The organism is Streptomyces sp. NPDC054757 (genome assembly GCF_053612185.1).
Genome location: NZ_JBSHBW010000032.1, coordinates 1 through 57,671, shown reverse-complemented (window position 1 = coordinate 57,671; position 57,671 = coordinate 1). Strand labels below are relative to the sequence as shown.

At 71.6% G+C, this 57,671-nt stretch carries 44 protein-coding genes and 1 tRNA gene; 17 read left to right on the top strand and 28 right to left on the bottom strand.

Annotated elements, in window-relative coordinates:
* Positions 1-9: 9 nt before the first annotated feature.
* Together ACWGKJ_RS29205 and ACWGKJ_RS29200 are read left to right on the top strand one after the other, a co-directional pair.
* Positions 10-1,392: a vWA domain-containing protein gene (locus ACWGKJ_RS29205; RefSeq protein ID WP_385019737.1), complete on the top strand. Its 1,383-nt coding sequence runs from the start codon at positions 10-12 to the stop codon at positions 1,390-1,392.
* A gap of 125 nt (positions 1,393-1,517) precedes the next feature.
* On the top strand, positions 1,518-2,897 hold the full coding sequence (locus tag ACWGKJ_RS29200) for an FHA domain-containing protein (protein WP_385019735.1): 1,380 nt from the start codon (positions 1,518-1,520) through the stop codon (positions 2,895-2,897).
* Here ACWGKJ_RS29200 and ACWGKJ_RS29195 read toward each other — a convergent pair.
* The gene (locus tag ACWGKJ_RS29195; RefSeq protein WP_385019733.1) at positions 2,875-3,858 is read right to left on the bottom strand and encodes a methyltransferase domain-containing protein; all 984 of its coding nucleotides are present in this window, start codon (positions 3,856-3,858) and stop codon (positions 2,875-2,877) included. The two genes, ACWGKJ_RS29200 and ACWGKJ_RS29195, sit on opposite strands and share 23 nt — an antisense overlap.
* Positions 3,859-3,995: 137 nt before the next feature.
* On the opposite strand from ACWGKJ_RS29195, the gene ACWGKJ_RS29190 reads away from it, so the two are divergent.
* Positions 3,996-4,400 (top strand): globin, encoded by a 405-nt coding sequence (locus ACWGKJ_RS29190; RefSeq protein ID WP_385019731.1) that lies wholly within the window; start codon positions 3,996-3,998, stop codon positions 4,398-4,400.
* 75 nt (positions 4,401-4,475) lie between these two features.
* Here the strand turns inward: ACWGKJ_RS29190 and ACWGKJ_RS29185 are convergent, their stop codons facing one another.
* The 7 genes from ACWGKJ_RS29185 to ACWGKJ_RS29155 all read right to left on the bottom strand — a co-directional run bounded on the left by ACWGKJ_RS29185 (position 4,476) and on the right by ACWGKJ_RS29155 (position 14,321).
* A complete protein-coding gene (locus ACWGKJ_RS29185; RefSeq protein WP_385019729.1) occupies positions 4,476-5,198 on the bottom strand; it encodes a serine/threonine-protein kinase in 723 nt (240 codons plus the stop codon).
* Positions 5,195-5,617 (bottom strand): acyl-CoA thioesterase, encoded by a 423-nt coding sequence (locus ACWGKJ_RS29180; protein WP_385019727.1) that lies wholly within the window; start codon positions 5,615-5,617, stop codon positions 5,195-5,197. Before ACWGKJ_RS29180 ends, ACWGKJ_RS29185 begins: the two co-directional genes overlap by 4 nt.
* Before the next feature lie 2 nt (positions 5,618-5,619).
* Positions 5,620-7,284 carry an energy-dependent translational throttle protein EttA gene (gene ettA / locus ACWGKJ_RS29175; RefSeq protein WP_385019725.1) on the bottom strand — a complete coding sequence of 555 codons (1,665 nt, stop codon included), beginning with the start codon at positions 7,282-7,284 and terminating at the stop codon, positions 5,620-5,622.
* A 683-nt stretch (positions 7,285-7,967) separates the two neighbouring features.
* On the bottom strand, positions 7,968-9,272 hold the full coding sequence (locus tag ACWGKJ_RS29170; protein WP_385019723.1) for a Cys-Gln thioester bond-forming surface protein: 1,305 nt from the start codon (positions 9,270-9,272) through the stop codon (positions 7,968-7,970).
* Positions 9,273-9,644: 372 nt separating this feature from the next.
* Positions 9,645-10,046, bottom strand: coding sequence for a single-stranded DNA-binding protein (locus tag ACWGKJ_RS29165; protein WP_385019721.1), 402 nt, complete (start codon positions 10,044-10,046; stop codon positions 9,645-9,647).
* 196 nt (positions 10,047-10,242) lie between these two features.
* Complete coding sequence (locus ACWGKJ_RS29160; protein ID WP_385019719.1) at positions 10,243-12,291, bottom strand: YfjP family GTPase; 2,049 nt, start codon at positions 12,289-12,291, stop codon at positions 10,243-10,245.
* Between the two features lie 428 nt (positions 12,292-12,719).
* On the bottom strand, positions 12,720-14,321 hold the full coding sequence (locus ACWGKJ_RS29155) for a dynamin family protein (protein ID WP_385019793.1): 1,602 nt from the start codon (positions 14,319-14,321) through the stop codon (positions 12,720-12,722).
* 337 nt (positions 14,322-14,658) lie between these two features.
* Between ACWGKJ_RS29155 and ACWGKJ_RS29150 the strand changes: the two genes are divergently transcribed.
* Positions 14,659-14,731, top strand: a tRNA-Arg gene (locus tag ACWGKJ_RS29150).
* A 419-nt stretch (positions 14,732-15,150) separates the two neighbouring features.
* Positions 15,151-15,432, top strand: coding sequence for a hypothetical protein (locus ACWGKJ_RS29145; RefSeq protein WP_385019717.1), 282 nt, complete (start codon positions 15,151-15,153; stop codon positions 15,430-15,432).
* Between the two features lie 59 nt (positions 15,433-15,491).
* Here ACWGKJ_RS29145 and ACWGKJ_RS29140 read toward each other — a convergent pair whose 3' ends face one another.
* Positions 15,492-15,980, bottom strand: a complete 489-nt coding sequence (locus ACWGKJ_RS29140; protein ID WP_385019715.1) for a MarR family winged helix-turn-helix transcriptional regulator — start codon at positions 15,978-15,980, stop codon at positions 15,492-15,494.
* A 136-nt stretch (positions 15,981-16,116) separates the two neighbouring features.
* On the opposite strand from ACWGKJ_RS29140, the gene lgt reads away from it, so the two are divergent.
* A complete protein-coding gene (gene lgt, locus ACWGKJ_RS29135; protein ID WP_385019713.1) occupies positions 16,117-17,088 on the top strand; it encodes a prolipoprotein diacylglyceryl transferase in 972 nt (323 codons plus the stop codon).
* Positions 17,089-17,100: 12 nt separating this feature from the next.
* Here lgt and ACWGKJ_RS29130 read toward each other — a convergent pair whose 3' ends face one another.
* From ACWGKJ_RS29130 to ACWGKJ_RS29115, 4 genes are all read right to left on the bottom strand, one after another.
* Positions 17,101-18,501: an MFS transporter gene (locus ACWGKJ_RS29130; protein WP_385019791.1), complete on the bottom strand. Its 1,401-nt coding sequence runs from the start codon at positions 18,499-18,501 to the stop codon at positions 17,101-17,103.
* 149 nt (positions 18,502-18,650) lie between these two features.
* Positions 18,651-20,123, bottom strand: coding sequence for a purine-cytosine permease family protein (locus ACWGKJ_RS29125; RefSeq protein ID WP_385019711.1), 1,473 nt, complete (start codon positions 20,121-20,123; stop codon positions 18,651-18,653).
* 166 nt (positions 20,124-20,289) lie between these two features.
* Positions 20,290-21,948, bottom strand: a complete 1,659-nt coding sequence (locus tag ACWGKJ_RS29120) for an amidohydrolase (RefSeq protein ID WP_385019709.1) — start codon at positions 21,946-21,948, stop codon at positions 20,290-20,292.
* A gap of 500 nt (positions 21,949-22,448) precedes the next feature.
* Positions 22,449-23,348, bottom strand: a complete 900-nt coding sequence (locus tag ACWGKJ_RS29115; protein WP_385019707.1) for an Lrp/AsnC family transcriptional regulator — start codon at positions 23,346-23,348, stop codon at positions 22,449-22,451.
* Between the two features lie 155 nt (positions 23,349-23,503).
* Between ACWGKJ_RS29115 and ACWGKJ_RS29110 the strand changes: the two genes are divergently transcribed.
* Positions 23,504-23,959: a tellurite resistance TerB family protein gene (locus ACWGKJ_RS29110; protein WP_385019705.1), complete on the top strand. Its 456-nt coding sequence runs from the start codon at positions 23,504-23,506 to the stop codon at positions 23,957-23,959.
* Positions 23,960-24,229: 270 nt separating this feature from the next.
* Here the strand turns inward: ACWGKJ_RS29110 and ACWGKJ_RS29105 are convergent, their stop codons facing one another.
* Complete coding sequence (locus ACWGKJ_RS29105) at positions 24,230-25,498, bottom strand: DUF1152 domain-containing protein (RefSeq protein WP_385019703.1); 1,269 nt, start codon at positions 25,496-25,498, stop codon at positions 24,230-24,232.
* Positions 25,499-25,745: 247 nt separating this feature from the next.
* Here ACWGKJ_RS29105 and ACWGKJ_RS29100 point away from each other — a divergent pair, with 247 nt between their 5' ends.
* Entirely contained in the window at positions 25,746-27,143 is a 1,398-nt protein-coding gene (locus ACWGKJ_RS29100; protein ID WP_385019701.1) for an STM4012 family radical SAM protein, read from the top strand.
* 28 nt (positions 27,144-27,171) lie between these two features.
* Here the strand turns inward: ACWGKJ_RS29100 and ACWGKJ_RS29095 are convergent, their stop codons facing one another.
* The 4 genes from ACWGKJ_RS29095 to ACWGKJ_RS29080 all read right to left on the bottom strand — a co-directional run bounded on the left by ACWGKJ_RS29095 (position 27,172) and on the right by ACWGKJ_RS29080 (position 32,863).
* Positions 27,172-28,134 (bottom strand): DMT family transporter, encoded by a 963-nt coding sequence (locus ACWGKJ_RS29095; protein ID WP_385019699.1) that lies wholly within the window; start codon positions 28,132-28,134, stop codon positions 27,172-27,174.
* A 199-nt stretch (positions 28,135-28,333) separates the two neighbouring features.
* Complete coding sequence (locus ACWGKJ_RS29090) at positions 28,334-29,239, bottom strand: ABC transporter permease (RefSeq protein ID WP_385019697.1); 906 nt, start codon at positions 29,237-29,239, stop codon at positions 28,334-28,336.
* Complete coding sequence (locus ACWGKJ_RS29085) at positions 29,236-31,857, bottom strand: alpha/beta fold hydrolase (protein WP_385019695.1); 2,622 nt, start codon at positions 31,855-31,857, stop codon at positions 29,236-29,238. Before ACWGKJ_RS29085 ends, ACWGKJ_RS29090 begins: the two co-directional genes overlap by 4 nt.
* A 121-nt stretch (positions 31,858-31,978) precedes the next feature.
* Complete coding sequence (locus ACWGKJ_RS29080) at positions 31,979-32,863, bottom strand: aminoglycoside phosphotransferase family protein (RefSeq protein WP_385019694.1); 885 nt, start codon at positions 32,861-32,863, stop codon at positions 31,979-31,981.
* Positions 32,864-33,310: 447 nt separating this feature from the next.
* Between ACWGKJ_RS29080 and ACWGKJ_RS29075 the strand changes: the two genes are divergently transcribed.
* Positions 33,311-33,979, top strand: a complete 669-nt coding sequence (locus ACWGKJ_RS29075; protein WP_453315857.1) for a hypothetical protein — start codon at positions 33,311-33,313, stop codon at positions 33,977-33,979.
* A gap of 81 nt (positions 33,980-34,060) precedes the next feature.
* On the opposite strand, the gene ACWGKJ_RS29070 is transcribed toward ACWGKJ_RS29075, so the two are convergent.
* The 8 genes from ACWGKJ_RS29070 to ACWGKJ_RS29035 all read right to left on the bottom strand — a co-directional run bounded on the left by ACWGKJ_RS29070 (position 34,061) and on the right by ACWGKJ_RS29035 (position 44,969).
* On the bottom strand, positions 34,061-35,953 hold the full coding sequence (locus ACWGKJ_RS29070; protein WP_385019690.1) for a phospholipase C: 1,893 nt from the start codon (positions 35,951-35,953) through the stop codon (positions 34,061-34,063).
* 553 nt (positions 35,954-36,506) lie between these two features.
* Positions 36,507-36,743: a hypothetical protein gene (locus ACWGKJ_RS29065; protein ID WP_385019688.1), complete on the bottom strand. Its 237-nt coding sequence runs from the start codon at positions 36,741-36,743 to the stop codon at positions 36,507-36,509.
* Positions 36,744-37,038: 295 nt separating this feature from the next.
* Positions 37,039-38,346, bottom strand: coding sequence for an iron uptake transporter deferrochelatase/peroxidase subunit (gene efeB / locus ACWGKJ_RS29060; protein WP_385019686.1), 1,308 nt, complete (start codon positions 38,344-38,346; stop codon positions 37,039-37,041).
* Between the two features lie 220 nt (positions 38,347-38,566).
* A complete protein-coding gene (locus ACWGKJ_RS29055) occupies positions 38,567-40,066 on the bottom strand; it encodes a CoA-acylating methylmalonate-semialdehyde dehydrogenase (RefSeq protein WP_385019684.1) in 1,500 nt (499 codons plus the stop codon).
* A 22-nt stretch (positions 40,067-40,088) separates the two neighbouring features.
* Positions 40,089-41,993 (bottom strand): 3D-(3,5/4)-trihydroxycyclohexane-1,2-dione acylhydrolase (decyclizing), encoded by a 1,905-nt coding sequence (gene iolD, locus ACWGKJ_RS29050; protein WP_385019682.1) that lies wholly within the window; start codon positions 41,991-41,993, stop codon positions 40,089-40,091.
* Positions 41,990-42,982: a 5-deoxy-glucuronate isomerase gene (iolB, locus tag ACWGKJ_RS29045; protein WP_385019680.1), complete on the bottom strand. Its 993-nt coding sequence runs from the start codon at positions 42,980-42,982 to the stop codon at positions 41,990-41,992. Before iolB ends, iolD begins: the two co-directional genes overlap by 4 nt.
* On the bottom strand, positions 42,979-43,890 hold the full coding sequence (locus tag ACWGKJ_RS29040) for a Cgl0159 family (beta/alpha)8-fold protein (RefSeq protein WP_385019678.1): 912 nt from the start codon (positions 43,888-43,890) through the stop codon (positions 42,979-42,981). Before ACWGKJ_RS29040 ends, iolB begins: the two co-directional genes overlap by 4 nt.
* Positions 43,887-44,969: a PfkB family carbohydrate kinase gene (locus ACWGKJ_RS29035; RefSeq protein WP_385019676.1), complete on the bottom strand. Its 1,083-nt coding sequence runs from the start codon at positions 44,967-44,969 to the stop codon at positions 43,887-43,889. The genes ACWGKJ_RS29040 and ACWGKJ_RS29035 overlap by 4 nt, the downstream gene beginning before the upstream one ends.
* 183 nt (positions 44,970-45,152) lie before the next feature.
* On the opposite strand from ACWGKJ_RS29035, the gene ACWGKJ_RS29030 reads away from it, so the two are divergent.
* The 3 genes from ACWGKJ_RS29030 to ACWGKJ_RS29020 all read left to right on the top strand — a co-directional run bounded on the left by ACWGKJ_RS29030 (position 45,153) and on the right by ACWGKJ_RS29020 (position 47,018).
* The gene (locus ACWGKJ_RS29030; protein WP_385019674.1) at positions 45,153-46,043 is read left to right on the top strand and encodes a sugar phosphate isomerase/epimerase family protein; all 891 of its coding nucleotides are present in this window, start codon (positions 45,153-45,155) and stop codon (positions 46,041-46,043) included.
* A 300-nt stretch (positions 46,044-46,343) separates the two neighbouring features.
* On the top strand, positions 46,344-46,535 hold the full coding sequence (locus ACWGKJ_RS29025) for a helix-turn-helix transcriptional regulator (protein ID WP_385019672.1): 192 nt from the start codon (positions 46,344-46,346) through the stop codon (positions 46,533-46,535).
* A gap of 126 nt (positions 46,536-46,661) precedes the next feature.
* Positions 46,662-47,018 (top strand): heavy-metal-associated domain-containing protein, encoded by a 357-nt coding sequence (locus ACWGKJ_RS29020; RefSeq protein WP_385019670.1) that lies wholly within the window; start codon positions 46,662-46,664, stop codon positions 47,016-47,018.
* Positions 47,019-47,554: 536 nt separating this feature from the next.
* Here the strand turns inward: ACWGKJ_RS29020 and ACWGKJ_RS29015 are convergent.
* Positions 47,555-48,853: a citrate synthase gene (locus ACWGKJ_RS29015; protein WP_385019668.1), complete on the bottom strand. Its 1,299-nt coding sequence runs from the start codon at positions 48,851-48,853 to the stop codon at positions 47,555-47,557.
* A gap of 133 nt (positions 48,854-48,986) precedes the next feature.
* Positions 48,987-51,257, bottom strand: coding sequence for an SF1B family DNA helicase RecD2 (gene recD2, locus ACWGKJ_RS29010; protein ID WP_385019666.1), 2,271 nt, complete (start codon positions 51,255-51,257; stop codon positions 48,987-48,989).
* A 253-nt stretch (positions 51,258-51,510) separates the two neighbouring features.
* Between recD2 and ACWGKJ_RS29005 the strand changes: the two genes are divergently transcribed.
* From ACWGKJ_RS29005 to rbsD, 5 genes are read left to right on the top strand one after another with little or no spacing between them, the layout of a single operon-like run.
* Entirely contained in the window at positions 51,511-52,641 is a 1,131-nt protein-coding gene (locus ACWGKJ_RS29005) for a LacI family DNA-binding transcriptional regulator (protein ID WP_385019664.1), read from the top strand.
* Positions 52,638-54,305, top strand: a complete 1,668-nt coding sequence (locus ACWGKJ_RS29000; RefSeq protein WP_385019662.1) for a sugar ABC transporter ATP-binding protein — start codon at positions 52,638-52,640, stop codon at positions 54,303-54,305. The genes ACWGKJ_RS29005 and ACWGKJ_RS29000 overlap by 4 nt, the downstream gene beginning before the upstream one ends.
* Positions 54,295-56,268: an ABC transporter permease/substrate-binding protein gene (locus tag ACWGKJ_RS28995; RefSeq protein ID WP_385019660.1), complete on the top strand. Its 1,974-nt coding sequence runs from the start codon at positions 54,295-54,297 to the stop codon at positions 56,266-56,268. Before ACWGKJ_RS29000 ends, ACWGKJ_RS28995 begins: the two co-directional genes overlap by 11 nt.
* 60 nt (positions 56,269-56,328) lie before the next feature.
* Positions 56,329-57,234: a ribokinase gene (locus ACWGKJ_RS28990; RefSeq protein WP_385019658.1), complete on the top strand. Its 906-nt coding sequence runs from the start codon at positions 56,329-56,331 to the stop codon at positions 57,232-57,234.
* A complete protein-coding gene (rbsD, locus tag ACWGKJ_RS28985; protein ID WP_385019656.1) occupies positions 57,231-57,620 on the top strand; it encodes a D-ribose pyranase in 390 nt (129 codons plus the stop codon). Before ACWGKJ_RS28990 ends, rbsD begins: the two co-directional genes overlap by 4 nt.
* Positions 57,621-57,671: the final 51 nt, after the last annotated feature.

Below are 57,671 nucleotides of genomic sequence, written 5' to 3'. Positions count from 1 at the left end.
GCCCGTCAGATGGCCAACTTCGCCAAATCCAACGTGCCGCAATTCTCTGTCGATGTGTACCAGAACGAGTACCTGCCGGAGGGCGGGCGTGAGGTGAACGCGATCGTCACGGTCACCTCGACCGGCGGCGGGACCAGCGGCTCCGCACTCACCGGCACACCACTCGACGGTGCGGACGCCGCGCCCGGACAGGGGCAGGCCCCGGCCGCCGCCGTGGTGATCATGGTGGACTGCTCGGGGTCGATGGACTACCCGCCGACCAAGATGCGCAACGCACGGGAGGCGACGGCGGCGGCGATCAGCGCCCTGCGGGACGGCACCGCGTTCTCCGTGGTGGCGGGCACCCATGTGGCGAAGGACATCTACCCCGGCAACGGGCGGCTGGCCGTCGCCGGGCCTCCGGCCCGCGCCCAGGCCAAGGAGGCGCTGCGGAAGCTGAGCGCCGGCGGGGGTACGGCGATCGGCACCTGGCTGCGGCTGGCGGACCGGCTACTCAACACCCCGCAGACGCCGGGCGGCCCCGTGCCCCGGATCCGGCACGCCATCCTGCTGACCGACGGCCGCAACGAACACGAGGCGCCGGAGGACCTGCGCGCCGCGCTGGACGCCGCGGCGGGCCGGTTCACCTGTGATGCCCGCGGGGTCGGTACGGACTGGGAGGTCAAGGAGGTCACCGGTATCGCGTCGGCGCTGCTGGGCACCGCCGACATCGTGGCCGACCCCTCGGGCCTCTCCGCGGACTTCACGCGGATGATGGAGAACGCGATGGGCAAGGAGGTCGCCGACGTCGCTCTGCGGATCTGGACACCGGTCGGCGCGGAGATCAAATTCGTCAAACAAGTGGCGCCCAGCGTCGAGCAGTTGACGGGCCGTCGTACCGAGGCCGGACCGCGCGCCGGGGACTATCCGACCGGCTCGTGGGGGGACGAGTCACGCGACTACCACGTCTGCGTCCAGGTGCCGGAAGCCGGAATCGGCCGGGAGATGCTCGCCGCCCGGGTCTCACTCGTCCTGCCCGACCCCTCGGGGGGTACGCCGCAGACGCTCTCGCAGGGCCTGGTGCGAGCGGTGTGGACGGATGACATGGCCGCTTCGACCTCGATCAATCCGCAGGTCGCGCATTACACGGGCCAGGCCGAACTGGCACAAGTCATCCAACAAGGCCTGGATGCCCGCAAGTCCGGCAATCTTGATGGAGCGACGGCGAAGCTCGGCCGCGCGGTACAGCTTGCGGCCGCCTCGGGGAACGCGGACACTGCGAAACTGCTCGCGAAGGTGGTGGACGTCGTCGACGAAGCGACCGGTACTGTGCGACTGAAGGCAAAGGTGGCGGAGGCGGACGAGATGACCCTCGAAACGCGCTCCACCAAGACAGTTCGCGTCAAGAAGTAACAGAAACGCCAGAAGCGCCAGAAGTACCAGTAACAGAAGCAGAAGTAACAGAAATAGCAGCACCAAGCAGCAAAAGTGATGTTTTGCGGCCTTCGGGCCGGATGAGGAGAGGGGGAAGCGACTCCATGCCGACCTGCCCGAACGGACACCAGTCGGGATCCGACGACTGGTGCGAGGTCTGCGGCCATCGCATGGGCGCCGTGCCGCCGCCTCCCCAGCCGCCCCCTCCGTACACGGGCGGTGGCGCGCCCCAGCAGCCCCCGCCGGGCCGGAACCCGGCGGCCGGTTACGGCTACCCGCCGGACGCCACCGCTCAGGCGGAGATCTGCCCCCAGTGCCGTACGCCGCGTGAGGCCGGGGCGCCGTTCTGTGAGGAGTGCCGCTGGAACTTCCTCACCAACACCGCGACCTCGTACACACCGGTGGCCCCGAACCTGCCGCCGGGCCTCCAGTCCCAGCAGCCGCCCAGGCCGCCGGACGCGTTCGACTACCAGAGCTCACGGCCCTCGCAGATGAACCGCCCTGCCGAGCCGCTGACGAACACCCCCGGCGGGCGGCCCGCACCACCGCCCCCGCCCCCGCCGTACCAGCGGCAGTCGCCGCCGCCCCCCTCGTTCGCCCAGCCACCGAGGGCGCCCCAGTCCCCGCAGACCCATCAGCCCCCGCAGGCCCATCAGTCCCCGCAGCCTCCCCAGTCGCCGGAGCGGCCGAGCGCGGACGACTGGCTGCTCCCGCCGCCGTCCCAGGCCCAGCCGCCGCAGGGACCGGGGCAGGGGCCAGGCCAGGGCTCCGCCCAGCCGCAGGGACCGGGCGGGCCGGGACCGGACCGGACGGCTCCCTCGCAGTTCCAGTCGCCGCAGCCGCCACAGCAGTTCCGGCCCCCGCAGCCCCAGCCGTCACAGTCACCACAGCCATCACAGTCACCACAGCCGTCACAGTCACCACAGCCGTCACATCCGTCACAGCCGTCACAGCCGCATCCCCCGCAGGGGCCCGGCCGGCCGGGCCCGCCGATCCAGTACGCCCCATCGGCACACCCCGAAGGACCCGGTCAGCCGGCCGGGCACACCCAGCCCCCGTCCCCACCCCAGGCCCCGGACGGCTGGTCGGTCACGGTCGGCCCGGACCGTGAGTACTTCATGGCGATGATGCAGCGCAGCGGCCCCGAGGCCACCGGGCTCAACCTCCCCGCCTACTCCCCCGAGCAGCGGCTCCCGCTCACCGGCAGCCAGATCACCATCGGCCGCCGCAGGCACTCCACGGGCGAGTCCCCCGACATCGACCTGGCGGTCCCGCCCGAGGACCCCGGGGTGTCGCACCAGCACGCGGTGCTGGTCCAGCAGCCCGACAACTCCTGGGCGGTGGTCGACCAGAACTCGACCAACGGCACCACGGTCAACGGCGCGGAGGACCCGATCCAGCCCTATGTGCCGATCCCGCTCGAAGAGGGCGACCGGGTCCACGTGGGCGCCTGGACGACCATCACGGTCCACCGGGGGCAGTAGCCGCCGGCCGGTGAGCCGGGGGGCCGAGCGGCCAGGCGTACGGCCCTTCGGGGTCGTCCAGCCAGGCCCACTCGTGCTCCCCGCTCACCGTCACCCCGAACCGTTCCCGCTCCGGATGCCCCTCGCGCTCCCAGAAGGAGTAGGCCTCGACCGGGTCGAGGCTGCCGGCCGTCAGCGTGAGGACGAAGCGGAACAGCGCGTCATTGAGCACGCTGGGCGGCAGCCCGCCACCGCTGAGCACCGGCTGCGGCCCGGCGCCGCGCAGCGGTACGAAGTAGGCGGGCGTCGGCAGGAACCGCCCCTGCGCATGCCGCTCGTCCCGCACCCGCAGCACGATCAGCCCGGTCGCGAGCGGGGCGAGGATCCGCGCGCCCGTCCGGCACTGGGCGAGCCAGGCCCTCGGCACGGAGGGGAGCGCGCAGGTCACGATGATCGCGTCGAAGGGGGCCCGCGCGGGGCAGCCCAGCGCACCGTCCCCGGTGACGACGGCAGGGGCGTAACCGGCGGCCGACAGATGGGCCCGCGCCGATTCGGTGATCTCCGGGTCGAGATCGACGGTCGTGACCAGGGGGTCGCCCAGCCGGTGCGCCAGCAGAGCCGCGTTGTACCCGCTGCCCGCCCCGATCTCCAGCACCGCGTCCCCGTCCCGCACCGCGAGCCCGTCCAGCATCCGCGCCATCAGCGAGGGCTGGCTGCTGGACGAGATCAGCTCGCCGTCCCTGATCCGGGTGGCCAGCGGCTGATCGGTGTAGACGCCCTCCAGCCAGCGCCTGCGCTGCTCCAGGTCAGGGTCCTCGCCCCAGAGCCGCATACGCCGTCCCACTCCGTCCTCGAAGAAGTACGGCACGAAGAGGTGCCTCGGGACCGCGGCGAACGCGTCCCGCCAGGCCGGATCCGCCAGTGCGCCGCTCTCCGCGATCTCGCGCACCAGCGCCGCCCGCAATGCCTGGTCTGCACCCATATCTCCACTCTGCTGCGCCCGGCCACGGGAAGCGAACCCGGAACGGCCGGTCAGCGGAGTCCGCGGGCGCAGGCGCCCACCGGACGGGAAGCCCTGGGGCCGCAGCCCTCCGCCGTACTGTCTGCGACCATGGAGGGGTGACAGAGATTCCGCGCGGCACGCTTCAGGAGCAGACCTTCTACGAGCAGGTCGGCGGCGAGGAGACCTTCCGGCGCCTGGTCCACCACTTCTACCAGGGCGTCGCGGAAGATCCCCTGCTGCGGCCGATGTACCCGGAGGAGGACCTCGGCCCGGCCGAGGAACGGCTCGCCCTCTTCCTGATGCAGTACTGGGGAGGCCCCCGCACCTACAGCGACAACCGCGGCCACCCCCGGCTGCGGATGCGCCACTCGCCCTTCCAGGTGGACCGGGCGGCCCATGACGCCTGGCTGAAGCACATGCGGGCGGCGGTCGACGAACTCGGCCTGGCGGAGGAGCACGAGCAGCAGCTCTGGAAGTATCTGACCTACGCGGCGGCCTCCATGGTGAACACCGAGGGCTGAGGCCCGCCCCGCAACTCCCGTCCCACAACTCCCGTACGGCAACTCCCGTCCCGCAACTCCGGGGCGGCGGCTGCCCTACGCCGGGGTGACGCTCAGCCCGCCCAGTGCGGACGCCCGCCGGACGGCGGTCGAACCGTACGGGGTGCGCAGCCGGAGCCAGGAGCCCGCACCGAGCAGCGTGTACGGGCCGGGGCGGGCGGCCCCGCCGGGCAGGTCGGGGACGGCGACCCGGACCGGGCGGAGGAAGCCGAGCGACTGGGCGGCGTGTGCCGCGCGGACCGGGAGGGCGGTGTCACCGACCGGCCGGGACCAGATCTCCCGCCCTATCCGGTCGAGTTCGGCCCGCGTACGGTGCGCGGCCGGCAACTCCTCGGTACGCACCCGGAATTCGGCGACGACAGCCGCGACGGCGGAGTGCAGCGCGTCGGGCGACGGCAGCCCGGGAAGCCGGCGCCAGCCGCTGCGGGGCGGCAGCAGACCGGCCCACGGAGGGCCGGTCACCGCGTCCGGGACGGTGGCCGCAGCGCCCTGCTCGTCGACGGATTCGAGCAGTTCACCCGCCGAGACGGTGGTGTCCAGATCCGCGGGGGCGGCGAGCCGCGCCGTCCGCACGGCCAGCACATCGAACGAGGGCGGGCGCCCGAAGACGGCCAGGCTCTGCTCCGTACCGCTGTCCGGCCGTGCCTGCAGCCGCACGGCCGCCGCACGGTCGTAGTGGACCAGCCGGGCCAGGAAGGCGGCCAGATCGGCCGCCTCCCCGGCGTCGGCGAAGGCCAGCCGCAACGGGGACCCCGTCATGCGACGAGCGCTCCCGGCTGGTCCAGATACTTCTGGAGGAAGGACTTCTCCTCGGCGGTGATCCGCCGCGGCCGCTGCGCCTCCAGGTTGTACGGGACGACGATCGTCGACGCCCGTACGTACACCTGGTCCTCGTCCTTCACCTCGTAGGCGATGGTCAGCGACGCGGCGCCGATCTTCGTCACCCAGGACTCGACGGTGACCGGCTCGTGCCGGTGCACCAGCGGGCGCACATAGTCGATCTCGTGCCGGGCCACCACGGACCCGCCGGAGAACGACGGCGAACCGTCCCCCGGCGCCAGCCGGAACATGAAGTCGATCCGCGCCTCTTCCAGATACCGCAGGAAGACGACGTTGTTGACGTGCCCGAAGGCGTCCATGTCCGACCAGCGCAGGGGGCAGGGGTAGATGTGCCGCACGGTCAGCCCCGTGTCAGCTTCTTGTACGTGGCACGGTGCGGGCGGGCCGCGTCGGCACCGAGGCGCTCGATCTTGTTCTTCTCGTACGACTCGAAGTTGCCCTCGAACCAGTACCACCGGGAGTCGCCCTCGTACGCCAGGATGTGCGTGGCGACGCGGTCGAGGAACCAGCGGTCGTGGGAGATGACCACGGCCGCACCGGGGAATTCGAGCAGCGCGTTCTCCAGCGAGGAGAGCGTCTCGACGTCCAGGTCGTTGGTGGGCTCGTCGAGGAGCAGCAGGTTGCCGCCCTCCTTGAGCGTCAGCGCCAGGTTGAGGCGGTTGCGCTCACCACCGGAGAGGACACCGGCCGGCTTCTGCTGGTCCGGTCCCTTGAAGCCGAACGCGGAGACGTACGCCCGCGAGGGCATCTCGACCTGGCCGACGTTGATGTAGTCCAGCTCGTCCGACACGACAGCCCAGAGGGTCTTCTTGGGGTCGATGTTGGCGCGGCTCTGGTCGACGTACGAGATCTTCACCGTGTCGCCGACCTTGATGGCGCCGGAGTCCGGCGTCTCCAGGCCCTGGATCATCTTGAACAGCGTGGTCTTGCCCGCGCCGTTCGGTCCGATGACGCCGACGATGCCGTTGCGCGGCAGCGTGAAGGACAGGTCGTCGATGAGGACCTTGTCGCCGAACGCCTTCGAGAGGTTCTCGACCTCGACGACGATGGAACCGAGGCGCGGGCCCGGCGGGATCTGGATCTCCTCGAAGTCCAGCTTCCGCATCTTGTCCGCCTCGGCCGCCATCTCCTCGTAACGGGCGAGGCGGGCCTTGGACTTGGTCTGGCGGCCCTTGGCGTTGGACCGGACCCACTCCAGCTCTTCCTTGAGCCGCTTGGCGCGCTTCTCGTCCTTGCGGCCCTCGACCTTGAGGCGGGCGGCCTTCTTGTCGAGGTACGTGGAGTAGTTGCCCTCGTAGGGCAGCGCACGGCCGCGGTCGAGTTCGAGGATCCACTCGGCGACGTTGTTCAGGAAGTACCGGTCGTGGGTGACGGCCACCACGGCGCCCGGGTACTTCGAGAGGTGCTGCTCCAGCCAGTTCACCGACTCGGCGTCCAGGTGGTTGGTGGGCTCGTCGAGGAGGAGCAGGTCGGGCGCCTCGATCAGCAGCTTGCAGAGCGCGACGCGGCGCTTCTCACCGCCGGAGAGGTTCACCACGGGCCAGTCGCCGGGCGGGCAGCCCAGGGCGTCCATGGCCTGCTCCAGCTGGGCGTCCAGGTCCCAGGCGTTGGCGTGGTCCAGGTCCTCCTGGAGCTTGCCCATCTCGTCCATGAGCGCGTCGCTGTAGTCGGTCGCCATCAGCTCGGCGACCTCGTTGAAGCGCTTGAGCTTGCCCATGACCTCGGCGGCGCCGTCCTGCACGTTCTCCAGGACGGTCTTCGACTCGTCCAGCTCCGGCTCCTGCATGAGGATGCCGACGCTGTACCCGGGCGAGATGAAGGCGTCACCGTTGGAGGGCTGCTCAAGGCCCGCCATGATCTTCAGCACCGTGGACTTACCGGCACCGTTGGGGCCCACGACACCGATCTTCGCGCCGGGCAGGAAGTTCAGGGTGACGTCGTCGAGAATCACCTTGTCGCCGTGCGCCTTGCGCGCCTTGCGCATGGTGTAGATGAACTCAGCCAAGAGAAACCGTCCGGCATTAGATGTGTGGGCAGATACACCCCATCTTGCCTGACGGCCACCCGGAGACGGAAACCCGTATCGGCCTGCGGTCGGAACCGGGCGCCGACGTGGACCGTCGTAGCGAATCCGTCACTTTCGGTCGCCGTGCGTCACCGTCGGTCAGCGCCGGACGGACCCGGAAACCGCCGTGAGACGGCCCGGAGACGGCCCAGGGCTGGGCGGGACCGGTCGGGACTGGGCCGGGTCCCGGCCCGAGGTTCCGGAGATCACCTTTCGTCGGCCGCGGCCGGGAGGGGTGGCAGCCGGGGGCGGCTGCCACCCCCGCTGCTCACTGCCCGTACGCGACCAGCAGATCGGTCGCCGGAACGACCACGAGGCCGCCGCCCGTCCCGGCCCGTCCCGGCCGCACAGATCCTCACGGCCCTCCACTCCCGACAGGCCCGAAGGACCACAGACGCGGGAATCAACAGACGCGGGAACCCCCGGCACTTCGGCACCAGCTCACCGCCGGCGGCCCTCCCAGGGGCCCGTGTACGCGGACGGCCCCGGTACGCCGAGGCGTACCGGGGCCGCTGCATCACCGTGGCCGTCCCTGTCCGGGGGCCACGCGCTCACTCACCGCATCACCGACCGGTCACCGGAGCACTGGGCTCCGATGGCCTGTCCGGTGACCGGTCCGGGGGTTACTGACCCGCGGTGGTGTTCTTCCTGCGGAGCATGAAGACCGCGCCGCCACCGAGCACCACGAGGGCGATCGCCACACCGGCGATCACCGGGGTGGAGCTGGAGCTACCGGTCTCGGCCAGGTCGCCGCCGTTCGTACCCGAGGTGCTGCCGCCGGCCGAGGCCGCGCTGGGCTTCGGGGCCGGGGTGGCGCCGTGGGTGGGGGTGGCGCCGGCCGTCTTGCAGTCGAGGACGCCCTGGAAGCGCTTCTCGAAGCCGTTCGGGCCCTTGATCGTGAAGTCGTACGCCTGGTCCTCGGCGACCGGGACGGTCACCGTCTGCGACTTGCCGGCCTCGATCGTGTGCTTCTGGCCCGCCAGCTCGAAGGTGAACGCCTCATCGCCCTTGTTCGCCGCGGTGATGTCGACGCCGCCCTTGGCACAGTCCTTCTGGGCCGAGAGGGCCGGGATGGCGCCCTTGCTGGCCCAGTTGGCCGTGGCGACCGCGCCGACCGAAGCGGTGCTGGTGCCCGCAAGGATCTGCGTCTGGCTCTTGGAGTCGCTGACGAAGGCACGCCCGATCGGCACCGCGGTCTGCGCGGTGACGTTCAGCTTGGCCGAGCCGGGCTGGGTGCCGGCCGGGACCTTGAAGAACAGCTGCGTGCCGTTGACCGCGCTGGTGACGGGCTTGCCGTCCTTGCCGACGACGGTGACGCCCTGCGGCGCGTCGGGGGCGAGGGAGACCTCGGCCTTGGCGGCGTTGGTGGAGACCGTCACCGGGCCGAGCGACTCGCCCGGGTGGCCCGCCACGTCGCCGGGGCCGAGCGAGAGCGAGGCGGCCGGCTCAGCGACATTGGCCGCGGACTTCTCCAGGTACTCGGTCAGCTTGCGGCCGGCCTCGTCCTTCGGCACCGCGTCGACGTGGTCCGAGAAGTGCCAGATCGCCGCCTGGGTGGCGGCGGCGGCCGTGGCGTCGGTCAGCGTGACATTGAGGTCAGCCCCGAGGGACGCGGGCGTCACCTGCGGGTAGGAGTGCTCAAGGATCCAGCGGATCTTGCCCGCGTCGTCGTTGTGCGCGAGTGAGGACTCGGCCCAAGTGACCTCACGGTACGAGGTGTTGGCCTGAGTGTGGTTGTGCAGGTCGATGCAGTACGTCTTGATGGTGCCGCCGCCGTCGACCTTGAGCTCGAAGAGCCCGGCCGTCTCGTTGGCGCCGTCGATCACGACCTTGTCACCGACCGAGACCCCGGGGTTGTCCAGGGTGGCGTTGACACCCGAGGAGCTGGTGGGAGCGTCATCGGCGAAAGCAGGAGCGGCCGTCGCCATCGCACCACCGGCGACAAGACCGGCAGTCAGGGCCGCGGCGGCCAGCCGGGAGGTGCCCAGCCGCCGTATGCGGGAACCAGAGCCCGCAGAAAACACAGAAACCGCAGAAAACACAGAATTCCCCTTCGGGCAAGGACTCTTCGCTCGATACGCCTCGTGGCGCGCGTGGGGGAAGTTCCTCGCCGGCAGACTCAAATGCCCCGTGAGTATCTGGGAATACTAAGGACGCAGGAGCAACACAGTCTCCACACATGGCGCCTGATAACCATTCCGAATCGGAATCGTTACCGCGACCCCTCTCCGAGGACTGACCATATCGACAAATCACCACCGTTCAGGGGCTGGTGGAGCCCCGGCGGCCCCCCGCCCGGCTCACCCCACCAGATCCTTGGGCCGCTCCGTCAGAGATGCATCCGCCCTGGCCACACGCTTGAACGCACTGGTACCGCGGGTCAGATCATGGCCCACGGCCAACGCCTCGATGTCGGCCGAGAATCTGCGTTGTCCGTCCTTGTCCTCTTCGCGCACCTTCAACCTGCCGTGGACGACCAGAGGTTCGCCGACCGAAACGGAACCCGCCAGGTTCGCCGCCAGCGTCCGCCAGGCCCAGACCGTGTAGAAGCTGGTCGGTCCGTCGGTCCATGCCTGTTTCTGCCGGTCCCAGCGGCGCGCGGTGACCGCGAAGCGGAAACGTGCCATTCCCCCGGTGACCGAATCCCGGTATTCAGGCCGCGTCGCCACATTTCCCACCAATGTCACCAAGGTGTCGTTCATGAGCCCTTGCCTCCCCCGTCCCGCCATGGTCCTGCGGGACCGTCCCGTGACGGCCCCGCGGATGCAGCCGGTCGACCGGGCCCCGTGTCCGGTCCGGTCCTCGTGAGCCGGACCGGACCCGGGCCCCGGGCCCTCCCGGTTGCTGATCCGGTCCCCATGCTGGCCCGCCGGGAGCGCTTCCGCTCGCGCCTGTGGACTACTTGCCGGTTGTGGACAACCCGTTCACCGTCACGTACTGCTCCCGCACCTCCCGGTAGCGCAGCAGCTCGGCTCCGACCGGGTCGAGCACCCTTGTCCTGCCGCACGCCGCGGCCGCCTCCCGCAGTCTGCGCTCCGCGTCCTGTCCGTACCGGTGCGCCGGCCCCCGTACCGCCATCCCGCACGCCCACTCCACCAGCGGACCGCCCACCGTGCCGGCCAGCGTCACCAGGACGGGCGTCAGCGGGGCGACGTCGAGTACGCCCACCATCACCCCGATCAGCCAGAGCACCCCGAGGATCTGGTGCACGGTCATCATCACCTGGGCCAGCACCGCCGCAGGCCACCAGGCGGGCCGTCCCGAGCGGCCGCCACGTTCCTGCCCGGCGGTGGTGGCCGCCGCCAGCTCGTCCAGGGCCTCGGACAGCCCATCGGCGCCCCGCACGGCCGCCTCGCGCACCGCCTGCGCCCAGGGCGCGGGGAGCCCGTCGGACGCCTCGTCCGCGAGCGTACGCACGGCCTGCTCCACCTCCTGCCTGGCGGTGGCCTCCGTGCCCGCGGGCTCGGGGCCGGTCTCGTCCGGCGTCGGCTCGGGGCCGCCGGGCGCGCGCGTGGACGCGTACCAGCGCCAGAACCGCAGCCACGGCGTCCCGCATGCCTTCACCGCGTTCCTGCTCCACTCACGCTCGGCGGCCTCGCCCACGGCCAGTGCGCCGACCGCGTCGCCGAGCCGGTCGCCGAACCGCTCGCGCGCCGACTCGCCGAGCCCGGCGTGCCCGTCGGCGACATACACCGAGCGCAGCCCGTCCGCCGCCGCGTCCACATCGGCGGCCAGCCGGCGGGCCGGTGCGCCCCGCTCCCGGACGAACCGGCCGATCAGCTCCCGCAGTTCGCCCACCCCCTCGCCGGTGAGCGCCGACAGCGCGAGCACCGTCGCCCCCGGTTCGCCGTGCTCGCCCAGGGCCATGCCGTCCTCGTCGAGCAGCCTCCGCAGGTCGTCGAGGACCTGGTCGGCCGCCTCGCCGGGGAGCCGGTCGATCTGGTTGAGCACCACGAAGGTGATCTCGGCGTGGCCCGCGAGGGGCCTGAGGTAGCGGTCGTGGAGTGCGGCGTCCGCGTACTTCTCCGGGTCCACCACCCAGATCACCGCGTCGACCAGCTCCATCGCCCGGTCCACCTGGTCACGGTGCGCGGTCAGGGCCGAATCGTGGTCCGGCAGGTCGATGAGGACCAGTCCGTGCAGTTCGTCACCCGGCCCCGCACTCATCCAGGGCCTGCGACGCAGCCGTCCTGGGATGGCGAGCCGGTCGAGCAGCCCGGCCGCGCCGTCGGTCCAGCTGCAGGCGAGGGGGGCGGATGTGGTGGGCCTGCGCACCCCGGTCTCGGAGATCGCCACCCCGGCCAGGGCGTTGAAGAGCGTCGACTTGCCGCTGCCGGTCGCGCCCGCGATCGCCACGACGGTGTGCTGCGAGGAGAGCCGCTGCCGGGCCGACGCCTCGTCCAGCACCCGGCCCGCCTCGGCGAGCGTGGGTCCTTCGAGGCGCGTACGGGAGAGGCCGACCAGCTCCCGCAGGGCGTCCAGCCGGGCGCGGAGTTCGGCGCCGTACGACACGGAGCGCGGGAAGTCCTCGTACGACTCGGGCAGCGGGCCGAGCCCGAGCTCGCGGGCGCCGGGCTGCGCGGTCTCCCGGTCGGCCGCGCGCCGGGCGATGAACCCGTCGTCCCAGCGGTGACCGCCGCCGCCCTGCTCGGGCAGGCTGGGCGCCCCGGACCCGGTGGACGGCTCGGAGACGTGGGACGGTTCCGGGGCTCCGGAGGGCGCCGACACTCCGGAGGGCTCCGAGGGATCGGACGGATCGGACGCCCGGTACGGCTCGTACCGCCCGGGGGCTCCGAACGGCTCGGATGTCTCGTGCGCCTCGGTCACCTCGTACACCTCGGTCGCCTCGTACGGCTCGTGGGACCGCTCAGTGCGGGCTTCTGGGGATGTCCCGGACAGGGCGCCGGTCGTGTCGGATGACGTGCCTCCGGCCCTGGGTGACGCCATCACCGGGGCCCTTGACGAGGCCGCCCGTGGAGCCGGGGGCGCCGGGTCCGGGGCGGACGGCGGGGCCACCGATGCGGTGGCCGGGGGCGTGGACGACGTAACGGGGTCGTCAGAAGCGTCAGTTGTGTACGGCTCCCGGGCCGCCAGCGGCTCGTGGCTCTCCCACTCCTCCGGCCACCCGGACCCGACCGCGGCACCCGCATCCGCGTCGGCGTCCGCTCCCGGGGCCGTACGGGGGGCCATGTCCGGGGCCGCATGCGCGTCCGCCTCCGCGGCCGCAGTCACCTCAACATGCCCATAATCACTGGTTGTTGTGCTCGTCTCACCGGACCGCCCCGCCCCGCCCGCCGTCTCAGCCCCGGCTGCCACCGCATCCGTCTCCGCTGCTCCGGTCGCCCTCGTCGGGCCGGTCACGTGTGTCGCATCGGTCATCGCGGCCACTTCTCCTTCTGCAGTACGGACAGCGCGGCGATCAGTTCGGCCTGGGACTCGGGCCCCACGTCGAGGGCGTCGAGCGGGGCGAGCCGCCGGTCGCGCTCCGCGCCGAGTACGTCGTCGATATACGCGCTGACCAGCTCCGCGCCCTTGTCGCACAGCCTCAGCGCCCCCTGTGCGCCGATCCGTTCGGCCAGCCGCTCCCCCGCCTTCCGCGTCCGGCGCCCGCCCAGCAGGGCGGCGGCCAGCAGGGCGGCGACCGCCTCGGGTTCCGGCGCGGCCGAACGGTCGAGCTCTCTCACCTCTTCCTCGGCCAGTTCCTCCAGGACCCGCCGCCAGCGCCGCACGGCGAGGCCGACCCGCTCGCCCGCCTCCCCGGTCTCCGCGTCCAGACCGCCGGCCGCGGGCTCACGCCGCCAGCTCTCCCGGACCCGTTCGTCGGCGGCGGCCACCGCGCACTGGAGCACGACCGCCAGGCTGTCCGACAGCGCGTCAAGCAGTTCGCCCGACGAGCTGTCCAGTGGATAGCCGCGCCACCGGGTCCTGGCGTCCCCGGCCAGCACCGCACCCGCCTTGAGCCGTGCCAGTACGCGCTTGCGCTCCCCCTCGTACGCCCCCTCGACGGCGCCGGTGAGCCGTACCGCGGCCGAGTACTGCAGAGCGACGGCGGCGGCCAGCTCGGGCATCCGGGAGCCGAGCGAATCGATCACCCCGCTCGCCGTACGGTCGAGCGACTGCTGCCGGGCCGCCGGATCCTGTGCAAGCTGGGTCAGCCACGCGCGCAGCGGTGCCACGGCGGTGGTGGGCAGCAGTCCGCTGCCGCCGCCCGCGGACTCGGGCAGTTCGGGGATCGTGAAGCGCGGGGCGCTCCCGAGCCCGGCCCGGGTGAGCAGCGCGCCGTACTGCCGTGACACCTCTCCGACGACCTGGTGGGGCACCCGGTCGAGGACGGTGACGAGGGTCGCGTCGTACTCCTTCGCGGTACGCAGCAGATGCCAGGGCACGGCGTCGGCGTACCGGGACGCGGTGGTCACCATGACCCAGATGTCGGCCGCGCAGATCAACTCGGCGGCCAGCGCCCGGTTGCCGGCGACCAGCGAGTCGATGTCGGGGGCGTCCAGCAGGGCGAGCCCGCGCGGCAGGTTCGACGCCATCTCGACCCGCAGCGCACCACCGGCCGCGCCGTGCGGCTCCGGGTGGCCGTCGTCGCCCGTGTCGTCCTGCTGCGGAAGCCATACGCGGGTGAGGCGCGGCAGCACACGCGGCCCCGAGAACCAGTGGTGGTCCTCGGGGTGGCAGACCAGGACCGGGGTCCGGGTGGTGGGCCGCAGCACTCCGGCCTCGCTTACCCGGCGCCCGACCAGCGAGTTGACGAGCGTGGACTTTCCCGCGCCGGTCGAGCCGCCGATCACCGCGAGCAGGGGCGCCTGCGGGGCTCTGAGCCGGGGCACCAGGTAGTCGTCGAGCTGCGCGAGCAGCTCGGTCCGCGTCCGGCGGGCGCGCGGCGCGCCCGGCAGCGGAAGCGGAAGGCGCACGGCGGCGACTCGGTCACGCAGGGCGGAGAGTGCGTCAATCAGCTGAGGCCGTACATCCAAGGTCACCACATGCGAAGAATGCCCAATTTGGTTGGCTTTTTGAAGCGTATAGCCACTTGTGCGCGTCAATCGGGGGCTTTAGGGGCCGTTCGGAGACCTGGGACACTCGGGACGAGTGGGACGCAGGCATAACGACTGCACAACACCCGGGATCCGAGGGGCCAAAAGCCGTGCGCGATCCGCACCCGCCTGCGATTATCAGTTCGCTTCACTGAACCTCCACATCGTGCCACGGAGGTGAAGCAACGGGGAGCAGGTGAATGGAGCCCTATCCTGGTCCCCGGCAAGGTCACGCACCCGTACAACCGGGGCTCCAGGCCGCCGAGGCCACGATCCGGCCCCCGTAGCTCAGTGGATAGAGCAGGCGCCTTCTAAGCGCTTGGCCGCAGGTTCGAGTCCTGCCGGGGGCACTCTCGCCGCACTGCGGCCGGGCCCTCCCGCCGGGAGGGCCTTTTCTTGTGGCCTGGTCCTCAGGTCTGGTTCCTCAGGTCTGGTTCCTCAGGTCTGGGGAACGTAGCGGGAACGACGTAGTGGCGGCGTAAGGGGCACCGCAGCCGAGCCCTTCGCCGCCCGGAACACCGTTACGCGCGCGCTCCGGCCCGCTCCGCCCGAGCCTCTTCCTCGCCGCGGCCTTCCCGTTCTCTTCGCTTTTCCCGTTCTCTTCAGCACCCCGCCCCCGCCCGTCCCCACGGCGGGCAGCCGCATGCCCGCCGCCCTGCGAGCCGAACCTGAAGACGGCTTCAGGATGCTTCAGCCCAGCTTCAGGATGCCCTCGGCAGAGTGGCACCCGTCGCACACACAGCGTTTCGAACGATCGACAGGAGAAGTCATGAGCAACACAACGTTTTCCCCCGCCGATTCCGATGAACTGTGGAAGAGCGGGGGGCTGTTCGAGCTGCGCACCGTTTCGCTCGACCCCAAGGTGATCGCGGGGCTCGCCGAGGTACGGGTGCCGACCCCGCAGTCCGTCCTGATCGGCTGGGTGGACGTGCCGGCCGGTGACCCTCTCGGGGCGACCCAGCACGCGCTCTACCTCACCCCTGGTGGCTACGCCTACCGCGTCACGACCTATGCCGGCGGGCGCCGTACCGCCGACGCAAGCCTCAACTGAGACCGCTGGGACGGCTGGGACCGCTTCAGCGGTGCGGGGCGGGGCGGGTACGGCTCACCTCATTCCCCGGTGTCGTCCAGGTGTTCCGCGATCCGGAGCAGGGCGGGCAGTGCCGCGCGGACCGTGTCGCGGTCGGCGTCGCCCAGGGCTGCCAGGGCGGCACCCAGACGGCGTTCGTGTGCCTGGGCCCAGGCGGTGAGCTGGGCGCGGCCCGCGTCGGTGAGGACGACCACGGAGGCCCTGCGGTCGGCGGAGTCGACATCACGGGTCACCAGACCGGCCGTGATCATCTGCCCGATCAGGCCCGAGACCGTACTGGCCGCCAGATGCTGGCGGGTGGCCAGGTCGCTGATGCGGGCCGGGGAGTGCTCCGCGAGGACCTGGAGCAGCTCGACCTGGGCCATGGGCAGGGTCTCCCACGGGTAGTCGGTACGGATCGACGCCCGCAGGGAACGGCGCAGACGCGTGACGGCCTCGGTGAGCAGCCGCGCGTCGGACGTGTGGTCCTTCGGCGGCTTACGGGTCCCGGAACGGGGCTGGGGCGGCATACGCGAACTTTACTGACCCCGCCGCCCCTGAACCGGTCCAGCCGCCGTCACCGGCCGAAGATTCGGTGTCCGATGTAATCTCGTCCGGGTTACTCCGGCCCCGGTCGGCAACCTCACATCGAGAGCGGTCCCGCCGATGAACCTGGCGTACCTTCCCAGCCCTTCCCAGGGCGTCTGGCACCTCGGGCCCTTCCCGATCCGGGCCTACGCGCTCTGCATCATCGCCGGAATCTTCGCCGGGGTGTGGCTGACCGGCCGTCGCTGGGCGGCCCGCGGCGGGAACCGGGACCACATCGCCGACATCGCGCTGTGGGCGGTGCCCTTCGGAGTGCTGGGCGGGCGGCTCTACCACGTCATCACCGACCCCGAGCTGTACTTCGCCGCCGGGAAGCAGCCCATCCGGGCGCTGTACATCTGGGACGGCGGACTCGGCATCCCGGGTGCTGTCGCCCTTGGCGCGGTGGGCGCCTGGCTGGGGTGCAGACGCCGGGGGATCAAGCTGGCGGACTTCGCGGATGCCGCCGCTCCCGGTCTGGTGCTGGCGCAGGCGATGGGGCGGTGGGGCAACTACTTCAACCAGGAGCTGTTCGGTGGCCCCACCCATCTGCCCTGGGCCCTGCTGATCGATCCCGCGCACCGGCCGGACACCAGCCCGAATGTGGCTTTCTACCACCCGACGTTTCTCTACGAGTCCCTGTGGGATCTCGGCGTGATGGCCCTGCTGCTCTGGCTCGACCGGCGTTACCGGCCGCGCAGGGGGCGGCTGTTCGCCTGCTATGTGCTGGCGTACACCGCCGGGCGGGCCTGGATCGAGGCCCTGCGGATCGACCACGCCAACCACTTCCTGGGGCTGCGGCTGAACGACTGGGTCTCCGCCGTGCTGTTCGCCGGGGCGCTCATCTACCTGATCGCCACCCACGGCCGCGCGGACACCGGCTCCGGCGCTTCCACCGAATCCAACGCCGTCTCCGAAGCAGACGTGAACGCGGACGTGAACGCGGACGTAGACACAGACACAGATACAGGCGCAGATGCGGGCGCCCGCTCCGAGGGCGGTGCGCCGCAGCCCGCCTCGCCGCCCGGTCGCCGTGGTCCTACGGAGAAGTGACGCGCGCCACCGCTACGTGAGCGACCGGGCCGCCTCCGCGCGGCGCGGCCCCGAGCAGGCCGCGTACACCGCCACCAGCGCCGCCGCCAGCAGCACGAGCACGGCCCAGCGCGGGCCGTCCGGCACCCCGTGCGGTGGGGCGATGTGCAGGGCCAGGGTGACCAGCGCGACGCCCAGGGCGGTGCCCAGGCCGCGGGCCATATTGACCAGTCCGCCGCCGGTACCCGACGAGCGCGCCGGTATCGCTCCCATGATCAGCGTGTTGTTGGCGGGGGTGAAGATGCCGAGCCCCAGCCCCAGGACCGCGAGGAGCAGCACCAGCGGGCCGGGCGTCAGCGGCGCCAGGGCCATCGCGCCCAGCGCGGCCACGCAGACCAGGGCGCCCAGGACACAGCGGCCGCGGTCGCCCAGTGCGGCGGGCAGGGCCCGGTCGGCGGCCGTCGCGGCGACCGCGAAGCCGACCGGCAGGGCGGTCAGCACGAACCCCGCGGTCAGCTCCGACGAGCCGCCGCCGGTCAGCACGACCGGGACCAGGACCAGCGGCCCGAAGAGCACCAGATAGCCGGAGAGCGCGCCGGTCAGCCCGGACGACACCGCCCGTACCCGCAACAGCGCCAGGTCGATGAGCGGTACGGCGGCCACCCGCTGCCGTACCGCGAACGCCCAGCCCGCCCCGGCGGCCACGACGAACAGCACGGCGACGCCCCAGCCGGGCACCGGAAGACCCGATGCGGCCGAGACGCCGAGCAGCCCGCTGGTCGTCGCCACGATCAGCAGCGCAAGGCCCGCCCGGTCAAAGCCGTCCGACCGCGACCGGCTGTGCGTCCTCGGCAGGAGATAGTGCCCGGCGACCAGCGCGACCAGACCGATGGGCACGTTGATGCCGAAGACCCAGCGCCAGCCGAGCGTCGCCACCAGGGCGCCGCCGACCGTCGGCCCCAGCGCGAGACCCAGCGCCTGGGCAGCGGCCTGGACGCCGAGCGCGGTCCGCATCCGGTCTCTCGGTGCGCTGGTGGCCACCAGCGCCACGCTGTTGGCCTGCATCATCGCCGCGCCCGCCGCCTGCACCACCCGGAAGGCCACCAGCGTCGCCAGCGAAGGGGCGAGACCGCAGGCCGCCGAGGCCGCGGTGAAGACCACGAACCCGTAGAGATAGAAGAGCTTGCGCCCGTACGCGTCCGACAGCCGGCCGACCGGGACGAGCAGCGCGACCAGCGTGAGCAGATACGCGAGGGAGACCCACTCGACCGCGGCGAGCGAGGCGTGGAACTCCGTACGCACACTGCCGTACGTCAACGTCACGATGCTCGCGTCCAGTTGCCCCATGAACGCGCCGAAGCACACCGTCGCCACCGCGAGCCACCAAGCCCCGGGCCGCACCCTGATCCGTTCCGGCCTGGCGCGCTCCCTCAGGAGGACGGCCGTCCACGACGGGTGCCGCCCACCGGTGGGCGGCGTGCGCCCGCTCTCGTCTCCTCCACTCGTACCCACAGGGCAATATTACATCGGGTACCGAAATATTTTGCTGCCGATGGGTGTGGGGCGATACGTGCGGCTCACCGCTACGGGCAGCCCGCCGCCCCTGCTCCCCGGTCCTGCTCCCCGCGCACCCGCCGCCCCGCCAGCAGCGGATAGGCCGCTCCCGAGACCAGGATCGGCAGGATCCAGGAGAGGTCGGCGCCGCCCAGCCGGCCGCTCAGCCAGCTGTGCAGGAGGGGCGAGTTGATGGTGAGCAGACCGGTGGCCATCCCGCAGGCGAGCGCGGTCAGGCCCTGGACGTTGACCCCGCCGGTACCCCAGTAGCGGCTGCTGCGGTCGCTGGTGTGGATGTCGTGGTGGTCGTAGTGCCAGCGGCGCAGAACGCCGTCCACGATCCAGACGGCGGCGAACGGGCCGGCCCAGACGTTGACCAGCGAGAGGAACTCGTTCAGCGCGGTCTCGAAGTCGTACACGAAGAGGATCAGCAGCACCGCGGCCAGCGCCAGGGTGGCGTCCAGGGCCGTGGCGAGCCAGCGCTTGAGCGGGATGCCGATGGCCTGGATGGCCAGGCCCGACGAGTAGAAGACCGAGGCGTTGTTGGAGATCGAGCCGAGGAAGCAGGCCGCGATGTAGAGGACGTACAGCCAGCCGGGCACCAGCGGCCGGACGCCCGCCACCGGGTCGGTGAGGTCCGTACGGGTCGCGACCAGGACCCCCGCGATGCCCAGGTAGACGGCCATTCCGGCGCCGCCGCCCAGCACCCGGGGGAAGACCTTGCGGACCGGGGTGTCCGAGGGGAGGTAGCGGGCGTAGTCCGGCGAGACCACCAGGTAGGAGAGCGATCCGGAGGCGATCAGGGCGGCGGCGGAGACGATCAGCGCGAGCCAGTTGCCGCCGCCTCCCGCGTGGTGCGGCGGGTGCCAGTTCCAGTCCACCCCGCCGATGGTGAAGCAGAGCAGCAGCGCGAAGACCACGGCCACCACGACCGCGAAGTACGGCTGTACCTTGACGAGGAGCCGGTGTCCGGTGACCGCGATGACGATGGCCACCCCGAGGACGAGCAGCGTCGCCAGGACCTTGCCCGGGGCGCCTGAGTGGTGCCAGCCGAGCCGGTCGAAGAGGGCGAGTACGGCGAAGACCCCGAGGAGGCCGTTGACCGTCTTGAAGCCCAGCGACATGGCCCAGGTGAACAGCGCATTGACGCGGTTGCCGAACACGCCGAACGGCGCCCGGCTCAGGGTGAGCGCGGGCAGTCCGGCGCGCGGCCCGGCGATCGAGCTGTACGCGACGAGGGCGAACAGGGCGTTGCCCACCACCACGGCGACCAGGGCCTGGACGAGGGAGAGGCCGAGGGCGACGGCGCCCGCGCCGAGCACGAAGAAGAACTGGTAGGAGTTGATCCCGGCCCAGAAGAAGCCCAGTTGGCGCGGGGTCATGTACCGCTCGGACTCCGGGATGAAGTCGTAGCCGTGCTGTTCGACCGCGCCCGCTGCGAGGCCGCCGGTGCGTTCTGCCGTGCCGGTCCCCGGCCGGTCCGGCTGTGCGGTGGTGCTCATCGGTGGTGCTCCTTCACGGTGGCGGCCGCCGTGGCGGGCGGGCGCGGGGTGCCGTAATCGGTGAACAGCCCGGGTTCAGTGGGCGGCGGCCGGCGGGTGACCGGCCGGTCAGGACTGCGCGCGCGGTGTGGACCGGCAGTCAGGGCCGGCAGTCGGAGCGGGCCGGTCAGGGCTGAGCGGACCAGACCCGGCGGGCGCCGATCCAGGTCTCGTCGACGCCGGCCGTGGCGAGCCGGGCGAGGTCGTCGGTCCGGTACGGGTCGGCTGCCGTGACGACGAAGTCGGCGAAGGCTCCGGGGCGCAGGCTGCCGACCTCGTGCTCGCGGTGCAGCGCCCGCGCCCCGCCGAGGGTATGCGCCCGGATGCCGTCGGCGACGGCGAGCCGCATCTCCGGGGTGCCGAGCCGGGTGCCGAGCACGGTCTCCCGGCTCGCGGCGGCGGCCACCGCCTCGAACGGGCGGGGCGGCGCGACGGGCGCGTCCGAGCTGAAGGCGAACTCCGTGCCCGCGGCCTGGAGCAGACCCGCCGGGTTGTAGCGGTGACCCATCTCACCGATCGCGGTGAGCGTGCCGTCGCCGGTACGGAGGTGGTGCTGCGGCTGGAGCACGGCGTGCACGCCCAGCTCCCGCATGCGGATGATCTCGTCGTCGGTGGGCAGCCCGCAGTGTTCGACGCGGTGCCGGGGGTCGGTGCGGGGCGTGTCGGCGAGCGCCTTCTCGACGGCGTCCAGGACCATGCCGATCGCGTACGGGGACTGTGCGTGGGTCGCGGTCTGGAAGCCGGCCCGGTGGGCGCGCAGCACCAGGTCCGCGTATTCGGCGGGGTCGTGGTAGAGCTGCCCGTGGTTGCAGCAGTCGGCCGCGTACCCCTCGGGGAAGTACGCCGTCCAGCCGCCCAGGGTGCCGTCCGCGTAGAGCTTGACGCCCTGGATCCGCAGCTGGTCGTCGCCGAGCGCGCTGCTCAGCCCGAGGTCGAGTGCGGTGTCGAGGAGCGCCGACGTCAGATAGACGGAGGTGCGCATCCGCAGGTCACCGGCGTCCCGGGCGCGCAGGTACGTGGAGAGCTCGCGGCGGGACGCCTGGGCGTCGCCGATGGTGGTGACCCCGGCGGCGAGGAAGGTCTGCTGGGCGCGGAGCAGATGGCCGCGCATGATGTCGGCGGGGTCGTCCAGGTGGAAGTTGGGCCCGTGGTTGGTGATCTTCACACCGTCCGGGCCCGTCAGCAGATCGCAGGCGCCGTCCCACAGCTCGCCGTTGGGCTCGCCCGATGCCGTGCGGCCGATGCGGCCGCCGAGCGGGTCGGGGGTTCCGGCGGTGATGCCGTACTTGTGCAGGGTGTAGGTGTTCACGACGCCGCCGTGGCCCGACGCGTTCATCACGTAGACCTCGCGGTCGGTGGCGACCCGGTCGAGGTCCTGGCAGGTGGGGTGGCGGCCCTCGGCCAGCCTGCGGTGCTCGTAACCGAAGCCGCGCAGCGGGGCGTCCGCGCGGAGCCCTTCCGCGTGGCCGCGGAGCGCGGCGACCAGCGAGTCGATGTCCGTGACGGTCTCGGGCCGTACGTCGGCCCAGGCGAGGTTCTGTCCGTACATCACCGGGTGGCAGTGCGCGTCGACGAAGCCGGGCATCAGCTGCCGTCCGCCGAGGTCCAGCCGCTCGTCCACGCGGCCGTCCAGTGCGGCCCGGCACTCCTCGGCGGTGCCCGCGTGCACGATGCGCTCACCGCGCACCGCGAGGGCCTCGGCGCGGCCCGCCGGGGTGAGGGTGTGGACGGTGCCGCCGGTGACGAGAAGGGTGCGGTCCGGGTGTGCTGCGGGCGTGGTGGCCATGTGGGTGCTCCGGTTGGACGGGGAGGGGCGTGCGCTCCCGGTGGGCGGGCGCCGGGGCCGGCGTCCTGCGTCTGCGTCCTGCGTCTGCGTCTGCGTCTGCGTCTGCGTCTGCGTCTGCGGGACGGTCGGCGCCGGGCGGCTCGGCGCCACGGGAAGCGGATCGATGCCCGAGACATACACGTACGAGCGATCCGCTGACTGCGACAGTACGACGCGAGCGAAATATTCGCCAGAGGGGAAGGTGGTGAACTTTTCGCTTGCGGTGGGGAGCGGGTGCGAGCGAAGCGCGTGCGGCCAGGGAGGGGCGCGCGGGAAACGGCGGCACAGGCCCGGCCCCGGCGCTCGGGCCTGAGCCGGGCACTCGGGTGCGGCCGGGTGCGTAGTGGTACGGCGGGATGCGTAGTGGTCGGGCCGGGTGCGTAGTGGTACGGCGGGGCGCCACCGGCGAGGCGGGGTAAGTGTTGGTGAGGTGGGGCACGTACCGATGAGGCGGGGCGGCGTCAGCCCGTCAGGGAGTCGTAGCGTTCCTTGACCAGTTCCAGATGGAGCCAGCTCTCCAGCCCGTGTACGCCGTCCAGGGCGCGCAGCCTCTCCAGCGAGGCCAGCACATCGGCGAGGGTCTCGCCGCCCACCGTGCCGATGACGTCCGCCCGGCCCACACACGCCGCGGCGAACTGCACCTGCTCGGTGGCCAGCAGACCGCCCACGCCTGCCGTGCCGTGACCGTCTCCGGCACGGCGCAGCGAGAAGCCCGCGAGGTGGCCCATGCCGAGGGTCCCCGGGCGGACCAGGGCGGCGACCCGGAAGACACCGGCGTCCAGCAGCCGCAGCGAGCGGGCCCGCGCGGCCGCGGCCGACATGGCGATGCGGTCGGCCAACTCGGCGTAGGACATGCGCCCGTCGGTCTGGAGCGCCCGCAGGATCGCGTGGTCCGTCTCGTCGAGACTCACCGCACCGGGCGAAGTCACCGGAAGATAGGGGTCCTTGAGCACACGGGTGTACGGGGTCGTGTCGACGCCCCGCACCCCGGGCAGCCGTGCCACGTCCGCGACCAGCCTGCTCAGCGCGTCGAAGTCGGAGGTACGCAGCTCCGCGACGACTGGGCGCCGGCCCGCGGTGAGCGTCACGAAGACCGCTTCGGAGAGCCCGGCCACGGTCCGCGCCACGGGCTCGGCGGGGCCGACGACATCGACGGCCACATGGGCGCTGACCGTGCGGCCGAGCACCGCGGGATGGATGACACCGACGATCCGCAGGACCCCGTCCTCGGTCAGTCGCAGCGCCCGTGCGCGGGCGGCGGCGCGGGACAGGCCGACGCGGGCGGCGAGCGTCTCGTAGGACGTGCGGCCGTCCTCCTGGAGGAGGTGGACGAGCGCGAGGTCGGTGGCGTCGAGGTTCATCGGACAGCCAGTCTGCCACGCGCACCGGACCCGCCGTCCGTACTCCGAGGACACCCCGAAGTGGTCACGGGGGCGGGCACTTCCTGGGAGGCCCGGCCGTTGTCACTCCGTAAAGAGTGATCAAAATGGTCACGTGGTGAACGAGGAGACGGCTGATGGCCCTGTGGGACCGCTTGAAGGACTCTGCGAAGACGATGCAGACGCAGCTCGACGCGAAGAAGAACGACCTCAAGAGCGGCGGATTCCGGGATGCCAGCATGGCCATGTGCGCGCTGGTCGCCGCGGCCGACGGCTCGATCGACCCCGTGGAGCGGCAGCGCGTCGCCGCGCTGATCACCACCAATGAGGTTCTGCAGAACTTCACGGCGGACGATCTGCAGACGCGTTTCAACGACTACTGCCAGAAGCTCACCGCCGACTTCGACTTCGGCAAGGTCAGCATTCTGCAGACCATCGGCAAGGTCAGCAAGAAGCCCACCGAGGCGCGCGCCGTCATCCAGATCGGCATCGTGATCGGCGGCGCCGACGGGGACTTCGACAAGTCCGAGCAGGCCGTGGTCCGCGAGGCGTGCTTCGCGCTGGGCATCGCCCCGACCGAGTTCGACCTGTAGGAGCGTCCCCCGCCGCTGCCACTGTGGGCGGGCTGTGCCCCGCCGCTGCCACCGTGGGCGCGGGCTGTGCCACACGTTCCGCAGGCCGGTCCCCGCGCAGCGCCGCCGCTCTTCACCGCGGTGCTGTGCGGGGACAGTACACGGGGACGGTATGTCGGGGGCGGCGTGCAGGGACAGTACACGGGGACGGTGTGTCGGGGGCGGCATACGGGGACAGTGCGCGGGGGCGGTGTGTCGGGGGTGGGCGTGCGGGGCGGTCCGGGCCGGGGTCTACCCGGGCGCCAGCCGCCAGAGCGGCGGAGTGTGCCGGGCCGGGGAGGCGCTGAGGTCATGGCGGAGTTCTGTCAGCTCCGCCGGGGTCAGGGCCAGTTCCTCCGCGATACGCCGGGTGGTGACATAGGCGATCCCCGCTGCCGCCGTGCGCCGCTCCCACGCGGTGAAGCGCTCGGCCAGGGGCCGGAGTTCGCCGGACGCGGCCCCGTCGCCCCGGCAGTCCTGCGTGCCCCGGCGACCCTGGGCACCCCGTAAGTCCTGGGCCTCGTGGGCGTCTTCGGCGTCCCGGGCGCCCCGTGAGTCCTGGCCGCCATGGCCGCCCCGGGCTTCCCCGGCGTCGCGGGCGTCCTCGGCCCCCCGGTCGCCCCGGACCTCGGCGTCGCGGGCATCCTCGTACAGCCGGGCCGCGCGTGCCCGTTCCCGGGCGATCTCCGAGAAGCCGCAGACCCGTTCACTCGCCCGCTCCGCCTCCGCGAGAGTCGCGCTTCCCGCCAACTCCCTTGCCAGCGGGTTTAGTTCCAGAGCCCGCTCCAGAGTGAGCCGGTAGACGCACGGGCTGGCATCGCCGAGCGTGACGGGCTGCGGGGCGTCCCGGGTCCCGCAGACTCCGCGTATCCCCCGCGCCGCCGCGACCAGCAGCGCGCCCGCCTCCGACGGATGCCAGTCGAAGACCGCCTGCACGGACAGCGTGTCCGCAGGGGTCAGGGTGTGCAGCGGGTCGCCGAGCAGGGGCAGCAGAGCGGCCTCGGGCACCTCGGAGTCGAGCCCCGGGCCCGCGACATGCACCGCGGTGGAGATGCCGGTGTGCGCGCAGGCAGCGAGGACCAGTGCGTCACCGAGCGGGCTGCGCAGCGTGGGCTCCGTACCGTTGGCCAGGATGTCGCCACCGACGTCGACCACATCGACCTGCCCGGCGCCGCAGTGGGCGGCGGCCTCCTGGATCTGCCGCGCGAGCCCCAGCGCCCCTTCGTACGGGTCGAGCAGCCCCAGCGCGGGCCGCAGATCGCCCGCGAGCCGCGGCAGGAGCGAACCGGCGGGCGGGCGGGGGGCGGAGCCCGGGGTCACCAGGCGCAGGACAGGCCCGGCCGGGACGGTTCCGGTGAAGTCGGACGGCCTGCGCGGACCCGGCACCGGGTCCACGACCAGCCGCTCCCAGGCATACGTCAGCACGAGGGCGGGCTCGTCCGGCCCGTGCAGAGCGGCGTGCACCATCGCCGTCGCGATGGCGTCCCCGCCACCGCCGGCCGCTATGAGTAGTCGCTTCATGGACGACATGGTGAGCACAGACCGGCCGGAGTTTCAGCCCAACTCCCCTTCCCGCAGGGGACGCAGACGCCTCATTCGCAGAGGCGGGATATTTCGCCAAGTCACCGAAGCGCCAAAATCGGGCAAAGAGGGGGCCAAATAGTTCGGGGCTTCGTCCCATGCGCTCCGTGACGCTCAGTCGATCATGCTGTCACTGGGCGCGACTGACCAAGGGATCCGATCGACTCCGGAAGGAAGCACCACGGAAGTGACATCCTCTTTACCGGTCCACATCTCCCGTTCCGTTCGCGATGAACCGACTCCCGATGAACCGACCACGCCGTACAAGCAGTACGTGTACGCCTACCCGCACCAGAAGGCCTACCGGCTCGGGACGGAGCGCCCGCTCCTCACCGATCTGTGGGCCGGGGAGCGGCTCGACTCCCTCTCCCTCTACGTCCACATCCCGTTCTGCGAGATGCGCTGCGGCTTCTGCAACCTCTTCACCCGCACCGGCGCGCCCGAGGAGGTCACCCGCGACTTCCTGACCACCCTGGAGCGGCAGGCCCGCGTCACCCGGGAGGCCCTGGAGGCCAACGGCACACCGGAGTTCACCCTCGCGGCGTTCGGCGGCGGCACCCCGACGTACCTCACCGCCGGCGAACTGGTCCGGCTCTGCGACATCTGCGAGAACGTGATGGGAGCGGACCTCAGGGCCGTACCGTGGTCCGTCGAGACCTCCCCCGCCACCGCCACCGCCGACCGGATAGCGGTCCTCCGGGAGCGCGGCGCCACCCGGCTGAGCATCGGGGTGCAGAGCTTCGTCGACGAGGAGGCGCGGGCAGCCGTACGGCCGCAGAAGCGGACGGAGGTGGAGGCGGCGCTGGGCCGGCTGAAGGAGGCCGCCTTCCCCATCCTCAACATCGACCTGATCTACGGTATCGACGGCCAGACCGAGCAGAGCTTCACGGTGTCGCTGGACGCCGCGCTCGGCTGGGAGCCCGAGGAGATCTACCTCTACCCGCTGTACGTGCGCCCGCTGACCGGGCTCATGGCCCGCCACGACAAGAGCGGCGAACTCTGGGACGAGCAGCGGCTGCGGCTCTACCGCTACGGCCGGGAGTACCTGCTCGCGGCCGGCTACCGGCAGACGTCCATGCGGGTCTTCAGCCGTATCGGCACCGCCGCTGTGGACGGCGCCGACGACAGCAGCATCAGCGAGTACAACCAGCAGGCCGGGATGGTCGGACTGGGCGTCGGCGCAAGGTCGTTCACCACCGATCTGCACTACACGACCGACTACGCGGTGGCCGTGCCGGAGGTCAGGCGCATCATCGACGACTACATCGCGACGCCCACCGACACGTTCCGGCGCGCGCAGTGGTCGTTCCGTATGGACGACGACGAGCGCCGCCGCATGCTCATCCTGCATCTGCTGCTTGAGGCCGACGGAATGAACGTCGAGCGCTACCGGCGGCAGTTCGGCACCCTTCCGCAGGACGACTTCCCCGCCCAGTTCGCGCTGGTCACCGGGCGGGGCTGGGTCGTCGACGACGGCGGAGTGCTGCGGCTGACCCCGGAGGGGATGGCCTGGGCGGACGCGATCGGCCCGCTGTTCTTCTCCCCCAGGGTGAACGACGCCATGGCGTCCTACCAGGACCGCTGACCGGCATCCGGCATGTCCCTCCGTACGGCTACGCCTCCTCGCCCGCTCCCGTCCGGGCGGCGCGGGAGGCGTGGCCTTCTCCGCCCCGCGTACCGGAGGTCCGGACCGGGGCGGAGACCAGGACCAGCCCGCCCAGCAGGAGCACCGCGCCCGCCACCGCGGACGGGCTCGGCCGCTCCCCGAGCAGCGCGATGCCCAGTACGGTCGCGACCAGGGGTTCCGCCAGGCTGAGGGTGCCGGCGGTGGCGCCGCTGATCCGGACCACGCCCCTGGTGAACAGCAGATAGCCCAGCGCGGTCGTGGCCAGGGCCAGCCAGCCGACCAGGACCAGCGCACGCGGTTCGGCGAGCCCGTCCGGGCGGGCGAGGATCCAGGGCGAGACCAGGATTCCGGCACACAGCACACTCGCGGGGGCGGCGGCCGTGGTGTCGGCGCCCCGGTCGCCGAGCCGTTTGGTCGCCGAGATGTAGACACCGAAGCTGGCCCCGGCGACCAGCCCGAGCAGGATCCCCGCGCCGTGGGCCGGCCCGCCGTCCGGCGGCAGGAGGAGCAGCGCGATACCGCCGATGGCGCAGACCGTTCCGCAGGTCCAGCGCCCGCTGAGCCGTTCGCCGTTCAGGACCCGCCCGCACACGCCCGTCACGACCGGGACCGTCCCGAAGGTGACGGCGGTCGCGAGGGCGGCGCCGCTGCGGTCCACCGCCTCCAGGAAGCACGCCTGGAAGGCCGCCGTGACCAGGACGCTCACCAGCATCCACCACCGGGCCGACCGTTGCCACAGGGTACGGATCCCCGCCCACCGCGCGGTGAACAGCCCCAGGACGAGGCCCCCGACGAGCATCCGGCACGCGCCGATCGCCACCGGCGACGCAGTGCTCCCGGCCAGGATCTCGGCGGGGCCGACCGTGCCCCAGAGGAAGGCGGCGGCCAGTACCGGCGGCACTCCGCCGTCGCGCACGGCATGTCCGAGCTTGCCCGCTGTGCTTGTCACGCACTCTCATTCCGCAGAGCCGGGCAGGATCCGTGGCACAGCACACCTCGGCGGCACACCCGACGATTCCTGGGCTCGACGCTAGAGGGTTCCCGGGCTCAGGCCCCATAGGGAGAACCCACCAACTCGGCCCCCGGCGGGCGCGCTCTTTCCGGCCTTTCGCACGATCGCGCGGCCCGCCCCGGGGCGGGCCGGACCGCTACGACACGATGTCCTTGCGGGCGAACCCCCGGAAGGCCAGCGCGAAGAGGACCAGCGCATACGCCACGGAGACGGCCGCGCCCCTGACCATGCCGCCCCATTCGATCTGCGGCTGGAGCGCGTCCGCCCAGGCGAACTGCCAGTGCGCGGGCAGGAAGTCGCGCCAGGAGCCGAGTGCGGTCACCGCGTCCAGGACGTTTCCGACGATGGTCAGGCCGACCGCGCCGCCGACCGCCCCCAGCGGCGCGTCCGTCCTGGTCGAGAGCCAGAACGCCAGCCCAGCCGTGACCAGTTGGGAGACGAAGATGAAGGCCACCACGAGCGCCAGCCGCCCCACCGTGTCCCCCGCGGCGAGCGAGCCCCCGGTGGGCAGCTCCAGCGGCCCCCAGCCGTACGCGACCGTGCCCACCGCGAGGGCCACCAGCGGCAGCACCACCATCGCGGCCAGACTGAAGACCAGCGCCACCGTGAGTTTGCTCCACAGCAGCCGGGCACGCGGCACGGGCGCGGCGAGCAGATACCGCAGCGAGGACCAGCCGGCCTCCGATGCCACCGTGTCGCCGCAGAACAGCGCGACCGGCACCACCAGCAGGAAGCCGGCCGAGACGAACAGGCAGGTCGCCGAGAAGTTGGCGCCCGACGAGGTCGCGGTGTCGAGGAGCGTCGGCCCGTTCCGGCCGCTGCCGCTCGGCGTACCGCCGACGGCGAACGCCGCGACCAGGATGAACGGCAGGGCGACGAGCACCGCGCCCATCGCCAGGGTGCGCCGGCGCCTGATCTGCCGTTCCGCCTCGACCCGCAGCGGCAGCGTGTGCCGTGCCCGGTATCCGGGTGCGGTGGCCGGTGCGGGGCCGGAGCGGGCGGGGCCCGGGAGAGCGGGGCCCGAAGGTGCGGTCGTGCTCATGCCGGTTGGCCTCCGATCAGGGTGAGGAACGCGTCCTCCAGGCGGCGGTGCGCCCCCACACCGGTCAACGGCACCTCCAGGCGCAGCAGTTCGGCGATGAGGGCGGCCGGGGTGGCGCCGTCGAGCCGGACGAGCAGCCCGTCGTCGGTCCGTACGGCGGAGCCGATGCCGGGCAGCGCCGCCACCTTCTCGGCCAGGGCCTCGGTGATCTCCTCGGCGGCGGTGACGAGGAGGGTGTCCCCGCTGCCGGTGATCTCGGCGACCGGTCCGGCCTGGACGAGCTGTCCGTGGTCCATGACGACCAGATGGGTGCAGGACTGTTCGACCTCGGCCAGCAGATGGCTGGAGACGATCACGGTCCGGCCCTCGGCCGCGTAGCGGATCATCACGTCCCGCATCTCGCGGATCTGCGGCGGGTCGAGCCCGTTCGTCGGCTCGTCCAGGATCAGCAGGTCGGGCAGGCCCAGCATGGCCTGGGCGATGGCGAGCCGCTGCCGCATGCCCTGTGAGTACGTACGGACCGCGCGGTCCAGAGCGTCGCCGAGGCCGGCGATCTCCAGCGCCTCGGCGGCATGTGCGTCCTCGGTGGGGCGGCCGGTGGCCTGCCAGTACAGATCGAGGTTGGCCCGCCCGGAGAGATGCGGCAGGAACCCGGCGCCCTCCACGAAAGCGCCGACCCGCGAGAGGATGGGCGCACCCGGCCTGATCACATGGCCGAAGACCCGGATCTCGCCGCCGTCCGGTGTGATGAGCCCCATCAGCATCCGCAGCGTGGTGGTCTTGCCCGCGCCGTTGGGTCCGAGCAGGCCGAGGACCTGGCCCTTCCCGACCTCGAAGGAGAGGTCGCGGACCGCGTACCGCTCGGTGGACCTGGCGTACTTCTTGGTCAGTCCGGTGATCCGCAGCGGCAGCTGCGCCAGCGCGGGGTCGGGCGCGGGCACCGCCCGGCGCCGCGGGACGAGCAGGGCGACCGCGATCAGCGCGCCCAGCGCGGGAAGTCCCCACACCCACCAGGGGAATCCGGCGCCCGCCGTGCGCAGCGCGGGCACCGTGGGGACGGTCAGCGGTCCGTCGAGCGAGACGGAGTACGTGGCGGGGGATGCCGGGGACGCGTAGCCGAGGTCGGTCGACGCGAGGACCAGCCGCAGCCGGTGTCCGGCCTCGACCTTGTGGTCGACGGCGGGCAGGGTCAGCTCGACGGTGCGGCCCGCCTTCGCGCCGGTGATACGGACCGGGGAGACGAGCTGGTGGGGCAGTACCTGCTGCTTGCCGCTGGGCGGCACGTCGTACACCTTGGCGAAGAGCACGGCGTCCGGCGCGGACGACTTGACCCGGATTCTGGCCTTCGGTGCGCCGGTGACGGTGAGCGCGGCGGGCAGCGGCGCCGAGTCGAAGTGCGCGTACTGGCCGGGGAAGTCCAGTGAGACTCCCACCCCGAGCCCGGAGAGCTGGGAAAGCGCGGCGACGCCCGGCAGCGCGGAGATCGCGGGCGGGGCGCCGCCCGCCGGATTCTGCACGGTCTGCTCACGGCCGGTGAGCGCGAGCGGATGCCCGCCGCTCTCCAGACCGGGGTAGCTTCCGCTGCTCGCGCCCCTCAACTGCGCGGCTCCATCGGTCGAGTCGACCCCGCCGGTCCGGGTGACCCGGAAGGCGGGTCCGGTGCCGGCGCCCTTGTCGCCCTTGAGGTAGCGGTCGAACCAGGAGGCGATCCGCCCGTTGATCCGCTTGCCCTCCTCGTCGCCGCCGTCGTGTCCGCCGGCGATCCAGTCGACCGACACGGGTGCGCCGTTGGCCCTGATCCGGTGTGCCGCCTCGTCCGCCTGGCCCAGCGGGAAGAGGGAGTCGGTCTGGCCCTGGACCAGCAGTGAGGGCACCTTGATCCGGCCGCCCACCGCGGACGGGCTCCGCTCCTCCAGCTCCTTGCGGGCTGCGGCGTCAGGCTTCCCGTTCTCGGCGACCCGCTCGTACATCGCGCAGAGCTGCTTCTCGAAGCGGGCGCAGCCGCCGCCGGAGTTGATGAAGATCCCGGCCCAGAGCTTCTTGAAGACGCCGCCGGGAAAGAGCGCGTCGGCCAGGTTCCAGTAGGTGATCTGCGGGGCGATGGCGTCGACCCGGTGGTCGTACCCGGCGGCGAGCAGCGAGATCGCACCGCCGTACGAGGCCCCGGTGACACCGACGCGCGGGTCGCCGGGCTTGTCCAGCTGGACCTCGGGACGGGTCGCGAGCCAGTCGATCAGCCGTGACACGTCCTTGACCTCGTGGGCCGGGTCGTTGAGCCCGATGGCCCCGGTCGACTTCCCGAAGCCGCGCGCCGACCAGGTCAGCACCGCGTACCCCTCCCGCGCCAACTGCTGCGCCTGCCCCCGCACATCGTCCTTACTGCCCCCGAACCCGTGCCCGAGCAGCACGGCGGGGCGCCGCCCGGACCCGCCGGACGTGAAGTACGACGTGTCGATACGCACTCCCCCGGCACCACCGACCGCCATCACCCGGTCCTCACGGTGCACGGCCGCGGACCCGCCGGACGCGACGGCCGTCCACGTACCGCCCCCGACGAGGACGGCGAACACGACAGCCGCGCAGACGAGGACCCGGCCGCGGGGTTTGGGTAGCTTCATGACTGAACCCTAAGTGCCCGCTCGGACAACCCGGCGGGCCACGGGGTGGAACTGCGCCGGGTACGTACGGAGTAGCCGGGGCGGGGGGCGTACCACGCCGGGAGTAGGTGGGGCGGGGGCGTTACGGGATCGCGCCGGGTTCGCCCCCGCGGTCCCCCGGCGACAGCAGAAACGCCGGCGCCCCCGAGGTGAGCGGGGCCGTCGCGCGGCACCAGGCAAGTACCCGGGTTGCCGACATGCCGGGTACCAGCGCGGCCAGTGCGGCGATGCGCTTGCGTAGCCCGTGCTCGTCCGTGACCCCGTCGAGGGCCCAGTCGGCCGCGTCGAAGTCCGGGTCGCCGAGCGTCGGGCGGGGGTCGATGGCGATGAGTCCGCCGCCGGGGCCGACCAGTACGTTCGACTGGTGCAGATCGCCGTGCACCAGGCCGTCGGTCGGGCCGGCAGCGGCGAGGGCGAGCGCGGCGGCGCGGCCGCGTGCCAGCACCTCGGGGGTGTGGGCGCATCGCCGGGCCGCGTGGTCGTACAGGAAGGTGATCCGGGCGCTGAGCGGGGGCAGGGCCGGTGCGGAGGCGCGCGGTGAGCGCAGGTCCAACAGGAGTTTCGCGATGTCGGCGGTGGCCCAGCCGCTCTCCCGCACACGGGTGCCGGGCTCCACCCCGGCCAGCAGCAGCGCCCCGGTACGGAGGTCGCTGTCGAGCAGCCGGACCACGGACGGGGTCGCGGACCAGGCGCGCAGGGCTGCGGCCTCCTCGGTGGCGACGACCGGATCGGGTGTGAGCTTCAGCCACACCGTGGCGTCGGGCGCGCCCCCTTCCCCGCGCCGCAGGCAGCGGTACACACAGGAGGTGCCACCGCCGCCCGGCTCACCCACGTCGAGACCCCAGCAGCGGGCGAGGCCGTCCACGAGGGTGGGGAGCGCGTCGTACCAGGTGCCGACGGCGGGGCCGAAACGCGCGATCAGCCGGGCCCGGTTGCCGGGGCCCCGCGCTGTTGCCGTCGTCGCCATGTCGTACACCTGCCGTCGGTTGCCCGCTGGTCCCGCGGCGCTGTGCGTTGCTCGCCTGTCCGATCGTGCTGTCCGTCGCGCCAACGTACCCGGGGTGACAAGCCGCCCACACTCCTATTTTCAGCGGTCTAAGCTCCACCCGTCGGAAGCGAAGACCAGGGGTGGGGCATGAGGACGAGCACGCAAGTGAGCAGAACCGCGCTGTGCGCGGCGGTGTTCGCGACGGTCATGGGGGCGGTCGGCTGCTCCGGCCACGCAGCAGGGGAGACAGCTGAGAAGGCAGCCCGGAAGACATCTGCGGGGGCAGCCAAGCATGCGGCTGTACCGTCGGCCGCCCTTCAGCGGGCGACGGACAGTACAAAGAAGTACGGCTCGGCCGAGGTACACATGACCACATCGTTCGCCGCCGGTTCGTCGGTAGTTGGACCGTCCTCCACGAATGAACCGGTGACGAAGGAAGGGACGTACTCCTGGGGTGACGGCCTCACCTTCGACGGCCGGACGGACGCGAAGTCCGTCGGACTGGATGGCCTGGCGTCTGGCAGGAACGTCAACATGCTGCTGGTACAGAACGTGTACTACTACAGCGTGATTCCGCAGGCGAGCGGCCGGTTGAAGGGCAAGCACTGGGTACGGATCGATCTGCCGTCCGTCATCGGTGAATCCAATGCGGACGCAATGACCGGTGGCAGTGACGATCCCACGCAGGGGATCGAGTCCCTGAAGTACACCAGGGATGCCAGGAGAGTTGGCAAGGAGACCGTGCTCGGCAGGGCAGCGACCCACTACCACGCCACACTGTCCAAGGATGATCTGGGGGCGGCGGGACCCGCGCTCGGGCCCGAGAGCAGGAAGCGGTTGCTCCAGCAGTTCCCCGGCTCGGTGGACTCGATCAGCTTCGACATCTGGATCGACGGCCATGACAAGCCGGTCCGCATGAAGGAGGACCTCGACTCCATGAAGGTGGTGGTCGACTACAAGAAGTTCGGTCCCGCGAAGCCGGTGCGGACGCCGTCGTCCTCGGACATCGCGGACCTGAGCTCCCTGTTCCGTCAGATGCAGACGCCCCGACCGCGCCGGTCGGACACCTCGGGCTCGGGACAGGCCGCAGGCTGATCCGCCGGACAGGGTGCGCGCCAGGCCCAGCACGGGCAGGGCCTGGCGCGCGCCGGTCGGGTCTCAGCGCCGTCCGTAGGTTCAACCGTCCGTACGCGACCTTCGGCGCCGCAGTCCGACAGCGGTGCCGCCCGCTGCCACCACCAGGCCCGCCCCGATACCGGTCGACAGCGCCGCCGATGACGAGGCGTCCGCTGCTGCGTCGCGGGTCGCGAGGTCGGAGCGGGTCGCGGAGCCGGTCGTGCTCGTGAGCGTCGTGGAGTGCGGACGCGACGGGTGAGCGGGGATGGGGCGTACCGACCGGACCGAGCCGTCCGTGTTGAGCAGGACCTGCTTGTTGTTGGGGTGCCGGAAGTCGAAGGCCGATGTCAGCGAACCGGCGCGGGCGTCGAACGAGGCGTCGCCGATGCGGCCCGTGTGCCAGTTGTCCTCGATGAACCGGGTGACCGAAGCCTGTTCGGTGCGGGTGTGGTCGACCGAATTGACCTTGCTGTACGGGGAGATGACGAGCAGCGGCTGCCGGGTGCCGGGGCCGCAGCGGTCGGCGTAGCCGCCTGCCGGGCGGGGACCCGCCTGGCAGGCGGGGCTGTCGGTGGGCTTCCCGTTGGAACCGGTCGTGGTGTCCTTCGAGCCGTTCCGCGGTGTGGCGTACGCGTGGTCGTACCAGCCGTCCGAGTCGTCGTAGGCGACGACGACAGCGGTGTCCTTCCACTCCGGGGAGTTCTGCAGCTGGTTGATCCGGCCGACGATGAAGTGCTGTTCGTCCAACGGGTCCGAGTATCCGGCGTGGCCGTCCTGGAACTCCGGCGCCTTCAGGAAGCTCACCGCGGGCAGCCGGCCGGCCTTCAGGGCGGCGTCGAAGTCCGTCAGGTCGTAGTTGTGGTTGGCGCGCCCGCTGTGGCCGATCTCGCCGACGTTCTCCGGGGCCAGGTGGTGCGGGTTGGATGTGGACCGGTAGTACTGGAACGGCTCATGGTGCGGGCTGTAGTCGACGGACGCGGCGCCGCCGGTGTTGGTGTGGGTGCTGCCCGAGCACGTCGCGTACGCGCCCTGCTCGCCGTTCCAGGCGGTGCTGGGCCGGAATCCGCCCTGGAACCAGCCCCAGCTGACGTTCTTCTTGTTCAGCAGGTCACCGATGTTGCCGCCGTGCATCACGGCGAGGGCGTTCTTGCTGGTGTGGTCGCTGTTCGAGCAGTCGTCGTACGCGGGGTCGGGGTCGTTGGTGACCGTGCCGACGCCCTTGGCGTCGGGTGAGACGACCGTGTACGCGTCCGGCTTCGCCGTCTGCTTCGGGTGCTCGGTGCCGGACGCCGGGTCGGCGGAGGTCACTCCGTGCGTCTGGCCGGAGATCAGGTTGAGCGCGCCGGGTGTGGAGGGGCCGTAGGTGGAGCTGTACGCGTTGTCGCCGAGGGAGTAGTGCTGGGCGTAGTTCCACAGTCCGGTGACCGTGTTGCCGTCGTAGTAGTCCATGACCAGGCCGGGTTCGCCGAAGAGGTTCCCCGAGCACTTTCCGGAGTCGGTGTTCTGGACGTACTGGTCGTCCCTGCCGCCGTTGGCCGCGTACTGCTCGGGCCCGTAGTTGTGGTTCTGGTCGCAGGTCAGCGCCTGTGAAGCGGAGAGCCTGCGGGGCGTGTACTGGTTCGGGTTCTTCTTCAGCAGCCCCGCGTTGCTCAGGGTGTTGACGGTCTTCGGGGTGTGCCGGTCCGCCGTGAACTTCGTACCGTCGGTGTTGGCCGCCTTCGGGTACGTGCCGAAGTAGTGGTCGAAGGAGACGTTCTCCTGGAAGATCACCACCAGGTGCTTCACCGGCGTTGCGGTGGGGATGGGGTGGCCGCCGCCGTGGTGACCCTGGCCGTGCGGGTTCGCGGACGCGGGGGCCGGACCCCCGAGCACGGCGAGCGCCGCGGCCCCGGCGCAGGCGCCCCACCGAATCGCCCGCCGTCCGGGCCTCGCCGTTCTCCCTGTGCTGACCATGGTCTCCCCGCCTCCACTGTCCGCTGCCGGCTGTCGGCTTCCGCCTGCCTGGCGTGTCGCTTACGCGGAGATGGTGCGCGGCCGCGACGACCGGACGGCTGCGCTGCCGTGTCGCGGGGGTGAACAGCCCGTATGGGATCCCCCTGTGCGCCGCTCGGTGGTGCGTCACGGCTGATCCGGGTCGTCGGCCGGTCCCGGTTCACGGCCGCGTCCGTGTTTGGCGTCCCGCCGACCACGGAAACGGCCCCGCCGCCCCCTGGTGCAGGGAGAGGTGGGGCCGCTGTGCGGAGTTGGGGAGTTCCGCTGCGGGAACTCCGGATACGAGCGCCCGTCGGAGAAGCCGATTGAGGCGGCGGCCCGGCGCCATGCGCCGGAGGTCATCCGTATGACGGGTCATTACGCGCAATGCCGCCAAGCCCTGAGGACGAGCGTCACGGAAACTCCTCAATTCACCGACAGTGCCTGTCGGATTACGGAGCCCCGGCGTGTGCGGGCGGCTGTGGAATGCGTACTACGGAATCCGTATCCATACCGCGGTATCAGCCCTGCGGCATCAGTACAGCACCCAGAGCGAGATGCGCCCCTTGTTGTCGACACAGGTGGCGTCCTGGTACTGCTGCTTCGCGCGGGGGATGTCCGCCTGGCACGCGGCCATATTGGGGTACATCTCCGGGCCGCCGGCGATGTCGTGCCAGCTGGCGGCGGAGGCGGAACCAGCGGTCAGAGGAATCGCGACCGTGGCGGCAACGACGGCAAGACCGTAGGTCATTCGCTTACGCCATGACTTCATGCATATCTCCTCGTGTAAAAAGGGCCGGACCGCGCCGGGCCGCATGGGGTACCGGCCGCGTCAGATCAACTTCTGCCCGGAGAAACCCCGGACACACCTCAGTTCAACACACCGGAACCACGCGTCCCAAAGCCACCAGGACCCTTGTTACAAGCCCCCGACAAAGCCGACCAGTCAGACCCTGGCAGGCACAGTCAGACATAGTCAGACACTGCGAAATCCGACTTGACGGCCCTTCACGACTTCGGAGAAAAAGTCGTCATGGTGTGAGCGCGACGAATCTCCGGTTCAGGTCTCACCGGGCGAGGAGCGCCCGGCCCAGCCAGTCCGTGCGGTCGCGTACTCCGGGCAGCGCGAAGAAATAGCCCCCGCCGAACGGCTTGATGTAGTCCACCAGCGGCTCACCCGCGAGCCGCTTCTGCACCGTCTCGAACTGCCGGGCCAGGTCCTGCTGGTAGCAGCAGAAGAGCAGCCCCATGTCGAGATTGCCGTTGGAGTCCATGCCCCGGTCGTAGTTGTACGCCCGGCGCAGCAGCCGCTGCCCCTCGGTCTTCGGGGTACGCGGATTCGCCATCCGGATATGGCTGTCCAGCGGGATCACATCGCCCTTGGGGTCCTGCGCGTACCGCGGGGAGTCGGACTCGTGGTTCCCGTCGAGCGGGGCGCCGGTGTCGCGGACGCGGCCGAACATCCGCTCCTGCTCGGTCAGCGAGACCCGGTCCCAGAACTCCACCAGCATCCGGATCAGCCGCACCACCTGGTAGCTGCCGCCCGCCGTCCAGCCGGGCTCGGCGCCCGCGCCCACCCAGACCAGCCGGTCCATCGCCGACGCGTCCCGGGCGTCGGGGTTGGCCGTACCGTCCTTGAAGCCCAGCAGGTTACGGGGTGTTCCGCTGGGCCGGGCCGGGCTGCTGAAGCCGTCCATCCGCCAGCGCACCTGCATGGCGCCCCGGGTGTGCCGGGCGATGTCCCGCAGCGCGTGCAGCACCACGTCCGGGCTCTCCGCGCTGAGCTGCACGCTGAGGTCGCCGTGGCACTCGGCCTGGTCGAGGTCGTCGTCCGGGAAGGACGGCATGGCGGTGAGCCGCAGCGGCTTGCGGCCGTGGAGCCCGAAGCGGCCGTCGAAGAGAGAGGCACCGACCCCGGCCGTGACGGTCAGTCCGCCCGCCGGGACCTGCGGTCCGAGTACACCGGAGTCGCTGGGCGGGGCAGTGATCCCGAGCGGCGGCGGAGTCCCTCCCGTGGTCAGGAACCGGGCCCGGTCGGTGAGGGTGCGCAGCAGTTCGGCCAGCTCCCGGCGGCCGTCGGCGGTGACGTCGAAGGCCGCGAACACGGTGGTGCGCTGGGGTGCCCCCAGGACCCCCGCCTGGTGGGGCCCGTGGAAGTCCGTACGGGATGCGGGGGCCGGGCCGGACTCGTGACCGGTGGGGGCGGCGGGGCGGTCCGCGCCCACCAGGGCGGCCCCGGCCGCCACGGTGCCCATGCCCAGCGCCGCGCTCCGCAGGAATCCGCGTCTGCGCACCTCGTCCGCGCCGCGCACGGCCTTCGCGCCGTGCGTGCCGTCCCCGCCGATACCGCTCCCGCCCGTACCGGTCCCACCCATACCGTTCCCTCCGCCGCACCCGTGCTGAGCCCTGCCGCGGCTCCCCGTCCCGGGGCTGCCGTGGGCATACCGCCGCATGGTGTCGTCACCCCGTGCTGTCCCGCAAGGCGCCCCGGCCCTTGGGCGTACGGGGGGGTGTCGGTGCGGTGTGGGTGCGGTGTCGGTGGGGCCGGACCGGAACGGGCCACCGGGACCGGCGGCCCGAACAGGCCGTCCGGACTCAGTGGTTGCTCGGGAAGCCCAGGTCGACCCCGGCCGGAGCGTCCGCCGGGTCGGGCCAGCGGGTGGTGACGACCTTGCCGCGGGTGTAGAAGTGCACCCCGTCGTTGCCGTAGATGTGGTGGTCGCCGAAGAGCGAGTCCTTCCAGCCGCCGAAGGAGTGGTAGCCGACCGGCACCGGGATCGGCACGTTGACGCCGACCATGCCGGCCTCGACCTCCAGCTGGAAGCGGCGGGCCGCGCCACCGTCCCGGGTGAAGATCGCGGTGCCGTTGCCGAACGGCGAGGCGTTCATCAGTGCCACGCCCTCCTCGTACGTGCCGACCCGCAGCACGCACAGGACCGGGCCGAAGATCTCGTCCTTGTACGCGTCCGACTCGGTGGAGACCCGGTCGAGCAGCGAGAGGCCGATCCAGTGGCCGTCCTCATGGCCCTCGACGGTGAACCCGGTGCCGTCCAGGACGACTTCGGCGCCCTGCGCCGCGGCGCCCGTGACGTACGAGGCCACCTTGTCGCGGTGGGCCCTGGTGATCAGCGGGCCCATCTCGGACGACGGGTCGTTGCCGGGGCCGATGGTGATCTTCTCGGCGCGCTCGCGGATCTTCTCGACCAGTTCGTCGCCGACGGAGCCGACGGCGACGACAGCGGAGATCGCCATGCAGCGCTCGCCCGCGGAGCCGTAAGCGGCGGAGACCGCGGCGTCGGCCGCGGCGTCCAGGTCGGCGTCGGGCAGCACCAGCATGTGGTTCTTGGCACCGCCGAGCGCCTGGACGCGCTTGCCGTGCGCGGTGGCGGTGGCGTGGATGTGGCGGGCGATCGGGGTGGAGCCCACGAAGGAGACGGCGGCGACATCCGGGTGGCTCAGCAGGGCCTCCACCGCGACCCTGTCGCCGTGCAGCACATTCAGCACACCGTCCGGCAGACCGGCCTCGGTGGCCAGCTCGGCCAGCAGGTTGGCGGCCGACGGGTCCTTCTCGCTGGGCTTCAGTACGAAGGTGTTGCCGCAGGCGACGGCCAGCGGGAACATCCACATCGGCACCATGGCCGGGAAGTTGAAGGGCGTGATGCCCGCGACGACACCGATCGACTGCCGGATCGACGAAACGTCGACCCGGCTGGAGACCTGGGTGGACAGCTCGCCCTTGAGCTGGGTGGTGATCCCGCAGGCCAGCTCCACGATCTCCAGACCGCGGGCGACCTCACCGAGCGCGTCGGAGTGCACCTTGCCGTGCTCGGCGGTGATCAGCGCGGCGATCTCGTCACGGTGGGCGTCGAGGAGCGCGCGGTAGCGGAAGAGGACCGTGGTGCGCGCGGAGAGCGAGGAGGTCCCCCAGGTCGCGTACGCGGCCTTCGCCGAGGCGACCGCCGCGTCCACCTCTTCGGCCGACGCCAGCGCGACCTGGGTGGTGACGGCGCCGGTCGCCGGGTCGGTGACCGGGCCCCAGTTGCCCGATGTGCCGTCGACGGCCTTGCCACCGATCCAGTGGTTGACGGTCTTCATGGTGAACGCTCCTTACAAAGCCTTAGAGATGACGGCGTCGGGCCGCGACCTGCCGGTCGTACTCCTCCCGGGCCCCGACCGCCGAGGGGCGGGTGGCGGTCTCGGCCACGGGAACATCCCACCACGCCTGCGCCGGGGGCGGCCCCGACACTGTGTCTGCCGTTTCGGTCTCCACGTAGACACATGTGGGACGGTCCGACGCACGGGCGGCGGTCAGCGCTTCCCGCAGGTCACGCAGGGTCTTGGCGCGCAGGACGGCCATCCCGAGGCTGGCCGCGTTGGCCGCCAGGTCGACCGGCAGCGGGCCGCCGGTGTACGTGCCGTCCGGGGCCCGGAAGCGGTAGGCCGTACCGAAGCGTTCGGCGCCCACCGACTCCGAGAGCCCGCCGATCGAGGCGTACCCGTGGTTCTGCAGGACGACGACCTTGACCGGCAGCCGCTCCTGGACCGCGGTGACCAGCTCGGTCGGGTTCATCAGATAGGTACCGTCGCCGACCAGCGCCCAGACGGGCCGGCCGGGCGCCGCCAGCTGGACGCCGATCGCGGCCGGGATCTCGTACCCCATACAGGAGTAGCCGTACTCGACGTGGTACTGGTCGGCGGAGCGGGTCCGCCAGAGCTGGTGCAGGTCGCCGGGGAGCGAGCCCGCCGCGTTGATGACGATGTCCTCGCCGGTCACCAGCGCGTCGAGCGCCCCGAGCACCTGTGCCTGGGTGGGCGCCGAGTCCTCGCTGCCGGTGTAGGCGGCGGTGACCCGCGCCTCCCACTCGGCCTTCGCCGCGCGGTACGCGCCCTCGTACGCGGCGGACACCCGGTGTCCGGTGAGCGCGCCGGTCAGCCGCTCCAGGGTGGCGCGGGCGTCCGCGACGAGCGGGAGCGCGGACAGCTTGTGCGCGTCGGACCCGGCGATGTTGATGTTGACGAACCGGACGCCGGGGTGCTGGAAGAGCGTCCCGGAAGCGGTGGTGAAGTCGGTGTACCGGGTGCCGACTCCGATCACCAGGTCGGCGGCGCGGGCAAGACCGTCGGCGGTCGCGGTCCCGGTGTGGCCGATGCCCCCGACGTCCGCCGGGTGGTCGTACGGCAGCGAGCCCTTGCCCGCCTGGGTGGAGGCCACCGGGATGCCGGTGGTGTCGGCGAGAGCGCGCAAGGCCTCCTGGGCGCCGCTGTGGCGCACCCCGCCGCCCGCGACGATCAGCGGGCGGTGCGCGGCGCGGACCGCGGCGAGCGCGTCGGCCAGCTCGGTGGCGTCCGGCCGTCGTACGGGCACTCGCCAGACCCGCTCGGCGAAGAACTCCTCCGGCCAGTCGTACGCCTCGGCCTGTACGTCCTGCGGCAGCGCGAGCGTCACCGCACCGGTCAGCTCCGGATCGGCCAGCACCCGCATCGCGGCGAGCGCGGCCGGGATCAGCGCCTCGGGGCGGGTGATCCGGTCGAAGTACTTGGAGACCGGCCGCAGACAGTCATTGACCGACACATCGCCCGCGTAGGGGACTTCGAGCTGCTGGAGCACCGGGTCGGCGGGGCGGGAGGCGAAGACGTCTCCGGGGAGCAGCAGCACCGGCAGATGGTTGACGGAGGCGAGTGCGGCGCCGGTGACCAGGTTGGTGGCGCCGGGGCCGATGGAGGTGGTGACGGCGTGCGCGGAGAGCCGCCCGGACTGCCGTGCGTACCCGACGGCGGCGTGCACCATCGCCTGCTCGTTGCGGCCCTGGTGGTACGGCATGGTGTCCTGGCCCGACTCGACGAGCGCCTGGCCGATACCGGCGACGTTGCCGTGGCCGAAGATGCCCCAGGTGGCGGTGATCAGCCGCTGCCTGCGGCCGTCGCGTTCGGTGTACTGGCGGGCCAGGAAGGCCACCAGGGCCTGGGCGGTGGTCAGCCGGCGGGTGCCGGGGTGCCGGTCATCCGGCTGACTGGCGATCATGGGGCCTCCTCCGGTGCGCTGTTGATGTGCGGGTGGGCCCCTTCGCCGGGCGGCTGGGCCCCGTTGCCGTACAGCGGGAGCCTCGGGTCGACGGGCTCCGTCTCCCAGGTCTCCCGGATCCGCGCGTGGTCGGGGTGGTCGCTGATCAGCCACTCGCGCTCGGCGCCCGGCCCCGCCATCACATTGAGGTAGTACATGTGGTGCCCCGGGGTGGCCATCGAAGGACCGTGCCAGCCGTCCGGGATCAGCACCGTGTCCCCGCTGCGGACCTCGGCGAGCAGATCGGTGCCGCCGGGCCTGGACGGCGAGACCCGGTGGTAGCCGGGGCCGCCGCCCTCGATCTCGAAGTAGTAGATCTCTTCGAGTACCGACTCCCGGCCGGGGCGGTCCTCGTCGTGCTTGTGGGGCGGGAAGGACGACCAGTTGCCGCCGGGGGTGAGCACTTCGACCGCGATGAGCCGGTCGCACACGAAGGTGTCGGCGGCGGCGAAGTTGTTGACCTGGCGCGAGCAGCTGCCGCTGCCGCGCAGCTCGACGGGGACCTCCGGCGCGGGGCCGTAGCGGGCGGGGAGTCGTCGCTCGCACTTCGCTCCTGCCAGGGCGAACCGGCCTCCCGCACCGGAGGAGATCTGTGCGCGGGAATCACGCGGCAGATAGGCGAAGTCGGTGACTCCGTCGAACACCCCTGCCCTGCCCCGCAGTTCGATACTCTCTCCGTCGACCAGGACCGTACAGCCCCCGGCGAGCGGCAGCACGATCCATTCGCTGTCGTCCGTGGAAAGACCGTGTGAATCTCCGGGGGCGAGCTCCAGGATCCGCAGCGCCGAGCGGTCCCAGCCGGCCTGCCGCGGACCGATGTCGAGTGCGTACGGGGCACGGGCCGTACTGCCCGCCCGCACCAGCGCGTCCCCGCCGTCCGGGCGGCTGCCGCTCGTACGTCGGCCGCCGTGCACGGGTCGGCTGCCGCTCATATGTCCGCTGTCGTTCATACGTCCCTCCCGGGCGGCTGGAGCAGTCCCACCGCGATGTCCACGGCGCCCGCCACGTCCCCGTCCGCCGGGTAGAGCAGTGAGCGCCCGGCCACCAGGCCCTGGACGGTGGGGAGTCGGAGCGCGGTGCGCCACTTCTCGTACGTGGCGTCCTGGTCGCCGCCCGGTTCGCCGCCGAGCAGCACCGCGGGCAGGGTGGTGGTCTCCATCACCCGCGCCATGTCGTCGGGGTCGGCGGTGACGGGCACCTTGAGCCAGGTGTACGCGGAGGTGCCGGCCAGCCCGGACGCGATGGCCAGGGAGCGGGTGACCGCGTCCGCCGTGAGGTCGTTGCGGAGCCGGCCGTCCACCCGGTGGCAGATGAACGGCTCGACGAAGACCGGCAGCGCGCGGGCGGCCATCTCGTCGATGGCGCGGGCGGCGGCGTGCAGGGTGGCGGGCGAGCCGGGGTCCTCGTAGTCGATACGGAGCAGCAGCTTGCCCGCGTCGAAACCGAGGCGGGCCAGATCCTGGGCGCGGTGGCCGGTGAAGCGGTCGTCCAGCTCGAAGGAGGCCCCGGCGAGACCGCCGCGGTTCATCGAGCCCATCGCGACGCGGCCCTCCAGGGCGCCCAGGAGCAGCAGGTCCTCCAGGATGTCGGCGGTGGCGAGCACCCCGTCCACGCCCGGCCGGGAGAGGGCGAGGCAGAGCCGCTCCAGCAGCTCGTGGCGGTTGGCCATGGCGAGGTCCCGGCCGCCGACGGCGAGTGAGCCGCGGGCCGGATGGTCGGCGGCCACGATCATCAGCCGGCCGCCTTCGCCGAGCAGCGGTCTGCGGGCGCGGCGGGCGGCGGCCTCGGCGACGGCTTCCGGATGGCGGGTCCTGGTGCCCACGAGTTCACCGATCGAGGCCACCGCGCCGCCGGTCACGGGCGCACTTCCTGGAGGGCGGCGTCGACCTCGGATGCGTACGGCATCGCGGACGAGCAGGCCAGCCGGGAGGCGACGATGGCCCCGGCCGCGTTGGCGTACCGGATGGTGCGCTCCAGCTCCCATCCGGCGAGCAGACCGTGGCAGAGCGCCCCGCCGAACGCGTCGCCCGCGCCCAGGCCGTTGACGACATCCACCGGCACAGGCTCCACATCGGCGGTGCGTCCGTCCCGGTGGACGGCGAGGACCCCGCCGGGGCCCTTCTTGACGACGGCCAGCTCCGGCCCCCGGGCGAGCAGTGCCTCGGCCGCCGCGCGGGGTTCGCGCTCGCCGGTGGCGATCTCGACCTCGTCGATGTTGCCGACGGCCACGGTGGCGTGGCGCAGCGCTCGGGCGTAGTGCGGGCCCGGCTCGCCGGCCCAGAACATCGGGCGCCAGTCCAGGTCGAAGACGGTGGCCCGGATCTCAGCCGGAGGGGCGGGATCAGGGGCGGCAGAGGTGGCAGGGGCGGCTGGGGCGGCGGGATCCGGAACGGCCGGCGCCGCGGAGTCAGGGGCGGCCGGGGCCGCCGGATCCGAGGCGATGAGTGCGGCGCTCCTGGCCTCAAGGGCGGCCAGCGTCGCCGTACGGCTGGGCTCGGCGCAGAGCCCGGTCCCGGTCATCCAGAACACCCGCGCGGCCCGGATCGCGCCCAGGTCCAGCTCATGCCCGTACATCTCCAGATCGGGCGCCTTCGGCTGCCGGTAGAAGTACAGCGGGAAGTCGTCGGGCGGGAACACCTCGCAGAAGGTCACCGGCGTCGGCAGGCCGGGCACGGGGGTCACCCAGCGGTCGTCGACACCGAAGTCCCGCAGCTCCTGGTGGAGGTAGTCACCGAAGGGGTCGGCGCCCGTCCGGGTGACGACCGCCGTCCGGTGCCCCAGCCGCGCCGCCGCGACCGCGACATTCGCCGCCGAGCCGCCGAGGAACTTGCCGAAGGTGTCGACCTGGGCGAGTGGCACGCCGGCCTGCAGGGGGTAGAGGTCCACCCCGATCCGGCCCATCGTGATCAGGTCGTACACCGTGCACGTCCTCTCCATCGGCCTCTCCATGCCCCCCATGGCCTCTCCATCGGCGGGCGGCGCCCGGCTCCGGGGCCGGACGGCGGGGGCCGGTCAACGGGCCCTCAGGTCTAACTCCCCCCTCGGAGCCCTGTCAACGCATTGTCCTGACATTCGGACGAACGCTTGACAGCGTTCCGGGCCTGGCGGAAGCCTTGGTCCATGACGCAGATCCGGATCGGCTCGGCACCCGACTCCTGGGGCGTGTGGTTCCCCGAGGACCCGCTCCAGGTCCCCTGGACCCGCTTCCTCGACGAGGTCGCCGCGTCCGGCTACGAGTGGATCGAGCTGGGCCCGTACGGCTATCTGCCCACCGACCCGGCCCGCCTCGCCGGCGAGACCGCCCGGCGCGGGCTGCGGGTGTCGGCCGGGACGGTCTTCACCGGGCTGCACCACGGGCCGGCCGTCTGGGACGCGACCTGGGCGCATGTCGCCGACGTCGCCGCACTCGCGCAGGCCGCCGGGGCCGGGCACCTCGTCGTCATCCCGTCGTTCTGGCGCGACGACAAGACGGGTGAGGTGAAGGAGTCCGACACCCTCGACGCCGGCCAGTGGCGGCAGCTCACCCGGCTGACAGAGCGTCTGGGCCGTGAGGTGCGGGAGCGGTTCGGGCTGCGGATCGTGGTGCACCCGCACGCGGACACCCATATCGACACCGAGGAGAACGTCACCCGCTTCCTGGACGCGACCGACCCGGATCTCGTCTCGCTCTGCCTGGACACCGGGCACTACGCGTACTGCGGCGGGGACAGTGTGCGGCTCATCGAGACGTACGGGGAGCGGATCGGCTATCTGCATCTGAAGCAGGTGGACCCGGCGGTGCTGGCTCAGGTGCGGGCAGAACAACTGCCGTTCGGGCCCGCCGTGGCGCGCGGGGTGATGTGCGAGCCGCCGCAGGGGCTCCCGGCGCTGGAGCCGGTACTCGACGCGGCGCGGAAGCTGGGGACCGATCTGTTCGCGATCGTCGAGCAGGACATGTATCCGTGCCCGCCCGACCGGCCCCTGCCGATCGCCCGCCGCACCCGCGCGTTCCTTCGCTCCTGCGGGGCCTGAGGGCTGCCCCACAGGTCTTTCGTCCGGATGGTGCCGGGCCGGTGGCGTCCGGAAGGTCGCTCCTGAGGGTTGCTCCTGACACATCTGTCCCATGTGCCGCTTGAGTCACAGGAGTTACCCACCCGTCACGCATGTCCGCGTTACGCGGCCTTTCGGTCACAGGAGATCAACAGCCCCACCCCTGCCCTCTTCGGACGCCGTTGTCCGGGGAGAGGGTGAATTGATCACCAATGCGCAGCTCCGCGACTCCCCCGACGGCCCCCAGGCCGGCGTCGCGCGGCAGGCAGGGAGGTGCTGGACATGACCGACCGAAAGCTCTGGTCCTACAAGGAGATCGCCGCACACATCCGGGTGCAGCCGGACACCGTCCGCTCGTACCGGAAACACGGGCTGCTGCCGCCACCCGATCAGGTGGAGAACGGAAAGCCCTACTGGTACGCGGAGACCGTCCGGCTCTGGGTGTCACGCAGGCCGAGCAACAGAGGCCGCTGACGCCGCCGCGCCGGGGCCCGGACATGGGCAACACCCGGGCCCCGGTGGCCCTCAGGAGTCCCAGGCGCACCATGGATGAGTACACGCGCACCCGTACAGCAGACCCGCACAGCAGAGGAGACCAGCATGAGCGCCGAGACAGAGACCGCCAAGCCGGGCACCGCCCACCTCGGGCTCCCCCAGTCCGGACCGCCCGCCGATGACGCCCCCGCATCGGGCTGCTGCGGCGGCGGATGCTGCGGCGGCGGCGGTTCCGGAGCGGAGACCGGCGCGGTCACCGCCGTCTACCGGGTGACCGGAATGGCCTCCGAGCACTGCGAGGGCGCCATCTCGCTCGAACTCGCCGAGCTGCCCGGTGTCACCGGCGTCACGGCCGTCGCGGCCACCGGACAGGTGACCGTCACCTCCCAGACCCCACTGGACGAGGGAACGGTGCGTTCGGTGCTGCACGAAGCGGGCTATGAGCTCGTGGATCCGGCCTGATCCATGCCCGTACGTGGAGATCTTCTGATGACCGGGTGATGACCGAACCGCCCGGAACCCCAGCGTCAGGTATTGCCATGGCCAACTCTTCGCTGTTCGTAGTGACAAACGGCTCGGAATTGCGTATCTTCACAGGACGTTCACAACGAGACTCAGATCACACGCTTTGGGGGGTAACCATTACGGCGCCCCGAGTGTCTAAGTGAACGATGCCAAGGATGTCTTGGGGGACGTCCGGTGGAACATCTTGGGGGATGTTCCGGGCAAGCGTTGGCCGGGGCACGTGCCACGGGGAGCTTGAGCGGCCCACCCGTCGAGTACGTACCCCGGCAGATCGCGTGCCGGGGCAGCAGCAGTACGCGGAGCCGGCCTCCGCGCCCAACAGACGCCCGGACCGGATCCCGTGGGGGGAATCCGCCCGGGGAAACGGGAAGCGCCCCGTATCGTCGACCCGTGGGGGGATCGACGGCGGGGCGCTTTTCGGTTGCCGTGCGGCTATGACCGCCGACGGCGGCGGGCTTCCGCCACGACCGGTGTCAGCGGCCTTCGACCGGCGTGAAGTCGCGCAGGACCTCACCCGTGTAGATCTGGCGCGGGCGGCCGATGCGGCTGCCGGGCTCCTTGATCATCTCGTGCCACTGGGCGATCCAGCCGGGCAGCCGGCCGATCGCGAACAGCACGGTGAACATCTCGGTCGGGAAGCCCATGGCGCGGTAGATCAGGCCGGTGTAGAAGTCCACGTTCGGGTAGAGCTTCCGCTCGACGAAGTAGTCGTCGGCCAGCGCGTGCTCCTCCAGCTTCAGCGCGATGTCGAGCAGCTCGTCATCCTTGCCGAGGGCCGAGAGGACATCGTGCGCCGCTGCCTTGATGATCTTCGCCCGGGGGTCGAAGTTCTTGTAGACGCGGTGCCCGAAGCCCATGAGCTTCACGCCGTCTTCCTTGTTCTTCACCTTGCGGATGAAGGTGTCGACGTCGCCGCCGGACTGCTTGATGCCTTCGAGCATCTCAAGGACCGACTGGTTGGCGCCACCGTGCAGCGGGCCCCACAGCGCGCTGATACCGGCGGAGATCGAGGCGAACATGTTCGCCTGCGAGGAGCCGACCAGACGCACGGTGGAGGTCGAGCAGTTCTGCTCGTGGTCCGCGTGCAGGATGAGCAGCTTGTCCAGCGCGGAGACGACGACCGGGTCCGGCACGTACTCCTGCGAGGGGACCGAGAAGGTCATCCGCAGGAAGTTCTCCACGTACCCGAGGTCGTTGCGCGGGTAGACGAACGGGTGGCCGATCGACTTCTTGTACGCGTACGCCGCGATGGTCGGAAGCTTGGCGAGCAGGCGGATCGTCGAAAGGTGCCGCTGCTGCTCGTCGAAGGGGTTGTGGCTGTCCTGGTAGAACGTGGACAGCGCGCTGACCACCGAGGACAGCATCGCCATCGGGTGCGCGTCACGCGGGAAGCCGTCGAAGAAACGCTTGACGTCCTCGTGCAGCAGCGTGTGCTGGGTGATCTCGTTCTTGAAGGTCGACAGCTCGTCGACCTTGGGGAGCTCGCCGTTGATCAGCAGGTAGGCCGTCTCAAGGAAGCTCGACTGCTCGGCCAGCTGCTCGATCGGGTAACCGCGATAGCGCAGAATGCCCTGCTCGCCGTCGAGGTAGGTGATCGCGGATTTATAGGCGGCGGTGTTGCCGTATCCGCTGTCCAGCGTCACCAGCCCGGTCTGGGCTCGGAGCTTCCCGATGTCGAAGCCCTGGTCGCCGACGGTGCTGTCGATCACCGGGTAGGTGTGCTCGTCGTCGCCGTACCGCAGTACTACAGCCTTGTTAGCGTTCTCGCTCACGTCATCCCTCACCGACGTAGTGCCTCTTCTTCGAGGTGCCCTGACTGTCTCTACCATCCCCCACTTGGCTCAGCAGAGTGCACTCGGGGTCGCCCGTTGGGCTATTTGGCGGCACTGAGTGCCGCCAACCTGCTTATCCTGCCCTCTTCGCCCCGGTTCCGGAACCCCGGGGTGACGATTCCCACGGTCTGCCGTCCGTGCCGCCTCCTGCCAGTCTGTGGTCCAGCGCGGTGAACCGCCTGCCCGCGGAGACCGTACGTACCGCCTGGCCGATCGCCTTGCGGGAGCCGACCAGGACGACCAGCTTCCTGGCCCGGGTGACGGCCGTGTAGAGCAGATTGCGCTGGAGCATCATCCAGGCACCCGTAGTGACCGGAATGACCACCGCCGGGTACTCGCTGCCCTGGGAGCGGTGGATCGTCACCGCGTACGCGTGGGCCAGCTCGTCCAGCTCGTCGAACTCGTACTCCACCTCCTCGTCCTCGTCGGTCCGCACGGTCAGCTTCTGGTCCTCCGGGTTGAGCGAAGTGACCACGCCCACCGTGCCGTTGAACACACCGTTGGCGCCCTTGTCGTAGTTGTTCCGGATCTGGGTGACCTTGTCGCCGACGCGGAAGACCCGGCCGCCGGACCGCTTCTCGGGCAGCCCCGGTCTGGCCGGGGTGATCGCCTGCTGGAGCAGGCCGTTGAGCGTGCCCGCACCGGCCGGGCCGCGGTGCATGGGGGCCAGCACCTGGATGTCACGGCGCGGGTCGAGACCGAACTTCCGCGGGATGCGGCGGGCCGCCACATCGACAGTGAGCCGCCCGGCCTCCTCGGTCTCGTCCTCCACGAAGAGGAAGAAGTCCGGCAGGCCCTGAGTGACCGGGTGCACCCCGGAGTTGATCCGGTGGGCGTTGGTGACCACACCGGACTGCTGGGCCTGGCGGAAGATCCGGGTCAGCCGGACGTTCGGAGCGGGGCTGGTGGCCGACAGCAGATCGCGCAGCACCTCGCCCGCGCCGACGGACGGCAGCTGGTCCACATCGCCGACCAGCAGCAGATGCGCGCCCGGGGCGACGGCCTTGACCAGCTTGTTGGCGAGGAGCAGATCGAGCATCGACGCCTCGTCCACGACGACCAGGTCCGCGTCGAGCGGGCGGTCCCTGTCGTACGCCGCGTCGCCCCCCGGTTTCAGCTCCAGGAGCCGGTGCACGGTGGACGCCTCGGCGCCGGTCAGCTCGGCGAGCCGCTTGGCGGCCCGGCCGGTGGGCGCGGCCAGCACCACCTTGGCCTGCTTGGCGCGGGCCAGCTCGACCACGGAGCGGACCGTGAAGGACTTGCCGCAGCCGGGGCCGCCGGTCAGCACCGCGACCTTCTCGGTGAGCGCGAGGCGGACCGCGGCCTGCTGCTCGGGGGCCAGCTCGGCACCGGTGCGCCCGGCCAGCCAGTGCAGGGCCTTCTCCCAGTCGACGCCGTGGAAGGCGGGCATCCGGTCCTGCTCGGTGCGCAGCAGCCTGACCACCTGGGAGGCGAGCGAGATCTCGGCCCGGTGGAAGGGGACCAGATAGACCGCGGTGATCTGCTCATCGCCGCCCTCGGGACCCGGCACCCTCTCCCGTACGACACCCTCTTCGGCGGCCAGCTCGGCCAGGCAGTCGATGACCAGGCCGGTGTCGACCTGGAGCAGCTTGACCGCGTCCGAGATCAGCTGCTCCTCGGGGAGGAAGCAGTGCCCCTGGTCGGTGGACTGGGAGAGCGCGTACTGCAGACCGGCCTTGACGCGCTCCGGCGAGTCGTGCGGGATGCCGACCGCCTGGGCGATGCGGTCGGCGGTGAGGAAACCGATGCCCCAGACGTCGGCCGCCAGCCGGTACGGCTCGTTCTTCACGACGGAGATCGAGGCGTCGCCGTACTTCTTGTAGATCCGGACGGCGATGGAGGTGGAGACCCCGACCCCCTGGAGGAAGATCATCACTTCCTTGATCGCCTTCTGCTCCTCCCAGGCAGCGCCGATCATCTTCGTCCGCTTGGGGCCGAGCCCCGGCACCTCGATGAGGCGCCCCGGCTCCTGCTCGATGATGTCGAGCGTCTCCAGGCCGAAGTGCGTGGTGATCCGGTCGGCCATCACCGGGCCGATGCCCTTGATCAGCCCGGAGCCCAGATAGCGCCGGATGCCCTGGATGGTGGCGGGCAGGACCGTCGTGTAGTTCTCCACGGTGAACTGCTTGCCGTACTGGGAGTGGGAGCCCCAGTGGCCCTCCATGCGCAGCGACTCACCGGGCTGGGCACCGAGCAGCGAGCCGACGACGGTCAGCAGGTCGGCGCCGCGGCCGGTGTCCACGCGGGCGACCGTGTAGCCGTTCTCCTCGTTGGCGTAGGTGATCCGCTCCAGGACCCCTTCCAGCACTGCCATGTTGGACATGGTGCGACGTTACCGCCGGGGTCCGACAGCCCGGCACGGGCGGTGGGTGCGACCGTCCGGGCCTCCCGGCCGCACCGTCACGACCGGGCAGCCGCACCGTCACGACCGGGCGGTCACGATCGGGCGGTCACGACGATCGGGCAGTCACGATCGGATCACGGAATGCCGGGCTCCTCTTGACCGCGGGCCGTGTAATCGATTCCAATCCTCCGTGTAATCGATTCCATGCGGCCCACAAGGAGGTGGTCCAGCGATGGCGAGCATCAAGGACGTCGCAGCCGGCGCGGAGGTCTCCGTCGCCACGGTGTCCCGGGTACTCAACGGCCATCCGTCGGTCAGGCCCGGCACCCGCACCCGGGTGATGGCCGCCGTGGAGGCCCTCGGTTACCGGCCGAACGCGGTGGCCAGGTCGCTGCGCACCCAGCAGACCCGCACCCTCGGCCTGGTCATCAGCGATGTGCTGAACCCGTACTTCACCGAGCTGGCCCGCTCCGTCGAGGACGAGGCACGGGCGCACGGCTACAGCGTGATCATCGGCAACGCCGACGAGCAGCCCGCCCTCCAGGACCACCACATCCGCACCCTCACCGACCGCCGGATCGACGGACTGCTGGTCAGCCCCACCGACGGCGGCACCCCGCTGATGCTCGACACGGTCGGCGCGGGCGTGCCGATGGTCTTCGTGGACCGCTGGATCCCCGGCGTGGAGGTGCCGGTCGTACGCTCCGACGGGCGCGGCGCCGTCCGCGACCTGGTCGCCCACCTGTACGCACTCGGCCACCGCAGGCTCGCCATCATCGCGGGCCCGGCCACGACCACCACCGGCAGCGAGCGGGTGGACGCCTTCCGCGGGGCGCTGCGCGAGCACGGGCTGCCGCTGCCGGACGAGCTGATCGGGCACGGCGACTTCCAGGCCGGCAGCGGACGCCGGGAGGCGGCCCGGCTGCTGGCGCTGGCCGAACCGCCCGAGGTGATCTTCGCCGCCGACAACCTGATGGCGCTCGGCGCCATGGACGCCATCCGCGCCCACGGTCTGCGGATCCCGCGGGACGTCGCGCTGGCCGCCTTCGACGACATCCCGTGGTTCGTGCACACCGATCCGCCGATCACCGCCATCGCCCAGCCGACCGGTGAACTGGGCCGGGCCGCCGTGCGGGCGCTGATCGACCGGCTGGAGGGCCGGGAGCCGGAGTCCGCGATCCTCCCGGCGCGGCTGGTGGTCCGCCGCTCGTGCGGCGAGCCGCCGCCCGCTTCCCCGCCTGCCGTCTCCCCCGCGGCCCCCGCCGCCGTCACCCCGGTCACCACCGCGGTCCCCCCGGTCACCACCGCCGTCCCCCCTGTCACCACCGCCACCGCCCCGACGCCGAACAGGAGCAACCGGTGAACGTCCCCGACGAGTTGCTGCGTATCGAAGGCATACGCAAGACCTTCCCCGGAGTGGTCGCGCTCGACAGCGTCGACTTCGACCTGCGCCGGGGCGAAGTGCACGTACTGCTCGGCGAGAACGGCGCAGGCAAGAGCACCCTCATCAAGATGCTCTCGGGCGCCTACCGCCCCGACAGCGGCAAGATCTTCGCCGAGGGCCGGGAGGTCCGTATCCACGGCGCGCAGGACGCCGAGCGGCTCGGGATCGCCACGATCTACCAGGAGTTCAACCTGGTGCCGGATCTGACGGTCGCCGAGAACATCTTCCTCGGCCGCCAGCCGCGCCGCTTCGGGATGATCGACCGGGCCAGGATGGAGCAGGACGCCGCCGTGCTGCTGGCCAGGGTAGGGCTCGACATCGCGCCCCGGACCCGGGTCCGTGAACTGGGCATCGCCCGGCTCCAGATGGTGGAGATCGCCAAGGCCCTGAGCCTGGAGGCACGCGTCCTGATCATGGACGAGCCGACCGCGGTGCTGACCTCGGGTGAGGTGGAGAAGTTGTTCGGGCTGGTCCGCGCGCTGCGCGCGGACGGCGTGGGCATCGTCTTCATCACCCACCATCTGGAGGAGATCGCCGCGCTCGGCGACCGGGTCACGGTGATCCGCGACGGCCGCAGCATCGACCAGGTGCCCGCCGACACCCCCGAGGACGAGCTGGTCCGGCTGATGGTGGGCCGCAGCATCGAGCAGCAGTACCCGAGGGAGCGCCCGGCCGCCCCGGCCCCGGGGACCACCACGGCCACCGGAACCACCGGAGCAGCAGCCACCGGAAGCCCCACGGCCACCACGGCCACCGCGCCCGCCGCCCCCGAATCCCCCGCCGCGCAGCCCCTCCTCTCCGTACGCGGTCTCGGCCGGGACGGTGTCTTCCACGACATCAGCTTCGAGGTGCGGGCCGGTGAGGTGGTCGGCATCGCCGGGCTCGTCGGGGCCGGCCGCACCGAGGTCGCCCGCGCGGTCTTCGGGGCCGACCCGTACGACAGGGGCACCGTCGACGTCGTCGGCAGACGGCTCCCCCGGCACGACGTGAACGCGGCGATGGGCGCCGGGATCGGACTGGTCCCCGAGGACCGCAAGGGCCAGGGCCTGGTGCTCGACGCCTCGGTCGAGGAGAACCTCGGTCTGGTCACCCTGCGCTCCGCCACCCGCGCGGGCCTCGTCGACATCAAGGGCCAGCAGGCCGCGGCGGCCCGGGTCGCCGGACAGCTCGGCGTACGGATGGCCGGACTCGGCCAGCATGTGCGCACCCTCTCCGGCGGCAACCAGCAGAAGGTCGTCATCGGCAAGTGGCTGCTCGCCGATACGAAGATCCTGATCCTGGACGAGCCGACGCGGGGTATCGACGTCGGCGCCAAGGTCGAGATCTACCAGCTCATCAACGAGCTGACGGCCTCCGGCCACGCGGTCCTGATGATCTCCAGCGATCTGCCCGAGGTGCTCGGCATGAGCGACCGGGTGCTGGTGATGGCCCAGGGCCGGATCGCCGGTGAACTCCCGGCCCACGAAGCCACCCAGGACGCGGTGATGGCACTCGCCGTCAGCGCCCCGCCCGGCCCGGCGCACAGCAACTCCACCCACTCCAAAGGCGAAGTGAAGGAAGCAGAGGGTTCCCGTGACCACTGACACGCTCAAGAGCAATACGGGCGCGAGTGGCGCCTCTGCGGTCGTCCGCCGCATCCTGCTCGACAACGGCGCACTCAGCGCCCTGGTCGTCCTGGTGGTGGCGATGTCGCTGCTCTCCGGTGACTTCCTGACCACCCAGAACCTGCTCAACGTCGGTGTGCAGGCCGCCGTGACCGCGATCCTCGCGTTCGGTGTCACCTTCGTCATCGTCGCGGCCGGTATCGACCTCTCGGTCGGCTCGGTGGCCGCGCTCTCCGCGACCGTACTGGCGTGGACGGCGACCTCCGAGGGGATACCGGTCTGGATCGCGGTGATCCTCGCGGTCGCCACCGGTATCGCCTGCGGCCTGGTCAACGGCGTACTGATCTCGTACGGCAAACTCCCGCCGTTCATCGCGACGCTGGCCATGCTCTCCATCGGCCGCGGGCTCTCGCTGGTCATCTCGCAGGGCAGCCCGATCGCCTTCCCCGGCTCGGTCTCCTCGCTCGGTGACACGCTCGGCGGCTGGCTGCCGGTCCCGGTCATCGTGATGATCGTGATGGGGCTGATCACGGCGCTGATCCTGGCCCGTACGTACATCGGCCGCTCCATGTACGCCATCGGCGGCAACGAGGAGGCCGCCAGGCTCTCCGGGCTGCGGGTCAAGCGGCAGAAGCTCGCCATCTACGCACTCTCCGGGCTCTTCGCCGCGGCTGCGGGCATCGTCCTCGCGTCGCGGCTCTCCTCCGCGCAGCCGCAGGCCGCCAACGGGTACGAGCTGGACGCCATCGCCGCCGTCGTCATCGGCGGGGCCAGCCTGGCCGGTGGTGTCGGCAAGGCGTCCGGCACCCTGATCGGCGCGCTGATCCTGGCCGTGCTCCGCAACGGCCTCAACCTCCTCTCGGTCTCGGCGTTCTGGCAGCAGGTCGTGATCGGCGTGGTCATCGCGCTCGCCGTCCTGCTCGACACGCTGCGCCGCCGCGCCGGGTCAGGTCCTGGTGCCGGTGGTGCGGCCGGTGCGGGCGCCGGCTCCGGCGGTCCCGGCGGCAAGGGCAGGCAGGTGGCGAAGGCCGGTGTCGCCGTCGTCGTGGTGGCGGCCGTCGTGGGCGCTGTCACCTACGTCAACTCCGGTTCGTCGTCCGGCGGCAGGACCAAGGTCGGGCTCTCCCTCTCCACCATGAACAACCCGTTCTTCGTGCAGATGAAGGCGGGTGCCCAGCAGGAGGCCAAGGCGGAGCACGTCGACCTGACCGTCACCGACGCGCAGAACGACGCTTCCCAGCAGGCCAACCAGATAGAGAACTTCACCAGCGCCGGCGTCAAGGCCATGATCATCAACCCGGTGGACTCGGACGCGGCGGCCCCCTCCGTACGCGCGGCCGACAAGGCGGGCATCCCGGTGGTCGCGGCCGACCGCGGCGTCAACAAGGCGGACACCGCCACCCTCGTCGCCTCCGACAACATCGCGGGCGGCAAGCTCGCCGCCAAGACCCTGGCCGGGAAGCTCGGCGGCAAGGGCCGGATCGTCGTCCTCCAGGGCACCGCGGGCACCTCGGCCAGCCGCGAGCGCGGCCAGGGCTTCGAGGAGGGCATGAAGGCGTACCCGGGGATCAAGATCGTCGCCCGGCAGCCCGCGGACTTCGACCGCACCAAGGGCCTGGACGTCATGACCAATCTGCTCCAGGCGAACCACGGGATCACCGGGGTCTTCGCCGAGAACGACGAGATGGGCCTCGGCGCCATCAAGGCGCTCGGCAGCAAGGCCGGCACCTCGATCCCGGTGGTCAGCTTCGACGGAACGCCCGACGGGCTGAAGGCCGTCAAGGCCGGCACCCTGTACGCCACGGTCGCCCAGCAGCCCGCCGAGCTGGGCAAACTGGCGGTGCAGAACGCGATCAGGGCCACGCACGGCAAGAAGGTCGGCAGCATGGTGAAGGTGCCGGTCAAGGTCGTCACCAAGAAGAACGCAGCCGACTTCTCCTGACGGGCCGCAGCCCGCCACCCCTCTCGAAACCCGCCACCCCCTCCCGAAAGCAGGACTGACATGTACGACTACGACCTGCTGGTCGTAGGGTCGGCCAACGCCGACCTGGTGATCGGCGTCGAGCGCCGCCCCGCGCCCGGCGAGACCGTCCTCGGCTCCGACCTGGTGATCCACCCCGGCGGCAAGGGCGCCAACCAGGCGGTGGCAGCGGCCCGGCTCGGCGCCCGCAGCGCCCTGCTGGCCCGGGTCGGGGACGACGCCAACGGGCGGCTGCTCCTCGCATCGCAGCGCGCGGCAGGGGTCGACACCGCCGGGGTCCTCGTCGGCGGCGCACCCACCGGTGTCGCCCTGATCACGGTGGACCCGTCGGGTGACAACAGCATCGTGGTCTCCCCCGGCGCCAACGCCCGGCTCACCCCGGCCGACATCCGCGCGGCGGGCAGCCTGTTCGAGGCCGCCCGGGTGGTGTCGACGCAACTGGAGATCCCGCTGGAGACCGTCACCGAGCTGGCACGCGTACTGCCGGATGAGACCCGGTTCGTACTGAATCCGTCGCCGCCGCAGCCGCTGCCCGACGAGGTCCTCGCGGCCTGCGACCCGCTGGTGGTCAACGAGCACGAGGCCAGGACGGTGCTGGGCGACGCGGCGGGCGACTCGCCCGAGGAGTGGGCGCGGGCGCTGCTCGCACTCGGTCCGCGCTCCGTGGTGATCACCCTGGGCGCCGCGGGCGCCCTGGTCGCGGACGGCCGTACGGGGACGAGCGCGCACGTCCCCAGCCTCAAGGTCGAGGCGGTGGACACCACCGGTGCGGGGGATGCCTTCACGGCCGCGCTGGCCTGGCGCCTCGGGCAGGGCGAGGAGCTGGCACAGGCCGCCTCGTTCGCCGCCCGGGTGGGTGCGACGGCCGTCACCAGGCCGGGTGCGCAGGAGTCCTATCCGACCGCCGCCGAGGTGCGGGCGGAATGAAGCGGTCCGGGATCCTCAACCGCCATCTGGCGGGCGCCATCGCCGAGTTGGGCCACGGCGACGGCGTGCTGATCTGCGATGCGGGGATGCCGGTCCCGTCCGGCCCCCGCCTGGTGGATCTGGCGTTCCGGGCCGGAACACCGCCGTTCGCCGAGGTGCTCGACGGTCTGCTGGCCGAACTGGTGGTGGAGGGCGCGACAGCCGCCCAGGAGGTACGGGAGGCGAACCCGGCGACGGCGGAGCTGCTGGACGCCCGCTTCCCTGAGCTGCGGCTGGTCCCGCACGACGACCTCAAGGGCCTGTCGGCGGGCGCCCGCCTGGTGGTCCGCACGGGCGAGGCGCGTCCGTACGCGAACGTCCTGCTGCGGTGCGGGGTCTTCTTCTGACCCGACGGCGTTCCGACTCCGACGGCGTCGGGGCCCGGTCCGGTGGACCGG

Excerpts from the sequence above, each read along its gene's own strand:
- ACWGKJ_RS29205 (WP_385019737.1), top strand. The coding sequence starts at position 10 with ATGGCCAACTTCGCCAAATCCAACGTGCCGCAATTCTCTGTCGATGTG.
- ACWGKJ_RS29200 (WP_385019735.1), top strand. The coding sequence starts at position 1,518 with ATGCCGACCTGCCCGAACGGACACCAGTCGGGATCCGACGACTGGTGC.
- ACWGKJ_RS29195 (WP_385019733.1), bottom strand. The coding sequence starts at position 3,858 with ATGGGTGCAGACCAGGCATTGCGGGCGGCGCTGGTGCGCGAGATCGCG.
- ACWGKJ_RS29185 (WP_385019729.1), bottom strand. The coding sequence starts at position 5,198 with ATGACGGGGTCCCCGTTGCGGCTGGCCTTCGCCGACGCCGGGGAGGCG.
- ACWGKJ_RS29170 (WP_385019723.1), bottom strand. The coding sequence starts at position 9,272 with ATGGCGACGGCCGCTCCTGCTTTCGCCGATGACGCTCCCACCAGCTCC.
- ACWGKJ_RS29165 (WP_385019721.1), bottom strand. The coding sequence starts at position 10,046 with ATGAACGACACCTTGGTGACATTGGTGGGAAATGTGGCGACGCGGCCT.
- ACWGKJ_RS29160 (WP_385019719.1), bottom strand. The coding sequence starts at position 12,291 with ATGGCGTCACCCAGGGCCGGAGGCACGTCATCCGACACGACCGGCGCC.
- ACWGKJ_RS29145 (WP_385019717.1), top strand. The coding sequence starts at position 15,151 with ATGAGCAACACAACGTTTTCCCCCGCCGATTCCGATGAACTGTGGAAG.
- ACWGKJ_RS29140 (WP_385019715.1), bottom strand. The coding sequence starts at position 15,980 with ATGCCGCCCCAGCCCCGTTCCGGGACCCGTAAGCCGCCGAAGGACCAC.
- lgt (WP_385019713.1), top strand. The coding sequence starts at position 16,117 with ATGAACCTGGCGTACCTTCCCAGCCCTTCCCAGGGCGTCTGGCACCTC.
- ACWGKJ_RS29125 (WP_385019711.1), bottom strand. The coding sequence starts at position 20,123 with ATGAGCACCACCGCACAGCCGGACCGGCCGGGGACCGGCACGGCAGAA.
- ACWGKJ_RS29120 (WP_385019709.1), bottom strand. The coding sequence starts at position 21,948 with ATGGCCACCACGCCCGCAGCACACCCGGACCGCACCCTTCTCGTCACC.
- ACWGKJ_RS29115 (WP_385019707.1), bottom strand. The coding sequence starts at position 23,348 with ATGAACCTCGACGCCACCGACCTCGCGCTCGTCCACCTCCTCCAGGAG.
- ACWGKJ_RS29110 (WP_385019705.1), top strand. The coding sequence starts at position 23,504 with ATGGCCCTGTGGGACCGCTTGAAGGACTCTGCGAAGACGATGCAGACG.
- ACWGKJ_RS29105 (WP_385019703.1), bottom strand. The coding sequence starts at position 25,498 with ATGAAGCGACTACTCATAGCGGCCGGCGGTGGCGGGGACGCCATCGCG.
- ACWGKJ_RS29090 (WP_385019697.1), bottom strand. The coding sequence starts at position 29,239 with ATGAGCACGACCGCACCTTCGGGCCCCGCTCTCCCGGGCCCCGCCCGC.
- ACWGKJ_RS29085 (WP_385019695.1), bottom strand. The coding sequence starts at position 31,857 with ATGAAGCTACCCAAACCCCGCGGCCGGGTCCTCGTCTGCGCGGCTGTC.
- ACWGKJ_RS29080 (WP_385019694.1), bottom strand. The coding sequence starts at position 32,863 with ATGGCGACGACGGCAACAGCGCGGGGCCCCGGCAACCGGGCCCGGCTG.
- ACWGKJ_RS29070 (WP_385019690.1), bottom strand. The coding sequence starts at position 35,953 with ATGGTCAGCACAGGGAGAACGGCGAGGCCCGGACGGCGGGCGATTCGG.
- ACWGKJ_RS29065 (WP_385019688.1), bottom strand. The coding sequence starts at position 36,743 with ATGAAGTCATGGCGTAAGCGAATGACCTACGGTCTTGCCGTCGTTGCC.
- efeB (WP_385019686.1), bottom strand. The coding sequence starts at position 38,346 with ATGGGTGGGACCGGTACGGGCGGGAGCGGTATCGGCGGGGACGGCACG.
- ACWGKJ_RS29055 (WP_385019684.1), bottom strand. The coding sequence starts at position 40,066 with ATGAAGACCGTCAACCACTGGATCGGTGGCAAGGCCGTCGACGGCACA.
- iolD (WP_385019682.1), bottom strand. The coding sequence starts at position 41,993 with ATGATCGCCAGTCAGCCGGATGACCGGCACCCCGGCACCCGCCGGCTG.
- iolB (WP_385019680.1), bottom strand. The coding sequence starts at position 42,982 with ATGAACGACAGCGGACATATGAGCGGCAGCCGACCCGTGCACGGCGGC.
- ACWGKJ_RS29035 (WP_385019676.1), bottom strand. The coding sequence starts at position 44,969 with ATGGAGAGGACGTGCACGGTGTACGACCTGATCACGATGGGCCGGATC.
- ACWGKJ_RS29030 (WP_385019674.1), top strand. The coding sequence starts at position 45,153 with ATGACGCAGATCCGGATCGGCTCGGCACCCGACTCCTGGGGCGTGTGG.
- ACWGKJ_RS29025 (WP_385019672.1), top strand. The coding sequence starts at position 46,344 with ATGACCGACCGAAAGCTCTGGTCCTACAAGGAGATCGCCGCACACATC.
- ACWGKJ_RS29020 (WP_385019670.1), top strand. The coding sequence starts at position 46,662 with ATGAGCGCCGAGACAGAGACCGCCAAGCCGGGCACCGCCCACCTCGGG.
- recD2 (WP_385019666.1), bottom strand. The coding sequence starts at position 51,257 with ATGTCCAACATGGCAGTGCTGGAAGGGGTCCTGGAGCGGATCACCTAC.
- ACWGKJ_RS29005 (WP_385019664.1), top strand. The coding sequence starts at position 51,511 with ATGGCGAGCATCAAGGACGTCGCAGCCGGCGCGGAGGTCTCCGTCGCC.
- ACWGKJ_RS28990 (WP_385019658.1), top strand. The coding sequence starts at position 56,329 with ATGTACGACTACGACCTGCTGGTCGTAGGGTCGGCCAACGCCGACCTG.
- rbsD (WP_385019656.1), top strand. The coding sequence starts at position 57,231 with ATGAAGCGGTCCGGGATCCTCAACCGCCATCTGGCGGGCGCCATCGCC.